The organism is Rubritalea profundi (assembly GCF_002954445.1).
GTDB classification, from domain to species: Bacteria; Verrucomicrobiota; Verrucomicrobiia; order Verrucomicrobiales; family Akkermansiaceae; genus Rubritalea; species Rubritalea profundi.
Genome location: NZ_MQWA01000001.1, coordinates 2,346,926 through 2,404,596, shown reverse-complemented (window position 1 = coordinate 2,404,596; position 57,671 = coordinate 2,346,926). Strand labels below are relative to the sequence as shown.

51 protein-coding genes and 3 pseudogenes (1 of these 54 cut by a window edge) are annotated in these 57,671 nt (G+C 48.8%); 31 read left to right on the top strand and 23 right to left on the bottom strand.

Features of this window, described 5'->3' with window-relative positions:
- A protein-coding gene (locus BSZ32_RS10445) for an STAS domain-containing protein (protein WP_105043356.1) crosses the window boundary here: on the bottom strand, positions 1 to 205 show its beginning. Its footprint begins 353 nt before the window's first position; 205 of the gene's 558 nt are visible here — the first part of the coding sequence; it begins with the start codon at positions 203 to 205; its stop codon lies off the left edge, out of view.
- A gap of 96 nt (positions 206 to 301) precedes the next feature.
- Complete coding sequence (locus BSZ32_RS10440; RefSeq protein WP_165788779.1) at positions 302 to 766, bottom strand: hypothetical protein; 465 nt, start codon at positions 764 to 766, stop codon at positions 302 to 304.
- A 95-nt stretch (positions 767 to 861) separates the two neighbouring features.
- Between BSZ32_RS10440 and BSZ32_RS10435 the strand changes: the two genes are divergently transcribed.
- The 14 genes and pseudogenes from BSZ32_RS10435 (at position 862) to leuS (ending at position 19,639) form a co-directional block, all read left to right on the top strand.
- On the top strand, positions 862 to 1,359 hold the full coding sequence (locus tag BSZ32_RS10435) for a Fur family transcriptional regulator (RefSeq protein WP_105043354.1): 498 nt from the start codon (positions 862 to 864) through the stop codon (positions 1,357 to 1,359).
- A 138-nt stretch (positions 1,360 to 1,497) separates the two neighbouring features.
- The gene (locus tag BSZ32_RS10430; protein WP_105043353.1) at positions 1,498 to 2,241 is read left to right on the top strand and encodes an AraC family transcriptional regulator; all 744 of its coding nucleotides are present in this window, start codon (positions 1,498 to 1,500) and stop codon (positions 2,239 to 2,241) included.
- A gap of 137 nt (positions 2,242 to 2,378) precedes the next feature.
- On the top strand, positions 2,379 to 3,389 hold the full coding sequence (locus BSZ32_RS10425) for a sugar phosphate isomerase/epimerase family protein (protein WP_165788778.1): 1,011 nt from the start codon (positions 2,379 to 2,381) through the stop codon (positions 3,387 to 3,389).
- Between the two features lie 17 nt (positions 3,390 to 3,406).
- Positions 3,407 to 4,210 carry an alpha/beta fold hydrolase gene (locus BSZ32_RS10420; RefSeq protein ID WP_105043352.1) on the top strand — a complete coding sequence of 268 codons (804 nt, stop codon included), beginning with the start codon at positions 3,407 to 3,409 and terminating at the stop codon, positions 4,208 to 4,210.
- Positions 4,211 to 4,231: 21 nt separating this feature from the next.
- A complete protein-coding gene (locus tag BSZ32_RS10415; RefSeq protein ID WP_105043351.1) occupies positions 4,232 to 5,074 on the top strand; it encodes a sugar phosphate isomerase/epimerase family protein in 843 nt (280 codons plus the stop codon).
- An 83-nt stretch (positions 5,075 to 5,157) separates the two neighbouring features.
- Positions 5,158 to 7,131, top strand: a complete 1,974-nt coding sequence (locus BSZ32_RS10410; RefSeq protein ID WP_105043350.1) for a bifunctional aldolase/short-chain dehydrogenase — start codon at positions 5,158 to 5,160, stop codon at positions 7,129 to 7,131.
- Positions 7,132 to 7,232: 101 nt separating this feature from the next.
- The gene (gene dhaL / locus BSZ32_RS10405; protein WP_105043349.1) at positions 7,233 to 8,987 is read left to right on the top strand and encodes a dihydroxyacetone kinase subunit DhaL; all 1,755 of its coding nucleotides are present in this window, start codon (positions 7,233 to 7,235) and stop codon (positions 8,985 to 8,987) included.
- An 86-nt stretch (positions 8,988 to 9,073) separates the two neighbouring features.
- The gene (gene lsrF / locus BSZ32_RS10400) at positions 9,074 to 9,955 is read left to right on the top strand and encodes a 3-hydroxy-5-phosphonooxypentane-2,4-dione thiolase (protein WP_105043348.1); all 882 of its coding nucleotides are present in this window, start codon (positions 9,074 to 9,076) and stop codon (positions 9,953 to 9,955) included.
- 173 nt (positions 9,956 to 10,128) lie between these two features.
- The gene (locus BSZ32_RS10395; protein WP_105043347.1) at positions 10,129 to 11,121 is read left to right on the top strand and encodes a ThuA domain-containing protein; all 993 of its coding nucleotides are present in this window, start codon (positions 10,129 to 10,131) and stop codon (positions 11,119 to 11,121) included.
- Positions 11,122 to 11,155: 34 nt separating this feature from the next.
- Positions 11,156 to 12,466, top strand: coding sequence for an SGNH/GDSL hydrolase family protein (locus tag BSZ32_RS20600; RefSeq protein WP_206018814.1), 1,311 nt, complete (start codon positions 11,156 to 11,158; stop codon positions 12,464 to 12,466).
- Positions 12,379 to 14,385 (top strand): PVC-type heme-binding CxxCH protein, encoded by a 2,007-nt coding sequence (locus BSZ32_RS20595; protein WP_425500443.1) that lies wholly within the window; start codon positions 12,379 to 12,381, stop codon positions 14,383 to 14,385. The genes BSZ32_RS20600 and BSZ32_RS20595 overlap by 88 nt, the downstream gene beginning before the upstream one ends.
- A 119-nt stretch (positions 14,386 to 14,504) precedes the next feature.
- Entirely contained in the window at positions 14,505 to 15,857 is a 1,353-nt protein-coding gene (gene argH / locus BSZ32_RS10385) for an argininosuccinate lyase (protein ID WP_105043346.1), read from the top strand.
- Between the two features lie 163 nt (positions 15,858 to 16,020).
- The gene (locus BSZ32_RS10380; protein ID WP_129589714.1) at positions 16,021 to 16,839 is read left to right on the top strand and encodes a DUF4339 domain-containing protein; all 819 of its coding nucleotides are present in this window, start codon (positions 16,021 to 16,023) and stop codon (positions 16,837 to 16,839) included.
- Positions 16,840 to 17,027: 188 nt separating this feature from the next.
- Positions 17,028 to 19,639 (top strand): annotated as a pseudogene (gene leuS / locus BSZ32_RS10375) (leucine--tRNA ligase).
- Positions 19,640 to 19,774: 135 nt separating this feature from the next.
- Here the strand turns inward: leuS and BSZ32_RS10370 are convergent.
- The 3 genes from BSZ32_RS10370 to BSZ32_RS10360 are packed head-to-tail and all read right to left on the bottom strand — an operon-like array spanning position 19,775 to position 23,099.
- On the bottom strand, positions 19,775 to 20,665 hold the full coding sequence (locus BSZ32_RS10370; protein ID WP_206018812.1) for a 1,4-dihydroxy-2-naphthoyl-CoA synthase: 891 nt from the start codon (positions 20,663 to 20,665) through the stop codon (positions 19,775 to 19,777).
- A gap of 47 nt (positions 20,666 to 20,712) precedes the next feature.
- Positions 20,713 to 21,540, bottom strand: coding sequence for an NAD-dependent epimerase/dehydratase family protein (locus BSZ32_RS10365; RefSeq protein ID WP_105043344.1), 828 nt, complete (start codon positions 21,538 to 21,540; stop codon positions 20,713 to 20,715).
- Complete coding sequence (locus BSZ32_RS10360; RefSeq protein WP_129589713.1) at positions 21,537 to 23,099, bottom strand: N-acetylmuramoyl-L-alanine amidase; 1,563 nt, start codon at positions 23,097 to 23,099, stop codon at positions 21,537 to 21,539. Before BSZ32_RS10360 ends, BSZ32_RS10365 begins: the two co-directional genes overlap by 4 nt.
- Positions 23,100 to 23,203: 104 nt before the next feature.
- Here BSZ32_RS10360 and BSZ32_RS10355 point away from each other — a divergent pair, with 104 nt between their 5' ends.
- Entirely contained in the window at positions 23,204 to 24,001 is a 798-nt protein-coding gene (locus tag BSZ32_RS10355; protein ID WP_105043342.1) for a TIGR00282 family metallophosphoesterase, read from the top strand.
- Position 24,002: 1 nt separating this feature from the next.
- Here BSZ32_RS10355 and BSZ32_RS10350 read toward each other — a convergent pair whose 3' ends face one another.
- Together BSZ32_RS10350 and BSZ32_RS10345 are read right to left on the bottom strand one after the other, a co-directional pair.
- Positions 24,003 to 24,869, bottom strand: coding sequence for a DUF4339 domain-containing protein (locus BSZ32_RS10350; protein WP_105043341.1), 867 nt, complete (start codon positions 24,867 to 24,869; stop codon positions 24,003 to 24,005).
- Positions 24,870 to 24,970: 101 nt separating this feature from the next.
- Entirely contained in the window at positions 24,971 to 25,699 is a 729-nt protein-coding gene (locus BSZ32_RS10345) for a M14 family metallopeptidase (protein WP_105043340.1), read from the bottom strand.
- Between the two features lie 129 nt (positions 25,700 to 25,828).
- Between BSZ32_RS10345 and BSZ32_RS10340 the strand changes: the two genes are divergently transcribed.
- Complete coding sequence (locus BSZ32_RS10340) at positions 25,829 to 26,722, top strand: D-hexose-6-phosphate mutarotase (RefSeq protein WP_105043339.1); 894 nt, start codon at positions 25,829 to 25,831, stop codon at positions 26,720 to 26,722.
- A gap of 1 nt (position 26,723) precedes the next feature.
- On the top strand, positions 26,724 to 27,740 hold the full coding sequence (locus BSZ32_RS10335) for an A/G-specific adenine glycosylase (protein ID WP_105043338.1): 1,017 nt from the start codon (positions 26,724 to 26,726) through the stop codon (positions 27,738 to 27,740).
- A 205-nt stretch (positions 27,741 to 27,945) separates the two neighbouring features.
- Here the strand turns inward: BSZ32_RS10335 and BSZ32_RS10330 are convergent, their stop codons facing one another.
- Positions 27,946 to 28,500: a plasmid pRiA4b ORF-3 family protein gene (locus BSZ32_RS10330; protein WP_165788776.1), complete on the bottom strand. Its 555-nt coding sequence runs from the start codon at positions 28,498 to 28,500 to the stop codon at positions 27,946 to 27,948.
- A gap of 250 nt (positions 28,501 to 28,750) precedes the next feature.
- Between BSZ32_RS10330 and BSZ32_RS10325 the strand changes: the two genes are divergently transcribed.
- The 4 genes from BSZ32_RS10325 to BSZ32_RS10310 all read left to right on the top strand — a co-directional run bounded on the left by BSZ32_RS10325 (position 28,751) and on the right by BSZ32_RS10310 (position 31,966).
- On the top strand, positions 28,751 to 29,302 hold the full coding sequence (locus tag BSZ32_RS10325; RefSeq protein WP_105043336.1) for a hypothetical protein: 552 nt from the start codon (positions 28,751 to 28,753) through the stop codon (positions 29,300 to 29,302).
- A gap of 332 nt (positions 29,303 to 29,634) precedes the next feature.
- On the top strand, positions 29,635 to 30,363 hold the full coding sequence (locus tag BSZ32_RS10320; protein ID WP_105043335.1) for a hypothetical protein: 729 nt from the start codon (positions 29,635 to 29,637) through the stop codon (positions 30,361 to 30,363).
- Between the two features lie 116 nt (positions 30,364 to 30,479).
- Entirely contained in the window at positions 30,480 to 30,914 is a 435-nt protein-coding gene (locus BSZ32_RS10315) for a hypothetical protein (RefSeq protein WP_129589712.1), read from the top strand.
- On the top strand, positions 30,911 to 31,966 hold the full coding sequence (locus BSZ32_RS10310) for a hypothetical protein (RefSeq protein ID WP_105043333.1): 1,056 nt from the start codon (positions 30,911 to 30,913) through the stop codon (positions 31,964 to 31,966). Before BSZ32_RS10315 ends, BSZ32_RS10310 begins: the two co-directional genes overlap by 4 nt.
- Positions 31,967 to 32,014: 48 nt before the next feature.
- On the opposite strand, the gene ppnP is transcribed toward BSZ32_RS10310, so the two are convergent.
- From ppnP to cyoE, 6 genes are all read right to left on the bottom strand, one after another.
- Positions 32,015 to 32,332, bottom strand: a complete 318-nt coding sequence (gene ppnP / locus BSZ32_RS10305) for a pyrimidine/purine nucleoside phosphorylase (protein WP_105043332.1) — start codon at positions 32,330 to 32,332, stop codon at positions 32,015 to 32,017.
- A 319-nt stretch (positions 32,333 to 32,651) separates the two neighbouring features.
- Complete coding sequence (gene hisD / locus BSZ32_RS10300; protein ID WP_105043331.1) at positions 32,652 to 33,944, bottom strand: histidinol dehydrogenase; 1,293 nt, start codon at positions 33,942 to 33,944, stop codon at positions 32,652 to 32,654.
- A gap of 27 nt (positions 33,945 to 33,971) precedes the next feature.
- A complete protein-coding gene (locus tag BSZ32_RS10295) occupies positions 33,972 to 34,541 on the bottom strand; it encodes a DUF420 domain-containing protein (RefSeq protein ID WP_105043330.1) in 570 nt (189 codons plus the stop codon).
- Positions 34,542 to 34,547: 6 nt separating this feature from the next.
- Positions 34,548 to 35,279 (bottom strand): SCO family protein, encoded by a 732-nt coding sequence (locus BSZ32_RS10290; RefSeq protein WP_105043329.1) that lies wholly within the window; start codon positions 35,277 to 35,279, stop codon positions 34,548 to 34,550.
- A 37-nt stretch (positions 35,280 to 35,316) separates the two neighbouring features.
- Positions 35,317 to 36,225 carry an SCO family protein gene (locus tag BSZ32_RS10285; RefSeq protein ID WP_105043328.1) on the bottom strand — a complete coding sequence of 303 codons (909 nt, stop codon included), beginning with the start codon at positions 36,223 to 36,225 and terminating at the stop codon, positions 35,317 to 35,319.
- A gap of 30 nt (positions 36,226 to 36,255) precedes the next feature.
- The gene (gene cyoE / locus BSZ32_RS10280) at positions 36,256 to 37,185 is read right to left on the bottom strand and encodes a heme o synthase (RefSeq protein ID WP_105043327.1); all 930 of its coding nucleotides are present in this window, start codon (positions 37,183 to 37,185) and stop codon (positions 36,256 to 36,258) included.
- A gap of 215 nt (positions 37,186 to 37,400) precedes the next feature.
- Here cyoE and nrdR point away from each other — a divergent pair, with 215 nt between their 5' ends.
- From nrdR to BSZ32_RS10260, 5 genes are all read left to right on the top strand, one after another.
- Positions 37,401 to 37,892: a transcriptional regulator NrdR gene (gene nrdR / locus BSZ32_RS10275; protein WP_105043326.1), complete on the top strand. Its 492-nt coding sequence runs from the start codon at positions 37,401 to 37,403 to the stop codon at positions 37,890 to 37,892.
- A gap of 20 nt (positions 37,893 to 37,912) precedes the next feature.
- Complete coding sequence (locus BSZ32_RS10270; protein WP_105043325.1) at positions 37,913 to 38,485, top strand: hypothetical protein; 573 nt, start codon at positions 37,913 to 37,915, stop codon at positions 38,483 to 38,485.
- A gap of 120 nt (positions 38,486 to 38,605) precedes the next feature.
- Positions 38,606 to 38,752, top strand: coding sequence for a hypothetical protein (locus BSZ32_RS18860; RefSeq protein ID WP_165788775.1), 147 nt, complete (start codon positions 38,606 to 38,608; stop codon positions 38,750 to 38,752).
- 212 nt (positions 38,753 to 38,964) lie between these two features.
- Positions 38,965 to 39,330: a hypothetical protein gene (locus tag BSZ32_RS10265; protein ID WP_129589711.1), complete on the top strand. Its 366-nt coding sequence runs from the start codon at positions 38,965 to 38,967 to the stop codon at positions 39,328 to 39,330.
- On the top strand, positions 39,327 to 39,677 hold the full coding sequence (locus tag BSZ32_RS10260; protein WP_105043323.1) for a hypothetical protein: 351 nt from the start codon (positions 39,327 to 39,329) through the stop codon (positions 39,675 to 39,677). The genes BSZ32_RS10265 and BSZ32_RS10260 overlap by 4 nt, the downstream gene beginning before the upstream one ends.
- A gap of 97 nt (positions 39,678 to 39,774) precedes the next feature.
- On the opposite strand, the gene rpiB is transcribed toward BSZ32_RS10260, so the two are convergent.
- Both rpiB and BSZ32_RS10250 read right to left on the bottom strand, forming a co-directional pair.
- Positions 39,775 to 41,448: a ribose 5-phosphate isomerase B gene (gene rpiB / locus BSZ32_RS10255; RefSeq protein ID WP_105043322.1), complete on the bottom strand. Its 1,674-nt coding sequence runs from the start codon at positions 41,446 to 41,448 to the stop codon at positions 39,775 to 39,777.
- 604 nt (positions 41,449 to 42,052) lie between these two features.
- Complete coding sequence (locus BSZ32_RS10250) at positions 42,053 to 42,433, bottom strand: OsmC family protein (RefSeq protein ID WP_206018811.1); 381 nt, start codon at positions 42,431 to 42,433, stop codon at positions 42,053 to 42,055.
- A 537-nt stretch (positions 42,434 to 42,970) separates the two neighbouring features.
- On the opposite strand from BSZ32_RS10250, the pseudogene arsB reads away from it, so the two are divergent.
- The 4 genes and pseudogenes from arsB (at position 42,971) to BSZ32_RS10230 (ending at position 48,059) form a co-directional block, all read left to right on the top strand.
- Positions 42,971 to 44,011 (top strand): annotated as a pseudogene (gene arsB, locus BSZ32_RS20355) (ACR3 family arsenite efflux transporter).
- Positions 44,012 to 44,212: 201 nt separating this feature from the next.
- A complete protein-coding gene (locus BSZ32_RS10240) occupies positions 44,213 to 45,679 on the top strand; it encodes an SDR family oxidoreductase (RefSeq protein ID WP_105043321.1) in 1,467 nt (488 codons plus the stop codon).
- Positions 45,680 to 45,789: 110 nt separating this feature from the next.
- Positions 45,790 to 47,436, top strand: a complete 1,647-nt coding sequence (locus tag BSZ32_RS10235) for a maltoporin (protein ID WP_165788774.1) — start codon at positions 45,790 to 45,792, stop codon at positions 47,434 to 47,436.
- A gap of 92 nt (positions 47,437 to 47,528) precedes the next feature.
- Positions 47,529 to 48,059, top strand: a complete 531-nt coding sequence (locus BSZ32_RS10230) for a hypothetical protein (protein WP_129589709.1) — start codon at positions 47,529 to 47,531, stop codon at positions 48,057 to 48,059.
- 444 nt (positions 48,060 to 48,503) lie between these two features.
- Here BSZ32_RS10230 and proB read toward each other — a convergent pair whose 3' ends face one another.
- The 4 genes from proB to BSZ32_RS10210 form a co-directional block, all read right to left on the bottom strand.
- Positions 48,504 to 49,592 carry a glutamate 5-kinase gene (proB, locus tag BSZ32_RS10225; protein ID WP_105043318.1) on the bottom strand — a complete coding sequence of 363 codons (1,089 nt, stop codon included), beginning with the start codon at positions 49,590 to 49,592 and terminating at the stop codon, positions 48,504 to 48,506.
- A gap of 752 nt (positions 49,593 to 50,344) precedes the next feature.
- Positions 50,345 to 50,875 (bottom strand): transposase, encoded by a 531-nt coding sequence (locus BSZ32_RS10220; RefSeq protein WP_105043317.1) that lies wholly within the window; start codon positions 50,873 to 50,875, stop codon positions 50,345 to 50,347.
- A 404-nt stretch (positions 50,876 to 51,279) separates the two neighbouring features.
- A complete protein-coding gene (locus BSZ32_RS10215) occupies positions 51,280 to 51,558 on the bottom strand; it encodes an HTH domain-containing protein (RefSeq protein ID WP_105043316.1) in 279 nt (92 codons plus the stop codon).
- A gap of 322 nt (positions 51,559 to 51,880) precedes the next feature.
- Positions 51,881 to 52,567: a type 1 glutamine amidotransferase domain-containing protein gene (locus BSZ32_RS10210; RefSeq protein WP_105043315.1), complete on the bottom strand. Its 687-nt coding sequence runs from the start codon at positions 52,565 to 52,567 to the stop codon at positions 51,881 to 51,883.
- 906 nt (positions 52,568 to 53,473) lie between these two features.
- On the opposite strand from BSZ32_RS10210, the gene BSZ32_RS10205 reads away from it, so the two are divergent.
- Entirely contained in the window at positions 53,474 to 53,707 is a 234-nt protein-coding gene (locus tag BSZ32_RS10205) for a ribbon-helix-helix protein, CopG family (RefSeq protein ID WP_105043314.1), read from the top strand.
- A gap of 622 nt (positions 53,708 to 54,329) precedes the next feature.
- Here the strand turns inward: BSZ32_RS10205 and BSZ32_RS10195 are convergent.
- The 3 genes and pseudogenes from BSZ32_RS10195 to BSZ32_RS19325 all read right to left on the bottom strand — a co-directional run.
- Entirely contained in the window at positions 54,330 to 56,462 is a 2,133-nt protein-coding gene (locus tag BSZ32_RS10195) for an amidohydrolase family protein (protein WP_165788773.1), read from the bottom strand.
- A gap of 242 nt (positions 56,463 to 56,704) precedes the next feature.
- On the bottom strand, positions 56,705 to 57,205 hold the full coding sequence (locus BSZ32_RS10190; protein ID WP_105043312.1) for a fasciclin domain-containing protein: 501 nt from the start codon (positions 57,203 to 57,205) through the stop codon (positions 56,705 to 56,707).
- 281 nt (positions 57,206 to 57,486) lie between these two features.
- Positions 57,487 to 57,671: pseudogene (locus BSZ32_RS19325) on the bottom strand (hypothetical protein); the annotation flags it as partial.

Below are 57,671 nucleotides of genomic sequence, written 5' to 3'. Positions count from 1 at the left end.
AGTCCATGCCGGTACAGTGCTCTAGGTCGATAACAACGTGAACGGTGCCTGACTTTAACTGATCATCAGCCCAAGCTTTCAGTTTAGGACTGTTCATGAAAGAGCCTTTGCCCTCACAACGCACCCATCCTAGGCCGTTTACATTACATGCAAGAATGATGTTGGAATTGCTCACTTTGGGAATCGCTGGTCTACCTGCCAGCATTAAAGTCATGGTAGCTTCTAAAGTGAACTCGTCAACTAATAGCGAGCTAAAAATACCATATTTCTGTCACAATTGTAACCAACGCCGCCCTCTCTATTATTCCCAAAGATAAGACTGCTCGGATGCCAACAGTTTGGCTCCAGAATACACCTCCACTCTCCAGTCTAAGACTCGTCCCTTTTTTTGATACAGTTCTCCAACAATAGCGAACTCGCAGCTACCTCTTGTCTCAGACTTAGCAAAATTTTCGATCATTTTGAGCTCTATGGTCCCTGTTGCCGCTTGGTGGTATTTAAAGACAACGCGTATGGGGTCCGTCACGGAATGCTGTCGCACGTCCCAATCTATCATATAATACTGCCCTTTTCTAGCCGCCATCTCAGATTGCGTGATAGCTCCTCTTAGGCGCTTTTGTTGTTCAGCGCGGACCACTTTATAATCACGCTTAACTCGCTTAGTATCCTTCAAATGGTAGGTTCTCACATCGACTTCACTCTTATGGGAAGCACAAGAAACGCTCAGAAGAATCGATGCTATCGCGAGAAAATGCAGTGCTCTCATAGCCATACTAACTAGACTAACTAATAAAAAAATCCAACTCCGAATGTTGCCAACAGCTGTTTAATCTGTAATTACTCGGTTTATCTCCTATCCGTATGCTCGCTGAAATCCACGAAAAACTCAATACCTTCCTAAAAGGGAAAGGCCTGCGTAGCACCCCTCAGCGCAACGCCATCATCGATATTATTTTTGAATCCGATGATCACTTTACGGCTGACGAACTATGGGAGCGCATTCGCAAGACAAACTCCAAAGCCTCCCGAGCCACCGTCTACCGCACTCTTGGACTCCTAGTCGAAGCCAACTTGCTATACGAGATTGATCTAGGTGAGGACACCAAGACCTACGACCCTAACTTTAACGACAAACCTGCACACAACCACCTCATCTGTATTGACTGTGGAAAAGTACTAGAGTTTGAAGATAATCACCTCGAACTTCTCAATGACTGCCTCACGCGCCGAATGGGATTTCGCCCCAAAAGCCAGTCAATCCGCATCGAGGCTAACTGCGAAGAACTCCGCACCAAGGGGTGTTGCCAGAACCTCATCCAAGCTAGGATTGCAGGTAAGCGACTTCCTAAGAAGCGCTAACCTAACAATTCCCCCATTTCGTGATTGCCTAACAATCCACTCTTCGCATAGAAGTCGTGCAGGCATTAACAATGCCTTTCGTTCTGCTGTTCCCCGACACCACACCAATGAGACACACTACTCCCAACAATCTAACAGATGAAAAACCTAACGTTTTTTTTAAAAAACCAACTTATAGATCACGGCGAGGGCCTTTTTGATCACCTCCCAGGATTCCTATACTTTGTCAAAGACACTAAGCTCAGATTTGTATCAGCCAATAGCCGCCTCGCGAAGAAACTAGGGGTCACCAGTCCTGAAGAATTACTAGGGAAAACTGATCAAAATTTTTTCCCCCCTGGTCAAGCCAACGCCTACGCCAAAGATGACTTGTTAGTCATCGAGACTGGCCAGCCAATGTATAACAAAGTCGAGCTTGTCCCACGCGGAAAAGGTTTTGTTGATTGGTCCACTACCACTAAAATCCCTCTCTTTAATAGTGAGGGCAAAGTCATCGCCGTAGCTGGAACCACGCGCCCTTTTTCGACTGGGACATCCGCCATAGACATCCACTCGGAACTCGGAGCCGCACTTAAAGCAATGCATGAGCGATTTGCCGAAAACGTCCGAGTCACTGAACTCGCTAAACTCGCGAACCTGTCAATAAGCGCCTTTGAGAGGAAGTTCAAGAAGCAACTCCACATGACTCCTAGGCAATACATTCGCCACCTTAGAGTCCATGATGCCTGTTACAAACTCAGCCACAGTGATGAGTCGCTCGCCGGAATTTCCGCAGCCTGCGGATACGTCGATCAAAGCCACTTCAGCAGAGAATTCTCACGCATCACCAATGAGACTCCTTTGCAGTATAGAAAAAGACATCGCGCAAAAACGACCAGTTAAATAATTCGCCGTTGCCGATTTTATACAAAAACACCACAGAGCAATACAATACAAGTTGAGAAAATAGTCTAAAATGACCTACAGAATAAATAATGGCTTGAGCCAATTCTCATTTAGACTAAAAAACTCAACATAATATGGCACTAAAATTACACAACGCGATGTGGCCCGGCCTCGTCGGAAAAGAAGAAGGCACTGACCACCCACCAATCTCACTCGAGCGCATGCTCGAGCTCACAAAGAACGCTGACGTCGACGGTCAAAAATTTGACGGCGTCGACCTCTTTCTTTTCCACCCACACACAGATCCAGAAGCCTCGATCGACGACATCCGTCACATGGCGGACAAGATTGCTGACTCCGGCTTCAAGATTGGCTCACTGGTTGCTCCAGTATGGCCAGGCACCGTCGGTGGTTGCGCATTCGGCTCACAAGACGACCGTGACAACTTCGTACACGCTGTCGCACTTTCTGCTAAGATTGGCCAAGTTCTTAAAGAGCACGGCGCCCGTGACTACGGAGTGATCCGCATCGACTCGGCTGGTAGCCCAGAAGACTTTGAAAAAGACGAGTTAGCCAACACTAAACTACTCGCAGAAACTTTCCAACGCGCTGGCGCTGTGGCTGCTGAGCACGGTGAACGCCTCGCGGCTGAAGGTGAAATCTGCTGGGGCGGCATGCACTCATGGAAGCACATGCTTAACACTCTCGAAGAAACTGGAATGCCTTCCACTATAGGTTTCCAAGCAGACCTCGCTCACACTTACCTTTATCTTCTCGGCTACAACTCGCCGGAGAATGCTCTTCTCAAGCCTAGTTATAGCGAAGACGAATTCTGGGCTGCGTACAAGACGATGACCGACGCGCTTCGCCCTTGGACAACTGACTTCCACGTCGCTCAGAACGACGGCTCAGTCCATGGCTCAGGCTCACACGACAAGACTGGCCGCCATTGCCTAGCTGATGATCCTAACGGCAAACTTGATATCACTCGCTGCTCTGAAATGTGGCTCAAGGACTACGACCAACGTGGCATCCAACACATTTGTTGGGATGGCTGCATGTTCGACAACTCAGTACTCGAAACGCCAAAAACTTGGGATGCCATCCTCGATGCATCGATCAAGGTTCGTAACGCAGTAGGTTAAGCTAACAAACTAACATTATGCCAAACGTAACAGTCAACGGCATCCAGACGCACTACGAAGAGCTAGGTTCAGGCGAACCTCTCATCTGCATCATGGGTATCACTGCTCCAGGTGGAGTTTGGGAAGCGCACGCGGAAGAATGGTCCAAGCATTTCCGCTGCATCATGCCCGACAACCGCGGTGTCGGACTTTCCGACAAACCGGAAGGCCCGTACACATCCGCCATGATGGCTGATGACTACGCAGCCTTGATGGACGAACTCGGAATTAAGCAAGCACGTGTTGTGGGATGCTCAATGGGATCTATCATTGCGCAGCAATTGATGCTTCGCCACCCAGAGAAAGTTTCTAGCGCTATCCTTATGTGCACATGGGCTCGCTGTGACAACTACGCCAAGGGCATTTTCCAACACATGGAAACATGTAAGGCACGCTTCACACCAGGTGAATTCATGCACTACATTCAGACGCTTATTTTTGCTAAACCATTCTGGGACAACTCAGATTGCTACGCATCTCTAGCCGAAGGCCAAGAAGGTGCGGATCTCGATCCAACACCTCAGCCTCTGCATGGACTGCAGGCTCAATCAGCAGCATGCACCAGCCACGACTCACTAGCTGAGCTGCCTAACATCAAAGTCCCCTGCCTAATCACGGGCGGGATTGACGACATATTCACTCCACTCTGGATGGCTAACGAAGTTGCTAACGCTATTCCTAACAGCGACAGCTACTTCTATGACAATTCAGGCCACGGATTCCACTTTGAGAATCTCCCAGCCTTCAACGAGAAGACCACTGCTTGGCTTCTTGAAAACTAATTCTAAAAAACACAAAACATTATGAGCGACATCAAATTTGGATCCGAGGTTTACACTTGGTTCATGGACGGCTACGGAGAAGGTAATAAAAATCAACTTGGTCACATGATCAAGACCGTAGGAAAAGCAGGCTTCAAAGGCATCGAGCCAATGGTTCTAGAGCCCTATGATACCTACTGGATGGGCGACTGGAAAGACCCAGCTAAACTCAAGGCTGACCTAGACGAAGCTGGCATCGAGCTGGCTGCTCTCGCGCTAATTTGCCAATGGGACGGCGAAGAAGAAACCGAGTCCGAGCGCGCCTGTGCGGACTGGACGATCGAGACTCTCAAGCTCTTCCCAGGAGCAGCTCTCGGCACCGTGCCACTTCCGGGCGGCCGCCACAATCTCCAGCAACGCCGACTCAACCTCGTTAACAACGTGAACCGCGTTTCACGTCGTGCAGCAGAGGCTGGTCTCACATGCTCTTTCCACCCGAACTCGCCTCCGGGCTCACTGGTTCGAACTCAAGAAGACTACAATGTGGTACTCAACTCACTCGACCCATCAGTGACGGGTTGGACTCCTGACGTTGGTCACATCGTTCGCGGCGGCATGGATGTGATTGACACAATGACTCATTGGCAGCACCTCATCAACCACGTTCACTACAAGGATTTCTCAGGAAATGGTGCTGAGCCATGGTCACAGATGGGATCAGGCAAAGTGGACTTCCACCAGATCACTGAATTCCTCGTACAGCGCAACTACAAGGGCTGGGTCATCTGTGAAGACGAATGCGAAGACGCCATCAAGAACCCAGATGAAGTCACTCTTCAGAATGGCGCATGGTGTAACGAACAGCTCGTGCCACTACTCGGGTAAGCACCCACCAACCTTTCAGCGTCTAGCCCATTAGCTAAACGCTTTCTCCCCCCGCAATTATTTCAACGAACTATTCACTTCATATGAAGAACCTTTACAACAGCAAAGAAGCACCAAAGAAAGACGACCTAGCACTCCGCGTCTACACCTCTCGCCTTCTAGGGCAAGAGCCTGACCTCGTACTCCACGGAGGAGGCAACACATCTGTCAAAACGACAGTCAAAGATTTCTTTGGCAACTTTGTCGAGGTTCTTTGCGTGAAAGGTTCCGGCTGGGATCTAGCAACAATCGAGAAGCCCGGCTTCCCTGCAGTGCGGATGGACACCCTGCTCAAGCTCGCTGAACTCGACACCCTTTCTGACTCAGACATGGTCGAGCAACAACGCCTCGGCTTACTTGATCCGGCTGCGCCAAATCCATCGATCGAAGCAATTGTTCACGCTGTGATCCCTGCAAAATTTGTCGACCACACCCACGCCGATGCTATTCTAGCACTGACTAACAATCCTAATGGAAAAAAGCACATCAAGGAAGTCTTTGGCGACTCCATGATTGTAGTGCCCTACGTGATGCCTGGATTCGTCCTCGCCAAAGCAGTACAAAAAGCAATCGCGGGCAAAGACCTTAGTAAAGTAGATGGTCTCATCTTGATGAACCACGGCATCTTCACTTTCGATGACGACGCCAAGAAGTCCTACGACCTGATGATCAAGAAGGTCACACTCGCAGAGAAATACGTCGCGGCAAACCTTAAGGCCAATCCTATAAAGAAGGCTAAAGTCACAAAGAACCTCCTAGGTCTAGCAGCTCTACGTAAAGCAGTATCTAACGAGCGCGGTACAGCCTGCATCGCACGCCTTTCCACCTCAAAAGCGGCCGGCGCTTTCGCAGCGACTCCGAAGCTTGCAACAATCTGCAAAAAGGGACCAGTCACTCCTGATCATACGATCCGCACCAAGCGACTTCCTCTTTACCTCGCAGACAGTTGTGACGCCACTAGCGCAACTGCGAAGTACGCCAAGGAGTACACAGCGTACTTCGACAAGCACGCTAAGAGCGAAACCATCCTCGACACCGCTCCGCGCTGGGCCGCCTGGGCTAACCACGGAATCGTCTCCTTCGGAGCAACACTCAAGGAAGCTAACATCATCGCTGACATCGCTGAGCATTCAGTCGACACCATCCTCAAAACTGAGCACGCATTTGGCGCTTGGCAGGCACTTCCAGCGAAAGACCTTTTCGAGATCGAATACTGGGAGCTTGAACAAGCCAAGCTCAACAAAGGCGGATCAAACAAACCAACGCACCAAGGAAAGATCGCACTGGTCACAGGTGCAGCAGCGGGCATCGGTTTTGCCTGCGCTGAGCAACTAGCTCTCGCTGGAGCAACAGTCATCGGAGCCGACCTCAACCCAGACATCGTCGAAACAATGGCGGAAATTGGCGGGCTCGGCATCGTCGCCAACCTCACCGACGACAAGGCAATCACCAACGTTGTGGAGACAATCATCAATACCTACGGCGGACTCGACATCCTCGTTTCAAATGCTGGAATTTTCACAGCTGGCGCATTCCTCGAAAACCTCGAGCAGCAAAATTGGGACAAGTCCTTTGCGGTCAACCTCACCTCTCACCAGAAACTCCTGCGCGAGACCATTCCATTCCTCAAGCTCGGTATCGACGGAGCAATCGTTCTCGTTGGCTCACGCAATGTGAATGCACCAGGAGCTGGTGCGGCATCCTACTCTTGTGCCAAAGCTGGTCTCAACCAACTTTGTCGCGTGGCCGCTCTCGAGCTCGCACCACAAGGCGTCCGCTGCAACATCATTCACCCAGACGCCGTGTTCGACACCAAACTCTGGACTGCTGAAAACTTGAAGCGATCAGCTGAGCGCTACGGCCTAACAGTGGACGAATACAAAACTCGCAACTTGCTCAAAACTGAGATCAAATCTGCCAATGTTGGCCAAATGGTTTCAGCCATGGCTTCACCACTTTTCGGCAAAACAACTGGCGCCCAGATCCCAGTAGACGGTGGCAACGATCGCGTCATCTAACTCGTAAAAGAGGCCCCAAGCCTCTTTATGCTACATCATTCTAAATAAGCATTACTAAAATCTAATTCATAAAGAGGCTAGAAGCCTCTTCTACGTAATTCATGAGCTTTACCCCAAAACTACTCAACGATCCGCTTTCCGCAGCTGACGAACTCCTCGAGGGACTCGTCGAGGCCTATAATGGCCAATGCTACAAAGTGGGAGCACGCTCCATTGTCAAGAATGACATCCCAGACGGCAAGGTCTCCTTGCTCGTCGGTGGCGGTGCAGGCCACGAGCCAATTTACCACGCGATGGTAGGCACCAACATGGCCGACGGTGCTGCCTGCGGAGATATTTTCGCAGCTCCAGCGCCTAACATCGTGCAAGAAGCAACCACCGCGATCGACCGTGGAAATGGTGTGCTTTACCTCTACGGCAACTATGCTGGAGATGTGATGAACTTCGACGTCGGAGCGGAAATGTCCGCAGCCGCTGACGTTGATGTCCAGACTGTTTTGATCGCAGACGACGTGGCTTCAGCTCCACCTGAGCGCAAAAAAGACCGTCGCGGTGTCGCGGGTCTTGTGCCAATCGTAAAGATCGCAGGTGCTGCGTCTCAAATAGCTGAAACTCTAGAAGACCTTGCAGCAGTCACCGAAAAAGCATCACTGCAGACGCGTTCCATCGGTGCCGCTATGGCTCCGGGTTCTATCCCGGCTACAGGTAAACCAACATTCGAGCTCGAACCTGGAATGGTCGGGCTCGGGATGGGCATTCACGGCGAAGCTGGCGTGGGCGAAATACCACTCCCATCTGCCGATGAACTCACCGTCAAAATGCTAGATCTCCTCATCGCTGATTATGAAAAAGACGCGGATGTAGCAGCTCTCAAATCTGGCGACGAAATCGTTTTCCTCATCAACTCACTCGGCGCGACCACGATGATGGAATGCCTCGTCTGCATGCGCAAAGCTGCCGAGTATTTTGAAGAACGTGGCATCGAAATCTTCGACGTACTCATCGGGCCATACGTGACTTGCCAAGAAATGGCAGGCATCTCCTTCTCGATCACACGTGTCGATGAAGAGCTCAAACAACTCTGGTCCATGCCTTGTCAGTCGTTCTGTTATTCTAAAATGGAAGGCCCAATCAAAGGTGGGACTGCGACTCTCACAAAAACTGCAAGCAGTTCGAAGACCGTTGCTAAGAAAGCAGCTGAAAAAAAGCAGGACAATTCGAAATCAACCGTTGGCCTATCGCTCGAGCAAACGAAGCAAATGTCCTTATTGGTTGCCGAGAAAATCATTGCTGCTGAGCCGCTCCTGTCACAGGCAGATCGCGATCTAGGGGATGGTGACCACGGGCTAGGAATGGCACGCGGCTTCACTGCTCTCACCAAGGAACTCACTGAGAATCCACATGACAACCTGCGAGATCTCTACCAAGCGGCAGGCAACGCTCTGCTCACCACAATGGGTGGCGCCTCCGGTGTTGTTTTCGGATCTCTCTTCCTCGCTGGTGGTAAAACAATGCACGGCGCTGAGTTCTTCGGCTCTCACGAACTTTCTCACCTGCTTAGCCAATCCCTCAAAGACGTCATGTCTCGCGGTGGGGCTAAGCCTGGCGACAAGACAATGATCGATGCCCTTCACCCAGCTGCGGAAGCAGCAAAGGCTAACATCGACAAGCCTCTGGCTGAATCAATCAAAGCTGTCGCAGCAGCTGCAGAAGATGGCAAAGAGGCATCCAAAGCAATGATCGCCACCATGGGGCGCGCCAAAACTCTCGGAGAAAAGACAATTGGTCTCCCTGACGCAGGAGCAATTTCCGTGACGATCATCCTCAGCACCATGGCCGATTTCATCAACGCGTAAAATAGCCTTCCAGCCTCTTTATTTACATTCATTTCAGCCCAGCTGATTTATTTAACCAACTAACAAAACTAACTAAAACTACTATTATGGCAGATACAGACGACATCAGAGAAGGAGCAAGCTTCGGTCTCAACACACCAGCAAACACAGACGGATTCTACCTCAAAGGAATCAACAACTCAGACTGGGGCCTCAAAAACCGCATGTCCCGCATCTTCAACCAGAAGTCCGGCAACACAGTAATGCTCGCATTCGACCACGGCTTCCTCATGGGACCAACATCTGGTCTTGAGCGCGTTGACCTCGACATCGCACCACTTGTGGAGCACGCAGATTGTATCATGGGTACACGTGGAATGATCCGTTCATCCATCCCAGTTGGCTGCACAAAGCCAGTTTGTCTTCGTACTGACACAGGAACAACTATCCTCACTGAAATGAACCACAACGTTCTTATCGCTGAAGAAGAAGCTATCCGCATGAACGCATCCGCAATGGCTGCAATGATTTCAGTAGGTGAAGAAGAAACTGAGCACAAGACGATCGCTAACTTCAGCCGTCTCGTAGACATCGGTTCTAAGTACGGCATCCCAGTAATGGGTGTGACTGCAGTCGGCAAGAAGATGGCTCGCGATGCGCGTTACTTCTCAATGGCCGCACGTGTTTGTGCTGAAAACGGTGCATCCATCGTGAAGACTTATTACACTGAAGGCTTCGAAAAAGTGGTTGCTTGTACTCCAGTACCAGTGGTTATCGCAGGTGGCAAAAAGCTCCCTGAGATCGAAGCCCTCGAACTCTGCTACAATGCGATCCAATGCGGTGCAGCAGGTGTTGACATGGGACGCAACGTATTCCAGTCCGTAGCTCCAGCAGCAATGATGGCTGCTGTCGCTGGCGTCGTCCATGATGGCCTCAAGCCACAAGAAGGCCTCGAACTTTTCAACGACCTCTCATCCGAGAGCAAGTAATAAAAGCCAAGCCAAAAGCACTCCAGCCCTAGTGGACTTAATACCCCACTAGGGCATTTTTTATACAACCCGGTTCCTGTAGAAACTGGACCTCAATATTCCTCAGCAGAATAAATATTTGAAAGAACTGCTGCTAGAACTCCTTATATAAGCTAATTCCATATCGACTTACCATGACCAACTCACTTACCTTTGCCCTCGCAGTCTCTCTTGCGACCACAACATTTGCAGCAGCTGCTGCTGACCACCTCGTTTTCGAACCTAAAGCGAAAGCCAACGGCAAGCACGTGGTTCTTATTTCTGGTGATGAAGAATACCGCTCAGAAGAAGCCATGCCAATGCTGGGTCAGATTCTAGCCGCCCAAGGTTTCAAAGCCACAGTGCTTTTCTCTCTCGATGCTGATGGCAATGTTGACCCTGATGCGGGTGGTAATCTTAGCCACTCCCAGGCTCTCGATGAGGCTGAAGCTATTGTCATGAGTATCCGCTTCCGCCACTGGGATGACACTTCCATGGAGCGCTTTGAAAATGCCCTCAACCGTGGTGTACCGATGGTTGCTCTCCGCACATCCACCCACGGGTTCAATTTCAAGAAAGACAGTAAGTGGGCTAAATACAGCTATAATGCAAAAGCTAAGTCAGGCTGGCAAAAAGGATTTGGCCGCCAGGTCCTCGGCGAAACTTGGATCAACCACCACGGTAAACATAAAAAAGAAGGCACCCGTGGAGTAATAGAAAAAGCCAATGCCCAGCACCCCATTTTATCTGGTGTCGGCACTATTTTTGGTACTTCTGATGTTTACGGTACAAATCCACTCGCGCCCTCCACCATCCTGCTTCGCGGTGAGGTCACACAATCGCTCGACTCCAAGTCCCCTGCGGTAGAGGGAAAGAAAAACTCTCCGATGATGCCTATTGCCTGGGCCCGTGAATTTAAAAACACAGGAGCCATTCCGAATCGTATCGTCACCACAACCATGGGTGCTGCCACAGATCTGAGCGATGAGAACCTTCGCCGCCTTGTAGTCAATGGAGTCTACTGGGGGCTAAAAATGGACGTCCCAGCCAAAGCTGACGTCACGATCCCCGGAGCTTGGAACCCTTCGAATTACTCATTCAAAGCCTACAAAAAAGGCATCAAGCCAGCTGACTTCATCGTCAAGTAAGCCCCATACTTTCTAAACCAATCACCACTTTATCATGAAACACAAAATCACCTTTGCCCTCACCGGTTCGCTGGCGAGCATGGCATTTGCAGCGCCACAAAAGGTAGACTCAACATCAGACATCATCAAAGCTGTAAGCGCTGCTCCCGCAACCAACATCTCAAGTACCAGCAGCAACTCTGCCCCACTTAAGATAACCAAAGGCGCCCACATCACCATCATTGGTAACGGAATAGCGTCCCGCATGCCTAAGTTTGGCGACTTTGAAACTGAACTCCAAGTCCGCTACCCAGATGCTAAACTCACCATCCGTAATATGGGTGATGAAGCTAACACTCCCGCATTCCGCCCTCAGCCAGGCCGTGATTATGAAGGCCAATACGCCTTCCCCGGCGCCAAGGACCTCGTCCGTGAAGACCTCAAGGCTAACACCAAAGCCACAGGCCACTTTGAGACTCCTGACCAATGGCTCACAAAGCTCAAGACCGACGTCGTCATTGCCTGCTTTGGTTTCACCTCATCCTTCGACGGACCTAGTGAACTAGACCGCTTCAAAAAAGAGCTCGATGCCTTTCTCAAGCACACTCAATCCCAGAAATACAACGGCAAAAGCGCACCACAAGTTGCTTTAGTTTCCTCGACAGCTTTTGAGAATCTCAGTAAAATCCAAGACACGCCAAACGGTATCGTAGAAAACAAGAACCTGGCACTCTACACCAAGGCGATGCAAGAGGTGGCTGCCGCAAACAGTGTTCTCTTTGTCGACGCTTTCACAACGTCTAAGACCTGGATCGCGCCAAACAAAGAGCCAATCACCCAAGATGGAGCTCTACTCAATGCAAAGGGTTACCAACTCTTTGCCCCCTTCCTCGCCGACAGCATTTTCGGTAAGGCTCCAGCCAAAGCATCAGCCAAGCGCGCAGCCATCCATGCTGCAGTAAATGAGAAAAACTGGGTGTGGCACAACTACTATAAGATTCCTAACGGCGTACACGTCTACGCCCGTCGCTTCAAACCCTGGGGTCCACAGAACTACCCAGATGAGCTGAAAAAAGCAGCTGAGATGACTCAGCTCCGCGACCAAGCAATCTGGCTACCGCGAATGGTAAATCTTTTGACCTCGCTGCTGCCGATGCAAAGACACACAAACTTCCAGCCGTTCCAACAAACTTCAAACCAAGTCGTAAAAATGGCGACATCAAATACAAGTCTGGTGAAGACACGCTCGCTGAGCTCACAGTACCAGAAGGCTACAAAATCGAACTTTTCGCGTCAGAAACAGACTTCAAGAATCTGGCCAACCCAGTGCAGATGTCCTTCGACAACAAGGGACGCCTTTGGGTAGCCTGCATGCCATCCTACCCACACTGGCGCGTCGGTGATCCAAAACCCACTGACACACTCATTATCCTTGAAGACACCAATGGTGACGGCAAGGCGGACAAAGAGACAGTCTTCGCGGACGACCTCCACATCCCGATTGGTTTCGAATTTGCTCCGGAAGGCGTCTACGTCTCCCAGTCTGACTCGCTCATTCTCCTCAAGGACACCAATGGCGACGACAAGTACGACGAGAAAGAATATGTGCTTTCTGGTTTCGACGACCACGACACCCACCACGCGATATCCGCATTCTGTGCCGATCCGTCTGGAGCCATCTACATGGGAGAAGGCGTTTTCCTTCACTCCAATGTAGATACAGCCTACGGTCCGGTACGAGGAACCAATGGAGGATTCCAACGCTACAATCCTACAAAGAAACACCTCGAGCGCACCAGCCAGCTCAGCATTCCGAACCCGTGGGGAATCGCCTTTGACGACTATGGTCAAAACTTCTTCCTCCACACCTCAGGCCAATCCTTCTCATGGATGGGCCAGTCAACGGTCAAACCTAAATATGGCCGCAACCTCCGCGCACCGAACCTTCTCAAGGACAACAACGTGCGCCCGACTTCCGGTCTAGAGTTCGTCTCTAGCCGCCATTTCCCCGATGAAGTTCAAGGTGATGTCCTCATCAACAACAGCATCGGTTACCTCGGTACTAAGCAGCACGCTGTCACCGAGGACGGAACAGGCTATACCACTAAGTACCGTCAAGACCTGCTCAAATCAACCAACAAGAACTTCCGCCCTGTCGATCTCGAGTTCGCACCTGATGGTTCGCTCTACGTGATTGATTGGTCTAACGTCCTCATTGGCCACATGCAGCACAACGCCCGCGACCCACTCCGCGACCACGTGCACGGCAGAGTCTACCGTATCACCTACCCATCCCGCCCATTGGTAAAACCTGCCAAAGTTGCCGGCGCTTCTATCACGGAACTTCTTGGAAACCTCAAGCTTCCTGAATACCGTACGCGCTACCGCACACGCCGTGAGCTCCGTGGTCACGATGCTGATAAAGTTGCAGCGGCAACCAAAGCCTGGGCTTCTAAACTCGATAAGAATGATGCCGAATACGAGCGTTACTTACTCGAAGCTCTCTGGGTTCTCTGGGGCGTCAACAAAGTCGACGAGACATTTGTCACAAACCTGATGAAGGCAAAAGACCACAAAGTCCGCGCTGCAGCTACCCGCGTCGTTCGCTACAACCTTGATAAACTCAGCAACGGCCAAGAACTCCTAGAGCTCGCTGCTGGTGACGAGCACGGACGCGTTCGTCTCGAAGCAATCAACACCGCGAACTGGCTCGAGAAAGCATCTGGCGAAGCGATCCTTGCGGTTGCTAAAACCAAGCCTATCGACGACTGGATCAAGCAATCCTTCGACACTGCTAACAATGATCTCACTGGCGCAACAATCGCCAAAGAAATCGATACCGAAGCTGTAGCTTGGAAAAAGGCTGGCATGGATACAAAGCAAGTTGCTTTCATGAAGAAAGGTCGCGAGATCTACCACCGTGAAGCACATTGCGCTACCTGCCACCAAGCAGACGGCAAAGGACTTCCAGCAGCTAGCTTCCCACCGATCGCAGGCACCAAATGGGCAACTCAGGATCCAGAACGCCTGATCAAGCTTTCACTCAAAGGACTCATGGGCGAAATCGAAGTTAAAGGGAAGAAATTCAACGGGGCGATGACTCCATTTGAAGGACTCCTCAACGACGATGAACTAGCATCTGTCCTCACCTACGTGCGCAAGAGCTTCGGTAACAACGCCTCAGCGATCAAAGCGGAGCAGGTGAAGAAAGTCCGTGCTGCGGAAATCAAGCAAATCAACCTCTACAGCGCAGATAAGCTACTCAAAGCCCACCCGCACAAGTAAGCTAACCGAACATAAATACATTCCCAAAGCCACTTTCGCCCCGTGCGGAAGTGGCTTTTCTTTTGTCACTTCACACTTATCACTTCACACTTCCAACTTTTCCCCCTAAGACAAATCGCATGTGGAAAGGACGTTTCTCAAAAGCAACAGCAGACCTCGTTCAACAGTACGGAGAATCTATCTCGTACGATTGGCGACTCTATAAACACGACATCGCAGGATCCATCGCACACGCACGTGCGCAGGTGAAAGCTGGCATCCTCACTCAGGATGAATTCAATCAAATCGAGTCAGGTCTCAGATCTATCGAGATAGACATCGATGCTGGAAAATTCGACTTCTCTATCGAGCTCGAAGACATCCACATGAACATCGAGTCCGAGCTCACCACGCGCATCGGCGCAGCTGGTGGCAAGCTCCACACCGCTCGTTCACGCAATGACCAAGTCGCTACCGACACTCGCCTCTACTGCCGTGAAGAGATCGACGCACTCACAGTACAAATCAAAGAACTTCAAGGTTCCCTTCTCAAGAAGGCTGAGCAATACGCTGACGCACTCATTCCTGGCTACACCCACCTTCAACGTGGCCAGCCAGTGACTGTCGGCCACCACCTTCTCGCCTACGTCGAAATGTTCGCGCGCGACATCGACCGCCTCGCCGACGCCCGCAAGCGCGTCAACGTTTCACCACTCGGCTCCGGCGCGCTCGCAGGCTCTACCATCAACCTCGACCGCCAACAGATCGCTGACGAGTTAGGTTTTGATAGAGTCACCACCAACTCGATGGACGCGATCTCTGACCGCGACTACATCATGGAGCTACTCTTCGACTTCGCCCTCGTGGGAACTCACCTTTCACGTATCTCCGAAGACCTCATCCTCTGGTGCTCCGCTGAGTTTGGCTTTGCCACACTCTCCGACGCACACACCACTGGTTCATCACTGATGCCGCAGAAGAAAAACCCAGACGTCTGCGAGATCACCCGCGGAAAAACTGGCCGACTCTACGGCAACCTCATTTCCCTACTCACCGCAGCAAAGGGGCTTCCACTCACCTACAACCGCGACCTTCAGGAAGACAAAGAGCCGCTCTTTGACTCCATCGACACGCTCAAGATCGCTCTCGCAGTGAACACTGAAATGATCGCTGACATGACAGTCAACGTCGACACCTGCCTCGAAGCAGCATCCGACCCGATGCTCCTCGCGACCGACCTCGCTGACTACCTTGTGAAAAACGGCGTTCCATTCCGCAGCGCGCACGAGCTAGTTGGCCAAGCAGTCGCCGTAGCGGTCGAGTCCAAGACCCCACTCGACAAGATCGACCTCAGTAAAATCTCCGAGCACTACGGCGCCGACGCCAGCGCAGTTTTCAACCTAGAAACTGCTCTCAAAGCCCGCACCAACCCAGGTGCACCAAGCATAGCAAACGTAAAAAGCGAAGTCGCCCGCTGGAAAAAGACTCTGTAACGTGACCGTCTCGGTCGCTCAACCTTTATCAACCTAAAGCTGCAACAGCTTGGGGTTCTTTTTTTAAAAAATTTAACAGCACCTAACTATTTGAAGTGCGTGATTGCAGTCAGCCAATTCACTTGCTACTATTTTGTGTAATCCAAGCGAAAACCTCCATACTATGAGCGAACCTCAATGGCACTACTTAGATGCCCAAAACCAACAGCAGGGCCCCGTCACCGGGGCACAACTCCAAGCTCTCACAGCCCAAGGACAAATAGTCCAAACCACCCAAGTTTGGACGGACGGCTTAGAAGCATGGATTCCCGCTAGCCAAGTAGAGGGACTTTTTGCGGCAACACCCGCACCTGCAGCGCAAGCTCCAGAACAGTCAGCTTACGCAGCACCGACTACCGACCCCACTCCTACTGGCGGTCAATACCCATCGACTATCGTCACTGGTGCAAGCTTCGGTAAACTTATTGGCCTATTCGCAGGTGCAATAGTATTCTTAATCATTGGAGGCTTAGTTGCAAACGGCCAAACAGCTAATCACGCTACTGCGGGAACTGGCATTGCCATCATTGGCTACATCATGCTTCTCATCCTTAGTATTCTCCCGTACATCTACCTCTACAAAGCGTGGCGTTGCCTGCAGCCAGGTGGAGCGACTATCACACCAGGTAAAGCGGTCGGATTCCTCTTCATCCCACTCTTTAATTACTATTGGATCTTCGTTGCCATGGGCGGGCTTCCTCGCCAATGGAATGAAATCATGGATCGCTATGAGAACACCCAAGACGCACCTCGCCTAAGCATCGGCGCCTTCGTTTGCCTACTCCTGCTTCCAGGTGTTGGCTTCTTCATCTGGGCCTATCAGATCATCAAAGCCATCAACTTCATGGTTAGCCTCAGCAAGATGAGTTACGCCTCAAACCCAACAGGTGTCGTAGGTGGAGGTCTCAACTTTGGACCCGCACATATCCCCACAAAAAAGTAGATTCTAGACACCCGCCTACGACGAAATTTCTTTATGCGACCTAGACGGTCGCGCTACTGTCATCACCCATCTTTCGCAGCCGCGAATGATGGGTTTTTCTTTACCAATTCGTCCCACCCGCTACACACCTCTGCATCAAGCAGGTAGATATCTTATCTACTCTATCCTAACCACTTTTCACTGACACCATGTCCGACCAACACAGACCATTCCCATTCGACGTCTTCGAGCCACAGTGGCAATCCTACTGGGACGAGAACAAGACCTTCCGCACCCCGAACCCAGGTGATGCTGACTTCGATGCTACGAAGCCAAAGTACTTCGTCCTCGATATGTTCCCTTACCCATCCGGTTCTGGCCTCCACGTTGGCCACCCAGAAGGTTACACCGCGACTGACATCATCGGCCGCTACAAGCGGATGAATGGTCACAACGTCCTCCACCCAATGGGCTGGGACGCATTCGGCTTACCTGCTGAGCAATACGCCATCAAAACTGGCCAGCACCCGCGCATCACCACCGAGCAGAATATCAACAACTTCCGCAAGCAGCTCAAATCACTCGGATTTGGCTACGACTGGGATCGTGAAATCAACACCACCGACCCAGGCTACGTGAAGTGGACTCAGTGGCTCTTCATCCAGCTCTACAATTCTTATTTCTGTGAAGAGGAAAAGAAGGCCAAGCCAATCTCTGAGCTCGAAGCCAAAGGGCTTTCACGTGAAGAGATCGACGAAGAGCGCCTCGCCTTCATCTCCGAAGCTCCCGTGAACTGGTCACCTGACCTCGGCACTGTGTTAGCTAACGAAGAAATCGACGAGTGGAAGGCGAAAGGCCACACCGTCGAGCGCCGCAATCTCAAGCAATGGATGCTCCGTATCACCAAGTACTCGCAGCGTCTCATCGACGAACTCGACCCCCTCGATTGGCCAGACTCAATCAAAGCCTCCAGACCAACTGGATCGGCAAGTCGACTGGTGCTGAAGTGACTTTCGACATCGATGGCAACGAAGTGACTGTCTTCACCACACGTCCTGACACACTTTTCGGAGCCACCTACATGGTGCTCGCACCTGAGCACGCACTTGTTTCCAGCATTACTTCTGCTGAGCAGAAGGACGCTGTCGAGGCTTATATCAAAGCGTGCGCTAACAAGTCAGACCTCGAGCGAGGCGACCTCAACAAAGACAAGTCCGGCATCTTCACCGGCGCTTACGCAACTAACCCGGTCAATGGTGAGCAAGTTCCAGTATGGATCGCTGACTACGTGATGATGGGCTACGGCACGGGCGCTATCATGGCGGTTCCTGCACACGACGAGCGCGACTATGAATTCGCCACTAAGTATGACATCCCCATCAAACAGGTTGTTATTCCTAGTTCAATTTCTACAGATGAAGCTCTCAAAATCATGGGAGCTAACGCTTTCCGTGGAGACTATCTAATTTTACACAAAGACGGAGGACTTGAAAGTAACTCATTAGACGGCAACGGCATCGCAGTCAATTCAGGGTTCCTCGACGGGATGAAAACCAAGGATGCAAAGAAGGCGACCATCAAGTGGCTTCTCGACAACAAGAAAGGCACCTTCAAAACCAACTTCAAGCTTCGCGACTGGCTCTTCAGCCGTCAGCGCTATTGGGGCGAGCCCTTCCCAGTTCTTTGGGAAAACGGCCAGCACAGAGTGCTCGACGAAAGCGAACTCCCGCTTCTCCAGCCAGAAATGGAAGACTTCAAGCCAACCGGCGACCCACGTGGCCCGTTGGTCAAAGCAACCGACTGGATCCAGTACTCAGAGACCGCCGAGCGCGAGACTAACACCATGCCTCAGTGGGCTGGCTCATGCTGGTACTACCTCCGCTACTGCGACCCTAACAACTCCGAGCGCTTCATCTCCAAAGAAGCTGAAAACTACTGGGGTGGCGAAGACGCAGCAGTCGACCTCTACGTCGGCGGCACCGAGCACGCAGTGCTCCACCTCCTCTACGCTCGCTTCTGGCACAAAGTCCTCCACGACCTCGGCCATCTCACCACAAAGGAGCCCTTCAAAAAGCTCGTCAACCAAGGTCTCATCCTAGGTGAAGACGGTCAGAAGATGTCAAAGTCTATCGGCAACGTCGTCAACCCTGACGAAGTAGTAGAACTCTACGGTGCGGATTCACTCCGTCTCTACGAGATGTTCATGGGCCCACTCACACAGGTGAAACCGTGGCAGATGAAAGGCGTCGAAGGCGTTTCTCGTTTCCTCGGAAAAGTCTGGCGCGCAGTGTTCACCCAGAACCAAGCTGGTCAGTGGACTCTCTCCGAAAAAGTCGTCACCGAAGAGCCTACGGACAAAGCTCTCCTCAAGGTGGTTCACGAAACAATCAAGAAGGTCGGCGAAGACATCGACTCTATGTCCTTCAACACTGCTATCTCGCAAATGATGATCTGCACCAACGCCTTCACCAAGGCTGACAAAATCCCTGTGAGCTTGCTCGTTGATTTCCTCAAAGTGCTCAACCCATTTGCCCCACACATCACCGAAGAGATCAACAAACAACTCGGCAACGACACCCTCCTTTCCGAGCAATTCTGGCCAAAATTCATTGAGGAATTCCTCATAGAATCTGAGATCCAGATCGTGGTACAGGTGAATGGCAAAGTCCGCGCTAAATTGCTAGTGAACAAAGACGCATCCAAGGAAGAAGTCGAAGCCCTCGCTAAAGCCGACGCCAGCGTCCAGTCCCACACCGACGGTCTCACAATCCGCAAGGTCATCGTCGTCCCAGGCCGCCTCGTCAACATCGTAGCCAACTAGCCGTAGAAGAGGCTTCCAGCCTCTTTAATGAATCACCAAGGACTACGACACTTAAAAAATAAAGAGCCCAGATGGCTCTTCTACGAACAACCAAAAGCCGCGCTGGAGTAATCCAAGTGGCTTTTTGTTTCCTCTCTAATACTGCCTAGAGAACTTGGAGAAATCGGCTTGGCGTTTTTCAACAAAGGCTTCGCGGCCTTCTGCTGCTTCATCGGTGCCGTAGGCTAGGCGGGTAGCTTCGCCGGCAAAGATTTGTTGGCCCACCATTCCGTCGTCGGTCATGTTGAAGGCGTATTTCAGCATCTTCTGAGCAGTTGGCGATTTATCATTGATGATGCAGGCCCACTCGAGCGCTTTCTTTTCGAGCTCGGCGTGCGGCACTACTTTGTTGACCATCCCCATTTCGTAGGCGTCTTGCGCGGTGTAGCGAAGACCTAGGAAAAAGATTTCACGCGCTCGCTTCTGACCGACTTGCTTGGCTAGATAAGCCGATCCGTAACCTGCGTCAAAGCTGGCGACATCTGCATCTTTTTGTTGGAAGACCGCGTGCTCTTCCGAAGCGAGTGTTAGATCGCAGATAACGTGGAGCGAATGCCCACCGCCTACTGCGTAACCGGGCACCACAGCCATCACGACCTTGGGCATAAACCGGATGAGCCGCTGGACTTCTAGAATGTGCAGACGCCCGAGATTCTTCCCTGTCGCATCTTCAGTGCCGTCGTACTTATAGCCGTCCTTGCCGCGGACACGTTGGTCACCACCTGAACAAAATGCCCAGCCGCCATCTTTAGCGCTCGGGCCATTTCCAGTGAGTATCACCACACCGATCGCGTCATTTACTCGTGCATGCTCTAACGCCTGATAGAGTTCATCCACAGTTTTCGGGCGGAAAGCATTGCGGCACTCTGGGCGATTGAATGCAATCCGCACGGTCCCACCGACAACAGCTTCGTGGTAAGTGATGTCTTCAAATGTAAAGCCTGCTACTTCCTGCCAATCCTCAGCGTGAAAAATCTCTGAAATCATGTGCGTTATCATGCCCATGGACACGATTCATGCCAGTGAAATATCGATCACTTAAGGCTAGCGGCAACTTCTTCCGCTGCCGCGATGAGCGATGGGTAAGCTGGCTCCCAACCTAGCGCTCTGATTTTAGCGTTAGAAACTGCCTTGTCAGACCAACCACGCTTGCTTTGAAGATTGCGTGGAACACTCGGAGGTAGGTCTTTGCTGAAGATTGAGGCCAGTGCCTGATACGTCTCAAGTTGGCTCATGGGGTGAGAATCACACACATTATAGATCTCACCACGCGCTCTCTCCCCCATTTCACAAAGAAATAAAATCGCCCGTGCCGCATCTTCATGGTGGGTGTGATTAAGCAGCCGGCTGCCATCTTCCTCCATCGCAGCTTCACCTGCCAAAAAGCGACGCAACAGATACGAACGACCATTGCCATACACTCCAGCTAGACGCGCCACGGTCCCCTTTGCCTTCAAAATGACTTGCTCAGCTTCCAGTAATAATTGACCCGTCTCACGCTCAAGATCTGTCGGAGACTTCTCTGTCACCAGCTCGCCACTCACCTGCGGGTAAACCGAGGTACTTGATGTGAATAACATGTGTGAATCTGGGAATATCTCCGCTAAATTCCTCGCTCCATCCCGATATACTGCAGCATAAGACTCGATTCCGCCTCCGCCAGCACTGGCACAATGCACAATATGACTAGGATAACTAATTGATTTAGAAAGGTGATCTAACGACTTTAAAGAAGTAAGGTCAGCATGCTGGTCTCCAGCACCATTTCTACTCATTGTTGTTACCTTCCAGCCATTCTTTGTGAATAACTTCTGAGTAACTTTTCCGACAAAGCCATTTCCGGCGACTAATAGATGTTTCATTCGGTCTCTACTTCACTGTTAGACTGATCGAACTCCGCTGACTCCGCTGACTCCGAAGCTGCGTCTTCGGGCTGACTTTGCAATTCTTTCGGATCCGCTTCAGCGGCAACTTTCACGAGTGGATCGATCACTTGAGGATCTTTACTCAGTGTCTCAGGAGGCTTCTCAACGACTATTTCAGCGGTGTAATAATTAACCAGGCCTTTTGTCACAGCATTGACGTATTCACGGTAAATTGATGGTCGCAGCTTCCCGTTCACAAAGCCCAATCCAGAGTAATCTCCGACCTGCATCCGCTTGTAGGAATCTTTACCATTCATCAGGTAGGGTTCAAAATACAGTACTGGACAATCGTACAATCTGTTAGCTATCAAGTTTCGTGCCCATAAAAAAGGGTTTCCATCTACGTTCACGGCCCGGCTCGAGTTCGACGTATATTGGTAGGGCGGCAAACCCGATTCAGCATGAAAGCTCGCGGCCGCAGCGGCGGTGAGCTTAGCTTCCTCAGCATGGTTTCCTTGTAGAATCTTAAGAACGCATTGGAAGCGCTCATCGTCATGTGCCAACTCGCTCTGAGTGTAGGCGCCATTGAGGATCATGTGGAAGTGCTCTTTTTCATATAAGCTGGGATCTTCAGGATCGGGCTCAGCATCCGCATTGAAATGTAAACAAAGAACGATGTCAGGTTTTAGCTCTTGATTGACAAGTTCAGCTCGCGCACGAATTTCACCATTTCTATAGAAAAGCTTATCGGCCTCACGCTTCACACTTTGCTCAGTCACAGCAGACTTATTCAAAATCAGCTTGGACTCAGCATAAGCATAGTAGTTCTCTGGTCGGAACGGATTGACGGGGCTATTCTTATCCCGGACAAGGTGCACAGTCGCCCCTAATGACTCTAATTGATTCATCAGCAACTCTGCGACAGTGAGTGTCATATTTCCCTCTTGAATCGGCGGAACTCCGTCCTTCAAAATGAATCTCCTGTGCTCGATTTCGGCGTAATCGCCACCAATGTGTCCAGGGTCGATTGCTATTCGTAGACCTAACAAGGGTGCTGACTCAGAACTTTCTCCCAGCTCCACTCTAGTGCGCCAGAACTTTTTAGGCTTCGCCTCAACCACCTCATTTTGGAAAGCTAATTTATAGGTTTTCGATAAGTCATTGCCGTGGGTTTTGATCAAGACGTGCTCCGCCTCCAGCGTGAACCAATCCTTCCAATAGGGACCCACAGAATACACATTACTCATCAAATGTATAAACTCAGCGCGAGACACCGTGTACTGATAAGCATCCAATAAATCCCACTGCGGAGCATGGCCTAGAGCTGACTGATGCTTATCATATTTGACTGGAATGGCGTTGCTGGGCTGTTCGCTCTCGCTAATAGCCACAGTTTCCCCTTTTACTATTCCTACAATTTCCTCCGAATAATTAGACCTTTCAAATTTAGGCATCTTAGGCGGCTTCGTTTGTGAAACCACCGCTTGCACAATAAAGGCACCAAGCAAGGCGCAGACGACTAGTGAAATTTCCAAAGCTAAGTTTTTACGGGGCATAACGGTGATAGGGCTGGTATCGCTGGTGTCGGTGTGGTTTGCTCGTCCGACTCTACGGCTGATAGTACATCTGAGTACGAGTGAAACGAAGACCAAGTTACGCAATGCGCATTCTTTTTTTAGGAGATATCGTCGGAGAACCCGGCAGGAAGTCGGTGATCAAATTTCTTTCCACCATCCAGAAGGAACATTCCATAGATTTCACCATCGTCAATGGTGAGAACTCAGCTGGCGGCCGAGGCATCACCCCCTCTATCGCTAACGACCTTTTCAAAGCTGGAGCGGATGTCATCACCACTGGTGACCATGTCTGGGACCAGCGCGACTTAGCCGACCATCTCAGTAATGAGAAACGCATTTTGCGCCCGATCAACTACCCTGAAGGTGTGCCAGGAAGCGGACTCATCAGCATCGACACCCCCGCAGGAAAGTTAGCGGTGCTCAACGCACAAGGCCGTACTTTCATGGGCCAGGCATTAGAAAACCCCTTCCTCATCCTCGAAGACACGGTCAACGCCCTCATCAAAGACGGCACAAAAATGATCTTCCTCGATTTCCACGCCGAAACAACCAGCGAGAAAATAGCGATGGGCTACCACCTCGATGGTAAGGCATCGGTCATCGTCGGAACCCACACACATGTCCAAACTGCCGACGAACGCATCCTGCCCAATGGAACTGCACATATTACAGATGCTGGAATGTGTGGCCCTGAAACCTCCATTTTAGGACGCAACGTCGAAAGTATTATCTACCGTTTCAAGTCATCACTACCGACTCGTTTCCCTGTAGCGAAAGGCCCAGTGAGACTTTGTGGTGTCATTGCCGAAATAGATCCAGAGACAGGAAAAGCGAAAAGCATCGAGAGATACAATCGCCTTCTGGAGCCGGGCGAGATGTAGGCTACGGTAGTTTCCGCATACTCCCCTTCGACTGCTCGCGCTCTATTTCTCTCTGCTTCTTCATCTGCTCTTGACGAGCTTTTGAACTAGCAGCTTCACTCGCGTTGGTATTGAGACGGGAGGTGAAACTGGTTTTCCCTTTATAGTAGTCGGTCATGCTCTCAGTTATCACCAGAGCCGATAAATTCTTAGCTCCTATTTTAGGCACTAAAAACAAAACACTCCCTGCAATACCTATGCCAAATAGCAGTATGTAAAAGAGGACACCTGCCCCTAGCTTTTTATGTCGTTTGTAATTTCTTGGCGCTAACAAACAGATAAAGTACACCCATAGGTTGTATATTGGAACAAATACTCCGAGTCCGTGCACCTTAGAATAACCAGCATGCTGCATCCTAGTCGCGGCTATTTTCCATGTTGTAATCGCTAACAAAATCAGCGGAACACTCTGAAAAAACAGGCTAGAACTAGCTCTGGTGGGAGTGAGGTATTGCTGCACCTGCAGCTCTACTAGGATTACTATTCCTAGTGACATCGGGATGAGCCACCCAAAATAAAAGTACAGGTTAAACAAAGCGCGCGAAGCGCCTCGGCAAGCAATTTCTTCATCGACATCATTTGTGCCAGCTGCATTCTGTACTCTACCATCGGCTTGAGAAGCTACGGATTTGATCTTCTTAATCGTCGCCTCAAAGGGCTTGGCATCGGTTAGATTCACCCATTGCTGCATCCCTTGCTTCCACACCTGAGTCGATTCAATATAGACCTCTTGCTTTGCGATCTTATCACAAAAATCCTCATGAGTCACTGGCCCATGCCGGCGTCCCAAACTAAGATAAAACCATTCTTTTTCAACTGCTGCTCCCATAACTTAGATCTACACTTAAATAGTTAAGTGCCACTCACGCTGTATTATGCGGGTGATTTTCCTAAAAGTTAAGTAAATTCTTCTAATTATTAATGGCTATATTAGATGCAGATTCTAAGTGCAGCACAAACAGCCGCTTTATGCGCCTTTACGCGCAACTGTAACTCAAGACTACTCGGGGTCTCAAAGGTAAAGGACAAAGGACAGCCTTTGGCGGCTAAGAAAATAGCTTCAGGCCAATGTTTCGGCTCATCTGGCTCACAGCCATGGTAAATCCAACCAGCCTCCCTCACTTCATGATCATCGATCATACTCTCTGGCTCCATCACCATAGTTGGGGCAAGAGCTTTTACCATGCGTAAGTAGCGTTGTGGTCGATCTTCTATTTGATTTATTTCATAAAAATAAAAGCCCGAGCTCTCCCAATCTTCATGTAATGAGATCGCAAAGTCACACTTCTTGCCCTCCAGCCACTGGGCATGCGCAGCTACTTCTGGGGACCTCCGGTTCAGATAGTCTCTATTGAGATCTAGGCCTTGGTAATTCTCACGCGAACCAGCCTGCAGTCCTGTTGGATTCAAAACTGGACACACATACCATGAACACGACTGAGCCATCACTCTTTCCTTCAGTAATTCTAACAATGCCAACGGACCTGCCGGCTCATCACCATGTATCCCCGAGGACAAATAGACAGTGCGTTCACTTTCCTCTCGCATGAGAGAGTAGGCATACACTGGAAAGCCCTCGACTTCGCAAAGTAATTCACGCTCAGCGCCCATTGCCTGTAGCTCAACATCACAGGCATCTATGAGTTCATGTACCTCCATCGCCCGCACTATCTCATAGCCAAATCTGGGAGCAACTCCGAAGTTCTAGAGATTCGCCCGCAACAGATTGTTAGAACAAAAGTCACGCTTCTCTGTTGACTAGAGAGAGAACCAATACAGCCTACCCCTATGGCTCCGACGCTCTCTAAAAAGCACCTCATCCCCTTTGAACTTTGGTACGAAGACTTTGCACCAGGATACCCGACGATTCGCATTAGCAACGATCACGCATCAGCCACTATCGCCCTACACGGAGCTCACCTGATCGACTTCATCCCCCGCGATCAAGAACCAGTTATTTTCACTAGCCATGACGCACTCTTTACCGAAGGCAAAGCCGTCCGCGGAGGGATTCCTGTTTGCTGGCCGTGGTTTAACGCGCATCCTAGTGACAGCACAATGCCCTCACACGGGTTTGCCCGAAATCGATTTTGGCAACTCGTTGAAAGTCGGAGCACTGAGGAATTTACAGAGATTATTCTGCAACTCGACACGCAGTCCGTCGACATCTGGAAATTTGACACGACTCTCACCCTCACGATCAAAGTTGGGAAGTCGCTTAGCCTAGAGCTAAAAACGACCAACAATGGAAGCACTCCAGTCACAATTGGTGGAGCCCTACACAGCTATTTTTACATTAGCGACATTCAGCAAATCACGCTCACAGGTCTCGAAAAGACAACCTACCTCGACACCGTAGTTGGGGAAGAAAAGATCCAAGTTGGGCCTATCCGCTTCGACTCAGAAGTCGATAGTGTCTATTTAAAGAGTGATCAGCCAGTAGAAATCCACGATCCAGGGTTCCAGCGGACTATCCTCATTGAAAAATCTGGCAGCCTGTCGACTGTAATCTGGAACCCTTGGACAGAAAAGTCTCAGAAATTAGCCGACCTTGGTGACGATGAATTCCATAACTTCGTTTGCGTAGAGGCAGCCAACGCTCTTGAAGATGTGTACATTCTCGCTCCAGCTGCTGAGCATTGCTTGACCACCACCATCAGCTCGATACCAACATCTGCATAAAATGCTCGCCACCCAACAAGCTCAAGCATTCCAGTCATCCCTCATTGATTGGTTCAAAGAAGTAGGCAAGGACTACCCGTGGAGGCAGACCACTGACCCATGGCACATATTGGTTTCCGAAGTGATGCTCCAACAAACTCAGGTAGCTACAGTACTAGGCAAGGGATTCTACACACGCTTTCTAGAACGCTACCCAACACCCGCGTCCATCTCCAATGCCCCCGAGCAAGAAATCCTCAGCGCTTGGGAAGGCCTCGGATATTACCGACGTGTGAGAAATTTACAGAAAGCAGCCAGGGCTATCTGCGAAAACCACGAGGGCGTTTTCCCCACACAGCACTCAGAGATACTAGACCTCCCCGGAATCGGCCAATACACGGCAGGGGCGGTGGCATCATTTGCCTACAACCAATCTCAGCCACTGGTAGATGCAAATGTCGCGCGTATTTTCTCTAGACTCTTCGATTACCAAGAAAGAGTGGATAGCACCGCTGGCACAAAACAACTCTGGCAGTGGGCGGGAGAGCTCGTATCTCCCAGTCAACCTAGGCTCTACAACTCTGCACTGATGGAGCTCGGTCAGCAAATCTGTACTAATAAATCGCCTCAGTGTGGCATTTGCCCAGTCAAAACTTGCTGCCAGACTTCTGACCCCACCAGTTTACCCCTAAAGAAGGCTCGCAAGAAAACCGTGCTCTTAGATGAGCTATGCATGTTGGCAATTGATCAAAAAAATCAGACCATACTCCTCCACAAAGCGAGTGATAGCGCCCGCCGATCTGGCATGTGGAAGCTCCCCGAGCGCCAGGCCCATGAGCTAGAGAATCAGCCGCTTTTACTCCAGCGAAACTACGCGATCACCCACCACAAAGTGACACTCTACGTTTACCAAGCTCCTGAAAAAATTGAGCTCTTAGAAGATGAAGCCTGGCAGCCCCTCACATCGCTCGATGCGCTTCCTTTACCTAGCCCATTTCGTCGAGCACTCAATACACTCCTGAAAGATCACTTCGCCTAGCAATCTTCATACAGAATTAACAAAATTGAGCAGAATTCCTCAAATGGCATAGCTGGGAAAAGTGCGAAACCTTTCACTCTCTCTGACAGAGATAGCCGGGGCATTAACCTTCATTGGTTAATTCTGAAAATTTTGTTAGTCCTGGCGAGTGCCCAAGCATCAACCCAGATAGTCTACCTAATGCGGGAGCCCTGCTAGTCACCTACTAACCACACTTCACCTTCGCCACGCGTTTCTGAGCGAGCTTGGCATCGAATCTTGCCGGGTCATAGCTATCATCCATCCAGTCGAGATCACCTCCAATACAAGCTAGGTAGCCATGTGCACCACCAGCATCTTCAGGCGGGCAATTGCGCTCACCACCCAGCACTTTGGCCTTAGCTTCATCACACTCCACTTTGCGTAAGAATGCTACCTCGTGAATCCAGTCTTCTCTAAAGTCATAGCGATAGAGCATTCTAGTAGGAAATCTCTTACGCCCTAGCATCTCTTTGAGTGTGACTCCACTTTCTTCACGGAAGTCATCACCCTTCACAATATCCTCATCTACTGAGGCAATCACGCTAGTGAGACGTTTCCCTTTGCCATGGCGAAACTCGTGCAAGTGCTTATCCTCCCAGCCCATCGCCGCTTGGAGCACTTGATGTAACTCTAGAAACGTCGCTGAAGATGGCACGGAAACTTCACGCCAGATCACGGGTTCAATCTGATAAAGTACAATCTTTAGCTGGTAATGCTCGGGAGTTACTTGCTTAGCCATGACATCATCTAAATCACAACTCAGATTCATAGGCAAGAGCTCTTGGTATTTAAAAATAAATGCGCCTATTCTGCAACTCTGAGTTAAAAGCATTGTTTCATGCCTCAGAACCCAAAAACTACAAACATGAAATATACGCTAACATCCCTCCTCGCACTCTGCCTCATCGCCGCCACAGCCTCAGCCCAAGCTAGAGGTAAAGCTGGACGCAAGCACCACAAAAACCATGACGCTAGAGCTATCGTAGGAGATGCTTCAGAATTTGGTGTGCTCGCTGCACAAATTCAACGAACACAAACGCCTCACTTCTGGAGGTGGCGCGTATTATACAAAATTAGAAACTAAGCTAAGATCAGAGCACAGCCAAGTCTACCACTCTATTCAAAGTGCCGTCACAGAGGACCGCATTAGCGAAGAAGACGCCCGCGACGCAGTAGACTTACTCATCACTGTGGGTGAAAAGCACCTCGCTGCTGCAGCTGCCGCCGATGCCACAAAAACATCGGCAGAACTCAGTGAGATTAAAAAATCGATCCGGGCTAAAATGACCGATCGTGCTCCAGCCGGTATTATCACACCGAAAGTCAACCGTCTACAGTTCCACATGGAAGAAGTCATTCGCTTCGGTGAAGACTCCGATCGCCTTAGCTCGGGTGATCTCAAAACGCTCCGCCGCAAACTCGACTCACTCGAGTCGAAGGAAGACAAAGCTAAAGCGAGTGGTGAAATCTCTGACCGTGACCACGAAAAACTCCTCGAAGACACCCGTGAGATCTGGAGAGATGCCCTAGGTGAGTTCTAATAAAATCCCCACAGATCATTGTAAATCAGTGAGTTTAACTCTCTAGTTTTCTTGTTTTGGGTATTGTAGCCCATTAATAAATAATTTACTGGGAGTTCGCTAATTCACAATTTAATATAACTAAGCGAATATATTGTCACAAAATAGCAAGAATGTTCAAAAAAAATATACCGCTAGGGCTGGCCGCAAACCCTACAAAAACAATGCTTGACCAGCCTAGCTCTAGGGAAATCGGTCAGCGCCAAGTAAAAGAAAGTTTTACAGAGAGTCTAATTTAAGCCCATACTGTCCCATACAGATTCCCCAATTCTAAAACAAACCCATAGATAAAGATGAAATATATTACACTCACTTCAGCAGCGTCTCTTTTAGCTGCGAGCTTCTCCTGCTGTTTAGCAGAAGAAAACCAAATACCAACCGGTACAATCAGCGTAGATCGCGATAAAGTCCGAGCAGGAGAAAGCGCCGATCTTTCCTGGGACATAGACTTTCCGATCGACCTCACAGAGATAGTAACGCCAGATCTCGAAATAAAGATGCAGACCGAGGTGCATGCGTTTATGATTGGTACGGCTGTCAGTAACCACAGGACCAAGACATACACCTATGTCGATATTGGCGCAGGCTGGCAAAGTTTATATAGCGGGTATGGTAGCGGGTATCAATATGTCTATTTAGGCAGAGACAGTAGCGGTAGACGTGTCTACGCTCAAGATACCCCACTTAATCCTAACGTATCGGTTCATGACCATGTCGCTCCTGTTGGAACGAATCTAAACTTTGCTGCTAGAACAAGCTCTGGTAATTGGGTTTACATGGGTGACCAAAGAGTACTTACTATGTACCGAGGAGAAACTCCCTCATCCAAAGAAGGCTGGGGCGGAGACGCTTCACTCGAAGATTATATTGCTCCTTATTTAGTAAATGGAGTTTTAAATATCGGGGAACATGACATCATGATAGCCGCAGAGCTAACTCACTCTTGGGCCAATAGAAACCAAAGTGGTTACGACTCGAACGACAGCATTGCTCTTTTCCGTTTTATTCCTGTAGAAGAGTAAACAATAGCAATTATATGCAAATAGGCTTTAAACTTACCTTTACTTCAGTTTTTTTCGTGGCCTGTAGCCTAACGGCACAAATCACGAAATACCCACCTCGTCCCACCCACGAGAGCTTGTCAAAAAAAGTAGCTGAAGACAAAAAAAAGGAAACAAAACTTCAGACAAATAAATCTACTTATAAAAGCCTCGATAATGAAGCTTTCAATAAGCTTTTCATTAATTTGACTTCGAGAGGCATGTGGGTCGATGTTCCAAAAAACTCTATTATCTACGTTCCGGACGGGCTCAAAAAACATATCTCTGAAAAGCCGACAGGCAAATATGCTAGCTGGAAGAAGTTTTTAGAACAAAATCGACGCATTCTTCATGAATTACCAGTCACGCATGATCAATCATATGGACGTGATAAACTTTCTAAAGAATTAATAGATTCATACAAAAGGCTCAACAAAATAGTAGTTGCAACCTACAGAAAAACTCCAGTGACGGTTGCCAAGAAAGCATACAAAGACGAAAAAAAAACAGATAAACCCACTATATACAAATGAAAGCAAATATCCTAATTTTATCCTTCAGCATTGTACCATCGTTACTTTTCGCTGCTGCAGGTGATTACAAAAAAGAAATCGTGCAGATTAACTATGAAGAAGGTCTCGAACCCCATGTTCACGTTCCCATGGAAGTGGATGACAAAGGCACTGGGCTCGCATCAAAGGCAATAATGGGCCGAGCTGAGTTTCGACTGATAGCTACTCGTATAACAGAAGGAGACGATAAGGGATTTAAACATGATCTCGCTAAGACATCAGTGGCCTCATTTGACACTGATGCGTTCATCAAAGCTGTTGGTCCTCCTGAGGACGAATACAATACTGCTGACCGACCAATTCATCGTACGCAAATAGGGCAAGGTTATACTCTTTCTATTACAGCATCAGGAATGATTCCACCTGGAGAGGGTGTGAGTGATGCAGAGTCTAGCATCTATTTAGAACGCTCTATCTATCCTTATTCTGCAGATCAAGTAAATAGTAATGCTGGTGTGGCTCCTACACTAATCATCAACAGCGATTACGCCCATGAAGGCACCGACACACTAGATAAATCCGTAGCCATAACTGTCTCTACTCAAATCACAGATCTGACCCGAGTTCGTGGCGAAGAGACACACATCACATATATAAAGCCGGATGACACTGTCGACCTAAAAACTGAGCTTAGCGCAACCACTATCCAAGTCTGGCCAATAGGCAATGGAAGCTTCAACTTTCCAGTAGAGGATGTCTATCGTACCCTACCTGAATTTTCAGTTTCAATTGTCGACTTATACCCTTCAGCTGAGATCGTATTTGAAATTACAGGTGGGCAACTAGATAGCTCAGCTAGAGTTTCTATTGTCACTAACCGTCTAGAGATCCCTTTCAGTAATGATTTCGACATCAAAACAAAAATTCAAAATGTGATCGAAGTCGCAGGCTCTGGGGTTTACAATATAAATATGCTCAAAATTAGCCCCTATGACACGGTAACTTTAGGTAATAGATATATTAACTATGTACCCACTATCAAAGTGAATGCTAGCATAACTACAGGTAAATAGATTAATCTTATAGAGATTTTTATGACCGTTTAGTATAAAATCAGCCTACTAACCCTGAATGTAGGAACAAATGTATTGCGCTTGTCCTTCTGCCACCTCGATGGTGAATCCCGCATTAGCCGCAACATTGAAGTGCTGGCCTGCTGAATATGCGGTAGCATCTTCAGATCCATCGAGAGTCACCTTACAGTCGCCATCGATGACATCCATGCGCTCAGCGGCTTCTGTACCGAAATGGTAGCTACCGGGGAATATGACACCAAAGCTTTTAGTGGTTCCGTCTTCTAGAGTAATTCCGTGAGAGACAACTTTGCCGTCGAAGTAAACATTGGCTTTTGCGTGGGCTGTGACGTTCTTAAAATCCATGATGGACTCTACTTACTCTGTCAGAGCTTGGTTGTGAAGTCTGAACTATAGGGAAATTTCGTGAGGTTGCTAGCCGGCGGTTTACCAGGGAAAAGCCTGTGGATTTATACAGAATTCACAGAATTACAGAATTCACAGCATTATGAGATTCAAAAATTGAGGTCGATTTTGTGAATCCTGTAAAAATTCTGATCATTCTGTATGAAATGAAATTCCACATCTTGCTGGTTCGGAACACTAAAAACAGAACTCTCCACAAATCACGCTGAATTTTAAAACTCACGGCGCTCCGAAATACCGACCAGTTATAGGATCTGCATCACTCCGCATTCGCTCGGATGCTCACTGAGGCTCCGTGAGCATCAAGCCCCTCTACTCGGGCAAACTCAGCAACATACTTTTCTGATTTCTGCACGCTCGCCTGATCCATGCGCACAATGCTTGTGCGACGCTGGAACTGGTCTGCACGGATTCCAGAAAATGATTTCCCGGAGCCACCAGTGGGAAGTGTGTGACTAGGCCCAGCGAGGAAGTCTCCTACAGCTACTGCCGCAAAGTTTCCCACATAGATAGCTCCAGCAGTCTTCACCTTATCAAGCCAGTGATCTTCATCATCCGCGATGAGCGAAAGGTGCTCAGGTGCGAAGACATTACAAATACGAATCGCTTCCTCCAAATTTTCTACCACCAAAGCAAATGTTCCAACGTCGAGTACTTTGCGGATGTATGCAGAACGGGAGAGTGTCTTGATTTGTCTTTCGATCTCGATCTCGACCTTGGCTAATAACTCCATGGAAGTAGTCGCAAATCCTACCACACTATCACCGCCGTGTTCAGCCTGAGCTAACAAATCTGCTGCTACAAAAGCAGGATTTGCGGAGTCATCAGCAATAATGAGCACCTCACTCGGTCCAGGTAAAAGATCGATAGAAACCGCCCCTACCAATTGGCGCTTGGCTTCTACCACGAAGCTATTTCCTGGTCCAAAAATTTTCTCGACGGGCTCGACCGTCTCGGTACCCAGAGCCATGGCGGCGATCGCCTGAGCGCCACCAACCTTGATGATTTGAGTCGCTCCAGATTCTTTAAGAGCGTAGAGCAAAGATGGGTTCACCTTACCATTCGCCCCAGCAGGAGTGGCTGCTATAATGTTCGTCACTCCGACGGCTTGGCCAATAGCGGCAGTCATCAATGCCGTAGAAACTAGCGGAGCTTTACCTCCTGGCACGTAGACTCCAACACGATCATAAGGGACAAATCGCTCGCCGACTTCTGCCCCTTCTGTATTAGTGTAGTTCCAGTCTTGCCGCATGCTCCTGTGCGCAAAGGCGTGGACGTTCTTCTTAGATGCCGCAATGGCCTCTTTTACAGAATCTACGACTAGCTCTTGAGCCTCAGCTAGCTCAGCGTCACTCACGAAAAGAGTCTCATCCGTCAGTGCCAATTTATCGAACTTCTCGGTGTACTCATACACCGCCTTATTTCCGCCCTGCTTTACCGCATCGACAATGGCAGCCACAGTTTCGTAGAGGTCTGTACTGGGAATGGCCTGGCGGTCTAGTTGCTGAACAAACTCAGCATACTCAGCGTCTTGGTATCGGATCACTTTCATGCGTTTTTTATTTTAAGTTCTAACGAATCAATAGTAGGGCTTGAGTAGAAAATAGCAGATCGGTCCAGTAACAGCCACATAAAGCCACATCGGAAACACCCAACGGGCTAGCTTCTTGTGCTTGGCAAACTGGTTGGTAAATCCGTTGATCCAGGTAAATAGGATGAATGGCAGACTCACCGCCGCTAGTACGATGTGGCTGATAAGGAAAAAGAAATACACCCCACGCATGACTCCCTCACCACCGTAACGAACCGCATCGGTGGTAAAGTGATAAGCCACATAGCAGAGCAAAAAGAGCACCGAACTAATCATCGCCACACTGATAGATCTCGTGTGTAGCTTCACATTCTTGTTGTTAATAGCCATCACAGCCACCACCAAAGCTATTGCCACAATGCTATTCAACGCGGCATGGACTGGAGGGAGAAAAGAGAAACTAAAACCCTCCGGTAAAGGAAGTTTCGGCCCTCTTGGATTCTGCATCAACCCGACCAGACCTAACACCACAGCAGTCAAAACCCACGCTGTAATCTTGAGTGTCTTTGAGAGCGCTAGCTTAGGCTCACGCTTGAGATATTCTTTATATGATGACATCAGATGTTAGTTCTTGTTAGCATTCTTCAAGGAAAGCTCAATCACTTCTAGCAACTGACTCTTTTTCACCTCATAAAGATCTTTTTGATCATTAGCTAGTAGCTCAAACAGATTCACCTTTGCCTGTAATTTTGAGTCAGCATCAATCACAGCAATCCCCATGTCGTGGGTGATGGCATCCGAAGCGCTAGTCTTCTTAGCATTGTCCTTGTAATCGATGTACCATAGTTGCTCGCGGCAAAACTTGGTAAGTTCATCCTTTGGCACATTGAGCATCCACCAAGACTTACTCTCAGCATTCCACACCTTGGCTGACTCTTTCAGCTTCTCTGGGGTATCAAAATCTGGGTCTAGTGTGACTGTCACGAAGTGCACACCTGGGTTATCTTTAAGTTCCTCATGGAGCTCTTGCATAATGATTTTGTTATGCCCAAGACACATATTACAGCGGGAGTAAAACTGGGCAAAAACCACAGCTTTTCCTTTAAGATCAAAAAGGCTAACTGTCTCACCATCCTGATTCACCCCTTTGAGATCTTTAGAAATCTGATGATTCAGCACAGTAAGAGGAGAGACTACCAGCTCGATCAACGCTTCTCGGTTCTGCCGATTCTCTATATCGCTCACAGCAGCCGCTACCTTATTTTGTTTGCCCACGAAATTGAATAATACGAGTAGGCTAACGGATAGCACTGCCACCCCCGCGTATATCATGATAATTTTAGTTTTATCCGTCATGCTGAAATAATTTCTTTCTTACGATCCGAAGTACCCTCTACCCTTTTGCGCGTTTACGCAAACGGAGACCTTGGAAAATAATGAAACCGAGGATTCCCACCACCACAACAATGCCGGTGATGTAGTCTGGGTCACTATCGGGCTCAGTCTCGGTAAATGTGTAGTCGATCACTTTATACATCCGCTTGGTCCACTCTGCATCCATGTTTAGGTAGAACTCAGCCACTTCTCGTTCGTCTGGCTTGAGCCGGTCAAGTAGCCCCGGCTCATTCTCCAGCGCTTTCTTTGTCTCCTCTGTTTTAAAGTGCGCAAAATCGAAATCAAAATGTTGGTATTCCCCACGCACGCGTCGGCTTTGGTCCACCACCCGGAGCTGCGCCGCGATGTCGAGTTCACCAAGTTTCTCAGCCTCAGCACCACTACGCTGCTTGATATGAGCCATCTTTAGGTGGTCTTTGAGGAACCCGATCATCTTTTTTTCACCCGCCGCCATGAACCACCATTGATTAATGTCTGCGCCGACCTCTTCGGCTATCTTAGCTAGTTCTTCGTAACCGTGCTTTTCCGGGTCAGCAACTGAAAGGCAAACAAGGTGGAAATCCTTTCGCCCTTTGTAGCGCTCCGCTAGGTCCTTCATTTTTGCCAACTGAATTAGATTCTCCTCTGGATGATTCGGCACGATAGGTGCCACCACCCAAATTTTACCCTCAAGGTCGTCTAAACCACGGCTCTCACCGTCTTGGCAGATGCCAGCAAAGTTTTTAGTGAGTCGACTGATACGAGGCGAGCGGCCTTCAACCACCTCTTCTTGATCTCGCGCTTGTTGTTGAGTGTATTTCCACCAGATCGCAGTACCTCCCACGAACATTAAGATGAAAAGGATGATCACGGTACGGCGAATCACCTTCGGATCGCGGTCAGCAGGTTCTAGTTCAGATGCATTCATGATGATAAAATAAAGTTAGTACTCGTTAGCTCAATTCCAACTGAAGGTCAGTAGAGCCAGTGCAAACGGTAAATAAAGCAGGGTGAAAAAGAACAGCTGCCTCGAAGACCTCCGGTCGCCAATCCGGCCAAAATCAATCGACAGCTTACACATATAGCCACCCGCTAAAAACCCGCCCACGCCAAATGCCCAGCCAGCCATTCCGATTCCAGGTAAACTAGCTAAAGGAGCCAACATTGCCAACATTGCCGAGTAAATCAGAGCCAATCGAGCGGTCTTCTTGCCACTCACATCGCCATTCGACCACATCTTATAACCAGCTTCCTCGTATTGCTCACGGCAAAACCAGTTGATCGCTACGAAGTGAGGGAGTTGCCACAAAAAGAGCAGAGCAAATAAATACCAGGACTCCATCGCATACCATGTCCCACCAGCGGCAGCCCAACCAATCATCGGTGGAGTCGCTCCTGGGATGGCTCCCACTAAAGTATTGGCAGAATGCTGACGCTTCATCGGCGTGTAGGCAAAAACGTAAATCGCGATCGTTGCTGCCGCTATGTAGGCGGCCTCAGCATTCACCATGTTTCCCAGGTGAATCACTCCAAAAGCTGAAAGCCCCCAGCCAATGATAAAGGCGGACGTCACACTCATGCGATTGGCTGGCAGTGGACGATTCTTAGTGCGGGCCATGGTGCGATCCTGTTCGATCTCCATCAACTGGTTGAATGCTGCAGAGCCAAACGCGGCCGCGGCCGTCCCTACTAAGGTGTGCAACAAAAGCCACCAGTCAATCATCCCCCATGCAAACCCACCCGCTTGCGACTTCGATGCTAATATAAAGCCAAATAATGTCGTAATCAGAACAAACACGTTCAAACGCACCTTCGTCAGCACCATTAGATCCTGGCGCATGGAAACTACTTCAGATTTCTCAAGTAAATTGGTCGGCTGCTCGCTCATCTCTGCGGCACTATGCACCTCAACCTACTTTTGCCAAGACCGAACATTTTACAATTTTAGGCTCTTTTTTGTGAACAACTCGTTCATTCCTCCATCATTTTAAAACTTTTAGTTTAGATCAATTAACTATGATCAAAGCATGACTTTTTTCGTCAATTTTAGCATAGACTTAGCAGAATTCCCTCCGCATACCCGACCGCAACTCACCTGTATTTATGCGCTGTATTCAATGTGGATCTCTCGAAGATAAAGTCATCGACTCTCGGATGTCGAAAGACGGGACGACCACGCGTCGCCGTCGCGAATGCCTCAAGTGCAATTACCGCTATACGACCTACGAGCAAATCGAGCGCACTGAGCTCCGCGTGGTCAAGCGCGATGGCACCCGCCAAACTCTAAACCGCGAGAAACTCCTCCGAGGTCTCGTCAAAGCATGTGAGAAACGCCCAGTCTCGATGGCTCGTCTTGACCGTGCGGTGGAAGAAATTCTAGCCGAGCTCCACAAAGACCATCTCTCAGAATGCCCATCCAAAATCATTGGCGTCAAGGTCATGGACAAACTCCATGATATCGATCCCGTAGCCTACGTGCGCTATGTCTCGGTATACCGCCAATTCGAAGACGTTGGCGAGTTCATCCGTGAGATTCAGAAGCTCGAAAATCGCTCCCACAGCAACGCCCTCCAGCGTCCCCTTTTTAAAGACTAAAACCCCACCTCAAAAAAACTATGATCTGCATCGTCGGTAATCTCCCAGTCCTCCAAGTAGGCCGCTACCAAGTCACAGGCTACAGCACTCAATGGATCCGCAAGGCCATCGAGCAAGCTGCAGTGCGTGCTCAGCAAGAAGAATTTGCCTTCACCGAAGATGTTTATGAAGGGGTCATCCATTACCTCGAGCACAAGTGCTCGCTTCGTCTACTAAAGATCGAAGACCTCTACAAGCGACTAGCCCATATGCTCAGCAAGATTGGCTACGGCTCCATTGCCAACGCACTCATCCCAATAGCTCCACCCATCACTATTTCATTAGAGCGCGCCGCACGTGATGCTGGTGACGGCTATGAACTCGCCTTTTTTAAAGAGCTTCAAGATGAACTCCACTTACTAAAAGAGACGGGAGCCGACGATGTCTACTTTTCCCATGTAGAAGAATGCATCCACATTCTCAAACAGACTAAAATCTGGGATGACTCTTGCAAGCGACTAGAAGCGTACATTGTTGATTGGCTGGCCAAAGTCGGCACCCGGCCCCAACGCCAAGGGTATCGCATTCGCGCCAACCTCAAGCAACTCATCTGAGACTAGACAGGGAGCTAATTTTTCCCTCGCATCAAAATCACGACTGTGAATACTGTGACATCATTGCTCGGCGCTCACACCTCGCTGACAATGAATCACATCTAAACGCTTGATTATATTATGACCAATAAATTCCGCAGTGTCTATACGGCCCTTGCATTTGTCTCCTTAGCCATACCGGCTCAAGCGGAGACAATAACCTCAGCTCAACGCGAACAGCTCAGTAAAGCACTCGATGCTCTTATCAATAAGAGTAAATCCACCTAATCTCACGCCAGGCGACCGCCTACAGAGCCTATAAAAGTGCACTTAGCTCCAACTCGGCAGCATACGACCTCTATCTCAATTGTGTAGAAAAAGTCGATTTCCTCGATTCGGGAAAAAAATCCAGCGACTTCCGCGCTTGGAAAAAAGCTCAGAAAGAAAAAATTTCAGACCCAGGATTCCGTTTGGCTCTGCGCCACCAACTCAATTGGCTCGTGCTCACACTCGAAGCATCGCGAAACGAAGAAGAAGACTACGCTGCCCTCTCCCTCAAAGCTCGGACCGCAATCTCCAATATCTTCGACGACACTAAAAGCTTGGAAGGCTACCAATCGATACTCAGAAAAGACGTCCTCAGCTCAGTCTTTGCCAAGGCCTACGGCTTTGGCAGCTACAAAGTGAACGAATGGCCAACCTCCCCGCTGAACCTTGTACAAGTTTACGAGCAAGTAGTCTTCCCCCCCTCCGTACCCCACAAAAAGCCGCCACTCTCCGTTCTGCCTGGAAGGAACGCATTAGCTACCAAGAACAAAGTATTGAGCACTGGGCACCTAAGCCGAAGTCCAAGACTATTGGTATGAAGAAGAACCTCAAGCCGCCTGCTTACAATAAGTTTATCGAGATCGAAAAACCCAAACTCATCTGGAAGATGGAAATGGACGTTTACACAGCTGGAGATGAATACGGTGCTGCCTCCAGAATGCTCACTCACCTCTCACGCAACATCAGCCACAACAGCGCCCCTGATTGGGCTAAAGAACTTACCGAGCTCATCGATCCTCCTGCAGAAGAATACCTAGCAGATAGCCCCACGCCCGTGCCTGGTCCCGTGCCACAAGTATCCCCTAGCCCAACACTTAAACCAACGGTTACGAGCCCCTCGCCGAGTACAAATAAAGGCAGCTACATCGAACTCCCACTAAACTGAAGCGCATTTCGACCAACAGGCCTGGTAACTCAATAAAAAAGCCTCCACTCAGAAATCTGAGCGGAGGCTTTCTATTAGATCTTGTCTGCTAATGCGATTAGCGAGGAAGTGGGAACGCGCGGTTGAAGTCGTAAACTTCATTACGGATCTCTTCCAGCTTAGCTTCGTCTTCGCGGTCTTCGATTGCAGCGTGGATGAGGTCAGCCACCTTGATGACGTCTTCCTCCTTCATGCCACGTGTCGTGACTGCTGGAGTACCAATACGGATGCCGCTTGGCTTGAATGGCCCAGCAGTGTCGAACGGAATGGAGTTTTTGTTGACTGTGATACCTGCTTCATCGAGCGCGGTGGAAACGATGGATCCATCGAGACCAATTGGACGGAAATCCATCAAGAAAAGATGGTTGTCTGTACCACCAGAAACGATGCGGTAACCGTGCTCAGCAAGACGTCCAGCCATTGCTTGCGCATTCTTTACTACCTGCACTGAGTAATCCTTAAACTCTGGCTTGAGCGCCTCGCCAAAGCAAATTGCCTTGCCTGCGATCACGTGCATCAGTGGTCCACCTTGGATGCCTGGGAATACTGTGGAGTCGATTTTCTTAGCGTGCTCTGCCTTACAGAGAATCACACCACCACGAGGTCCGCGGAGCGACTTATGCGTTGTAGATGTCACGAAATCTGCGTGTGGAACTGGGTTCGGGTGAACCCCTGCAGCAACCAGACCGGCGATGTGTGCCATGTCTACGAACAGATAAGCTCCCACCTTCTTTGCGATCTGCCCCATCCGCTCGAAATCGATTTCACGTGGGTAAGCTGATGCGCCTGTTGTGATCAGTGCTGGCTGGAATTCGACTGCTGCAGCCTCGAGAGCGTCGTAGTCGATACGCTCGTCAACTTCGCTCACACCGTAGTGTTGCACTTCGTAGAACTTACCGGAAAAGTTAGCTTTGTGACCGTGTGTAAGGTGTCCACCGTGCGCTAGATCCATTGTCAGGATCTTGTCGCCAGGCTTGAGCACTGAGAAATACACTGCTGTGTTTGCCTGTGAGCCAGAGTGTGGCTGCACGTTTGCGTGGTCTGCACCGAAGAGTTCCTTGAGACGATCGATCGCGACTTTTTCCACCACGTCGACATTCTCACAACCACCGTACCAACGGCGACCTGGGTAACCTTCTGCGTACTTGTTAGTGAGGAGGCCGCCTTGGGCTTCCTGCACTGCAAGTGAAGTAAAGTTCTCAGACGCGATCAACTCGATGTTGTTACGCTGACGAAGACCTTCTTCTTGGATGGCTTCAAAAATGGCCGGGTCAGACACTGCAATTGCGCTGCCGCTTGCTTTAGTGACACGCGCTTCGTGGCGGCCACCTTCGAACTTAGTGTCGAGAAATGCTTCAACCATCGCGATAGCAGTAGCTTCATCCACGTGCTTCTGGCCGAGGCAAAGGATGTTGGCATCATTGTGTTCACGTGCAGCCACTGTGTCTTCCACAGTCTGCACATTCACTGCGCGCACTCCGATGAAGCGGTTGGCTGCCATGCTGACACCAACACCAGATGTGCAACAAAGTACGCCGCAATCAAATTGCTGCTGGCTCACTTCGATGGCTACTTCGTTCGCAAAGTCTGCATAATCAACAGAATCTTTGGAATGGGTGCCGTAGTCTGCGACTTCATGACCGAGGGACATGAGGTGGCGCGCAACAGCGTCTTTAAGGTCTACTCCGCCGTGGTCGGCGCCGATAGCAATGCGGTATCTGGATTCACTCATAACTGTCTGTATAAAGTTGGGTTTGGCTCACAGCGACTTTCCTTATGTTGGCCAAAAACGCAACCGCCAAATGAGTTCTGATACGCTTTTTTCCAAGCCTAATCAAATCACGCCCAACAATAGCGTCCTGACCTCATTCTCCCGGCATGCAGTCCCATCCCCAGCCCTTTAAGTCATTGAACCGAAAAAGCACGTACTAACACCACATAGAGAAACTGAGAACAAATTGTTCCTTGCCCACACGATCTTGCAGGAAATCCTGACCAACGATGCGTGAAACCACGTGATAATTTGCAGAACGATCTTGCACTCCTCTACCCACGGCGCCAATAAACGCGCTTTCGACATATCTGCATACCTATCGTGTTCAGCGCCCTCAAATACTGTTTTTCAGATAGATTAGGTTTTACTCGATTTCGACAATAACTTTCAAGGGGACGGGATTCGTTAGCATGTCGAAGACTGGGGATCTTCGGACGAGTTCCTCCACTTTTGCCTGATCGGCATCACCCTTGACTTTGAATTTTACGCGCACTTCCTGATAGCCTTTGCGTACCTTGGGGTCTAGGCCAAGAAAGCCGTGTAGATCCAGATCTCCTTCGTATTAGGACTGGATGCTCTCTATTTTAATATCCTCTGCCGCTGCGTGGTAGGCCAGAGTCGTCGTCATGCAACCGGAGAGTGCAGCAAGAAGATACTCAACGGGGTTGGGTCCTCTGTCATTTCCGAGCAGTACAGGGGGCTCATCTAGTGTGCAGACGAAATCTTTTTCACGATTGATCGTCTGGCAAGCACCGTCGTAGCTGTTGATTCTCGCCTCGTTCAGGCCACAGTTTTGCCATCGATTTGTAAGGCGGAACTGAAATGCCGCGATGTCGGGATTTCCTTTAATGGCTCGGATGGTTGCACCGAGCTTGGTCACGTTCATGCCATTGACAATTTTTTCCTGTTCGGGAGCTTCTGCGGTACTGGTATTGTCCTTCATGGGATTAGTAGGGTTGGGCTGGTCGTGATGTCACCTCAAACTTAACTGACCAGTAAGTTAAGCTTAGGTTTAGGTTTAGGTTTAGGTTTAAGATTGAACCACCGGAGTGACTCCGATGCCCCCTTTTGTGTCACAGGAGCCTGCTTTGGCGCATTTGGGTAAACACTATAACGTCGCTTCGGCTTTGAAGGAACCTCCACCATCAGATGGAAATGGTTCGTCATGACACAGTAGGTCAATACCCGCACTCCGTAGAACTCTTCGGACATACGCATCAACCGCACAAACTGACGATCCACAACACGCGAAATAACGCGGTGTGACGAGGACTGCACATCGGCCCAGGGTGACAACTGATATGAGCGGGGGGGTCTCATAACAAGCAACTTACCATGACCCACCACCGCCGTCGACTTACTTCCCCTTTAAAAGGCCTTGCTGTCCCCTTAAATGAATCCCCTTCACAGCCGCCCCTTTAAATGTCAACGAAAGAGATAATCGACTCTTCTCATGCTCCTTGTTACTAATAACATAATAATGAGTACTCATAAGGACACCGCTATTAACTTCTTCGAGAAATACCTAACAGCATGGGTCGTCTTGTGTATGGCCGCGGGTATTTTGATTGGGCAGTTTCTTCCGGCCGTACCCGAGCTTTTAGAGAAAATGGAATACGCCAATGTTTCCATCCCTGTTGCCGTTCTGATCTGGATCATGATCTACCCGATGATGATGAAAGTCGATTTTCAAAGCGTCAAACGAGTTAGGGAACCCCCCCAAGGTCTATTTCTTAACTGGATCGTCAACTGGTTGATCAAGCCCTTCACCATGTTTGGCATCGCCTGACTATTCTTCTATGTGCTCTTTAAGACTCTGATGCCAGCTGATTTGGCCAAAGACTATCTTACTGGAGCTGTATTGTTAGCCGCCGCCCCCTTCACAGCAATGGTGTGCGTCTGGAGCCACCTCACCAAAGGAAATCCAGCTTACACGGTGGTCCAAGTCGCGACCAATGATCTGATCATCCTCATCGCCTTTGTGCCCATCGTTAAATTCTTACTAGGCATCAGTGATGTACACGTTCCGTGGGACACCCTTTTTCCTCTCCGTCGTCCTCTTCGTGGTCGTCCCTCTCTGTGCTGGTATTCTCACCCGAAATCACATACTCAAAACGAAAGGGGTAAACTATTTTAAGCATCAATTTCTTCCCAAATTTGGAAATATCACGATTCTTGGCCTCCTTCTCACACTGATCATCATCTTCTCATTCCAAGGAGATGTTATCATCGCCTACCCGGCACACATCGGACTTATCGCGGTACCGCTAATTCTCCAGACTGTCTTGATTTTCTCCATCGCCTACCTCGGTGCAAAGGCTCTCCAACTGCCTCACAGTGTCGCAGCTCCTGCAACATGATTGGTGCATCTAACTTTTTTGAACTGGCTGTCGCCGTCGCTATCGCGCTCTTTGGAACGAGCTCACCTGTGGCTCTTGTCACTATTGTCGGCGTATTGGTAGAGGTTCCCATCATGCTCGCTCTAGTCAGCTTCGCCAACCGCACTAAGGGATGGTTTTAAAACGAGCCCGAAGAGTCAGCCTAGTAAAGTAAGCAAAGGCCTGCATCCCCGCCGCATCACACTTGCAGGGCGGTCGTCAGCTGGTTTATAGACCCTTTATAGAAAAGAGATTTGGAGGAGAATTGTTGAAAACAAAAGGATGCGCGACTTCCTCTTAAATATTGTCTCTCTGATAGGTTTGTGCTGTGCTAGCATAAGCTCATGCGAGTACTTGTGACTGGAGCTAATGGATACATTGGCCTACGACTAATCCCCCAATTGTTAGAATCTGGGTACTCTGTTATCGCGATGGTTCGAAACAAGAACCGCTTTCCTATTCAGAACTTTGAATCGTGGAAGCTACAACTTGTCCTCATTGAAGGAGACTTTCTGAAGCCTGAAAGCTTACCGAATTGTGACTACCTCCCAAAAATCGACGCTGCCTACTACTTATTGCATTCCATGGGCGCGGGCAAAGACTTCCCTGACCAAGAAAAGAGCTGTGCTCGTAATTTTACAGAATGGCTGTCCCCCGCTCATTTAGGCCAGGTTGTCTATTTAGGTGGAATATCTCCGCACGGATCAACTCTCTCCGAGCATCTAGAATCTAGAGCGGAGGTCGCGCGCATTCTCGAGACTGGAAATGCTCCACTGACCACTCTGCGTGCCTCTATCATCGTTGGATCCGGCAGTGCATCATTTGAAATAATTCGCGACCTAGTTGAAAAACTTCCCGTCATGTCTACACCAAAGTGGACACGTACAAAATGTCAACCTATCGCAATACGTAATGTCACTGGCTACTTGTTAGGGGTCATCGATCCCAAACTGAGGCAACATTTCTTTAATGGCACTTTCGATATTGGAGGACCACAAGTTCTCACCTACCAGACCATGTTAGAGGATTATGCGGAAGTCCGAGGATTGAGGCGCTTTATCGTGCCAGTACCCTTTTTAAGCCCCAGGCTATCAGCCTATTGGCTCTATTTCATGACAGCAACTAGTTTTCCTCTGGCTAGGGCTTTGGTGAGCTCATTGCACATTGAAACCACCTGCGAAGAATCGAACATAGAAGAGCTCATCCCCCAACAACTACTGGGTTACAAAGAGTCGATCCGGCTAGCACTCTCTGTCATCGCCCAAAACCGCGTACCATCAGTTTGGTTCAACTCCTTAGCCTCCGGCAAGGTTGACTCCCGGCACATTTGCAATATTCAGATTCCTGAGCACGGCGTACTACAAGACCTCAGAGAGTCTTCACTGCACACAACTCGCGAAGAGGTCATTGCTGCAGTTTGGAAATTAGGCGGGGAATTAGGATGGCCTAGTATGGATTGGGCATGGCGGCTCAGAGGCCTTTTGGACAAATGTGTGGGTGGATCAGGCATGCGCCGAGGGCGTCGTGATCCACACGAACTCAGTACTGGTGATGCACTAGACTTCTGGAGAGTCATTCTTGCTGATGAAGAAGCTGGGAGGCTGATACTTTTTGCTGAAATGAAACTCCCCGGTGAGGCCTGGCTTGAGTTCAGCGTAGGCCCCACCTCTATTAAACAACGTGCCGTATTTCGCCCTCGCGGGCTCTTTGGTAGAATCTACTGGATATGCATCTTTCCCTTCCACCTCATCATCTTCCCACGCATGCTGAAACAACTTTCCTACGGTTGGAAAAAGAAAAACCAACTATAAACCCTTCTCAACCGGCTGACATCCTGGCTCCTTTTATTGCTTACTGGTATCTTCTTGCTAGCAGGTAGTGACTGCTTCTGCTGCAGTTTTTGAAACTCCAAACGATGAATATGTTTGCCTCCTCCCTTGTTTACCTGTTAATGGTATCTACTGTGTATTTATTTAATCCTCAAATAAAGAAAGCTGAAGTGCTACGACGTTGCTTACGTAGAGGGTCATTTTTATTATGCTTCACGGCACCTCTTGTTCATGCTGCCGAGGCTGAGCAAGACAGCCTTATCGAGATCAAAGATGAAATTGATCAGCTCAAGAACTCGTATGAGGACCGCATAGCCAAACTTGAGACTCGTCTACTCGAAATTGAGAAGAAGGAGCGCGCCGACGCCCAAAAAATTGAGCGTGTAGAAAAGCAAGTCCAAGCAACTTCTGCAGTGGCTGTCCATAATACAGCAAAACTCAAAACTGTGAAGGAGGACTTAACTGAGTCCAATGCTAAGATGATCAAGCTGGAACTCGAAGACAACGAGATCACTCGCGGGTTCACATTCAGTGGCTATTTTCGTTCTGGTATTGGCACCGACGATAGCGGAAATTCGTTGGAGGCATTCAAAGCTCCCAACTCACAATCCAAATTTCGTTTGGGCAACGAAGCTGAAACCTATGTTGAGACTGCATTTGGCTACACCTTCCCAGAACTCGACTTACCTGATGGAGTCGAGTTTTCCATCGGTCTAAGGCCCTCGTACTCGGTCCCTAATGCAAACTCCGCGAAGTCGACCTTTTCTTGGCGTGAAGCGTATGCCCAAGCTAAAGGAGTCTGGGCTGGACAAAAGAAAGCGACATTTTGGGCTGGTCAGCGGTTCTATGGCCGTTTCGATGTGCACATGACTGATTTTTACTACCTAGACATGAGTGGCTTTGGTGGTGGAGTTGAGAACATCGAGCTTGGGGATATCGGTGACCTCTCGATTGCATGGCTCGGTGGAAGTATTGATAAATTAGACAGCAACGGTAGTACCGAGCTGAATGGTGTTAGTGGTAAAAACAGTTTAGACATCAGGCTTTCTGATCTTTCAGTCCCTGGAGGAAAAGGGATGATTTGGTTAGATCTTGCTGATGTGAAAGACAGCTTAAAACCAAATGGCAGCAATGTTCAAATCGAAGGGGCTGCTGGAGCTGCAATTGGCTTTCTACATGAATCAAAAGGCTTCTTCGGAGGCACAAACAGGGCCATGGTCCAATACGGTGTGGGCGCTGCTGCAAACTTTAAAGCTACCGAGCCAGATTATAGCGGGATAGCCCCACCGAGTGACCAAGATCCACTTAAAATCGACTATTCAGACGTGAAGCACTTCAGGTTTGTCAATGACCTAGTGGTCCGCCCATCTGACCAATGGAGCATGCAGGCTACTACGGTTTATGATAGCTTTGATACAGGAGTGGCTCAAAGCGGGCAAGTAGACTGGTTCTCGCTTGGTCTGAGGCCGGTGTATCACCTCAATGATTACTTTTCGCTGGCACTAGAAGCTGGAGTTGACCACACACGCCAAAAGGGCGGAGATTCCGGTGAAGTCTATAAGATTACTTTTGCTCCACAAATCTCGCCGGGTAAAGACCACTTTTCTCGGCCATCACTAAGGCTTTTTGTTACCTATGCAGCCTGGAGCGACGAGTTCATCGGAAAAGTTTCCCCTCAGAATTATGGCGGGGACTCCCAAGGTTTGAACATCGGTGTGCAAGCTGAAGCGTGGTGGTAACCTCTAGGAAATTTAGCTTCCTCTAATTGCTATTTCACTATTCTACTACTCCCTATTTGATGATTATGATCCGCCCCATACTATGCCTAATTTTGAGCATCCTCACTGCTCCATTGTCCATTGCCGCAGATAGAGCACCCGCCTCCATCGATAAAACAGGCATGCAGTTTCCGGTGCACACCTTTAGCAATCTCGCTAAACAAAAGAAGAAAATCCCCGACGAACTTAGTGGTGACCACAAGCTCATGATCGTGGCATTTCAGCGCAATCACCAACAACTTGTCGACACTTGGTTTGCCGCCGGAGACTCACTTGAACTAGCCTACAACAAACCTGGCAAGCTGTTCCGATACTATGAAATTCCCACTATTTATAAAATGGGATTTCTCGGGAGGTCATTCTTAAACATGGGGATGCGTAGTGGGGTGAAAGCCCAGGCAGCGAGAGAGCGAACGTTCACCATCTACATAGACAAAGCTCCATTTAAGAAGAGATTGCAGATACCTAACGAAACCGACATTCATTTATTCCTACTCAATAACACAGGTAAAGTACTCTGGCGCTGTCAGGGTAAACACTCCCCAAAAAATGAAAAGTCGCTCAGGCAGTTTCTGAAAAAGTAAAACCGTTAGCCCTATAGGCCCATCATTCCAGTCGACACACTTATCCCGTAAAAGGTCCATCCCCACAAATGAAGACAGAAGTGGTCGAAGAGTCAAACTGGAAAGAGAATGCTAGCTCAGTTCATGGTACTGGCTTATAACCTTCTTCTGAGGATGCGATATCATACTGAAGAGATTAAGGTCTCGAAGTGGAAACAATCATCAAAAAAAGTGAGCTGTGCTGGGATCCGACAAAGAAGGATTATGCAGATGCTGAGAAGTTGGTACCGACATGGCTCGAAAAGTTTCGAAGAATCACTCAGGTGAGTGTGAAATTTATTCGCTGGCGGCGAGCACTATTCACACGGGAATGCTCGCGGGATGTACCCCTGAAGCTATTAGACTATAAATACAGCCTAAAATAGGCCGCTATTTTTTGCCATTGATCTCTCAAAAGGCTGTGCGTTAGAGGATGGCTATGTCGTTTTTGTGCACGATGTCTGGCCGCGTGTTGTAGCCAAGGACCGAAAATATGTCGGGTTTTCGGTTCTGTATTAGGGCCTGAACTTCGTGATGGTTAAAGGCCACTATGCCACGAGCAAACTCGTTTTTGCCACTTGTGATAGAAATAATGTCTCCGCGCCCGAACGTGCCGACGGCGTCGATGATGTCAGCTGGCAATATGCTGCGCACGCTTTGTAGGGAGGTGACGGTTTCCGGGGAAATCTCCACGGATCCTTGGATGTCCAAACTGGTGGCAATCCAGAGATGACGGGCATTTTCCGGCGTGGTGCCGGATTGGATAGTCGTGTGCAGCGTGAGGTCTTCGATCGCGTTGCGGATGGGTAATTCACCATGTCCTGTTGTGATGTGAGTGGTGCAGCCGGAGGCTGAAGCTATCTCAGCTGCCAAAAGCTTGGTGACCATGCCGCCTGTGCCCGGCCCGGTCGCGCCGCCCGCAAGGTCGAAAATGCTTTCGTTCAAGGTCTCGATCTTCTCAACGATGTTTTTATCCCTGTCCCAAAGTCCGTCGACGTCGGTGAGAATGACGAGCTCGTCGGCTTCAACGAGCTGCGCTACTTTTGCCGAGAGTCGGTCATTGTCGCCCACACGCAGGTGCTTGGTGGCGACTGTGTCGTTTTCGTTGACGATGGGAATGGTGCCTTGGCTCAGCAACTCTTCGAGCGTATCCTCAGCGTTGAGAAAGCGTTTACGGTCTTCGAAATCGTGTAGGGTTATAAGAATTTGGGCGGTGCGTAGGTCGTGCTCCGCTGCGAAATTTTGATAGGCCGCCATAAGGACGGGTTGTCCGAGGGCTGCCGAGGCCTGTTTTTGAGCCAGCGTCAGGTCGGTGCCACTTGGAATACCACTGTAGCGGCGGCCGAGGGCGACGGAGCCGGACGACACAAGCACCATCTTGTGTCCTTGATTATGGTAGAACGCAATATCGTTCATTAGATGATAGATAAAGTCCATGCGGAGCCTCCCTGAGAATTCGTCTACGAGAAGGCTGGATCCGATTTTAACGACTATGGTTTTTGATTCTTTCAACATGAACTTTGGTCACGGGCTTAGGTGCCTTCGACGTGGATAATATCTCGATCGAATGGCTTGTCAAACACTCGCTGGGTCAGCATTTAAGGGCTTATTGCCTAATAAGTAAGGACACTCTAACTTACTCAGAGCTATGAGTGAAAAAACATTAATAAATGCACAATGGAAATGCGGGTAATATATACTAGCATTGTGAGGCTTTATTAGTCTGTCTGCTTATTTTCACTCGACTTCCCCGACCTCTATTAGATCATAAGCCAGTATGCAAAAGGCGATCTCTCCAGAGAACTTCAGAAACGAGAAGCGCAGCTAATCGTAGGTGAAATGATGCTGGAATCTGACATTTCTTGTTTATCGATTCATGACGGATTGAGGTGCAAAGCTAGTGAAGCCGAAAGATGCGCGGCAGAACTCAGCCGACGATTCAAAGCTAAATTGGGAATCACCCCACAACTGATATGAATGATCACACTACACGAGGAAAATTGAGTTGAAGGTTGTAGAGCTAAGCCAGTGGTGAAATTCCTTGAGTCTGCTTCGATGACCTGAGTCTTTTGAATGGCAATCAGCTAGATTCAAAATATCTTCAAGGCCGAGTCGGAACAGGCTTTTGCGCTTTGTTGCCGCAGAGGTTTTCTGCTCCAAGGATCGAAGATGACACCCCCACGCAAAGCTCAATAGAAAGGCCATTGTAAGGATACCAAAGAGCTTTTCAAGCTTGGCTTGGATTGGTCATGTGGCTGGCTTCAAGGTCAAAATCCCTTTTTCTTTAAATGCCCCAAAAGCCTCTCAATCCCCCACCGTAAACTGTAGAGACTCAGTGCCTCCTTGCCTGTAAATCGATTGCTAATAATGAGTAAATGACTTGTTCGTTCGTCCTTTTTCATTGGCTTACAAGCAAAGAACAGTTCGAGTCCAAAGACAGTTTGTAACCTCTGAGATTTACGACCACGGCGAGTTGCTAATTCCAAGGCTGAAAAACTTCCTACAAGCGTGTTTTTCTTGATACGAACAACATAGCCGACTCCTTTGCTATCGAGCCAAGAGAGCCACTCTTTACCCACAAACTCCCGATTCATAGTCAAGACCTTGATGTCTTTTGCGGGGATGATCTTGAGTAGCTTCTTTGTCAGGGAAATACGCTGAGCCGTGTCAGAGTTCCCTCGTTTCGTTTTAGCTGGGAGGACTTTCCAAATGATCGGAATAGAAACCTTTCCTGCAATAATGGCGATAGCTAAGAAGTTGATATCTTTGCGTCCAAATTGCCAGTTTGTACGATCCATCGCCAACACGAACCCAGCTGAAGGCTTAGGTATACGACTAAGAATGAACCTAGAAACAGACGAAAGTCATAGTGAGAAATTAAGAACAAAGTCTTGGAATCGCCTATAGCGACTTTCGTTAGAGCAGGACTTTCCGTCGGAGGTGGTGGCTAGTAAAGTGAGGTTAGCAGTGCGATGTCTCAGTACCGCACTAATGAGCACAGATAAGCATTTGAGTCGGGCTAGATTACAGCTAAGGTCCTTTTCGAGGGCCTGGATGATTTTGGTATTAGGCACCCAAATTTTGAAGGGCCCTCACCTAAGTCAAGGTTATCCGTCACTTTGTGACTATTTATCAACAGGTTACGGGTTACATTTTCCTCGTGTAGTGTGATGCTCTGATAGAGCAGATAAGGTCTATCCCCTTAAATCTTTTGGCCCCACTTGCCCTTTGGGAACCTTTTACTTTTTTTGAGCCTATAAACACCTTTTTCATAACCACCTTTACCATCCTTTATTTTGCTGAAGAAAGGCTTCTTTGTCTTCGATTCCTTAGATAATGCAGCTGACAGAAGAGTTGGTAAGTCCTTGATTTCAGACTCTGAACAGAGTTCCATCTCATGTGCTATTGTCGCCATATCATTCACGTGTAGAAGACCGCCTTTGGCCTCTAGAACATTTTTTGCGATTTCGAGTGGTTTCATATTTTTATGTTAACGTATTAGATCACTTGCCCCTAGCTGATACTAGATCTTTAGCTGGCCATCACAAGGTGTCGTAGAATGCTTACCACTCTTACTTCAATTTGTCGGAAATCCAGACAAAAGAGATCAAGTCACTAAGACTCTCAACCCGTGCGTAAGAGCTGATCGTAGTTGATTAACCGATATTTAAATTTTGGGATTTTTAAGAATGTTATCAGTCTGCTTTGGTGGACTCCCCCCAGCTTGAACAATACCCAGTATCCCCCACCGTATGCCTAGTGTCGTATACGGTAATACCTTAAAAGGCCTGTCTCCTTAAATGTTAGTTTCCTGGAAACAGTAGCTTAAGAATCTCTATTGCCACGGCTTTAGAAGAAGCTGGGTTTTGGCCTGTAATGAGATTGCCATCAACAATAGCATACGGCAGCCAGTCACCCAATTTTGTATACTCGCCACCAAGTTTCTTTAGTTCATCCTCCACTAAGAATGGGACAACGTCGGTCAGTTGAACGGCTTCCTCTTCGGTATTTGTAAATCCCGTTACTTTTTTCCCTTTCACCAAAGGATCACCATTAGGAGCTTTGGCTTTAAGGAGCACCCCAGAAGCGTGGCAAACTGTAGCTACAGGCTTGTTAGCTGCAAACATATGCTCTATCACAGCAATTGAATCACTATCGTTAGCCAAATCCCAGAGTGGTCCGTGCCCTCCAGGATAAAGTACAGCATCAAACTCTTCAGCATCGATTTCAGACAATTTGGATGTATTATCTAGAGCGTGTTGTGCTTTGGGGTCATTCTTGAAACGTTCCGTTGCCGCTGTCTGGAAATCAGGTTCATCGCTCTTTGGGTCTAAGGGCGGCTGTCCTCCTTTCGGGGAAGCAAGTGTGACATTAGTACCGGCATCAATTAGAGTATAATAAGGCGAAGCAAACTCCTCTAGCCAGAACCCAGTTTTGAGACCTGTGTTACCAAGTTTGTCGTGGGATGTTAGTATAATTAGTATTTTCATAGGGCACGTTATTATCGGAAATAAGTACACTACTTGTCTTAAAGAATTGAGGCAAGTAGCATTAATAGCAAAGGTCCGAGTAATCTTAGATGGCTGCGCAAGAATTTGTCTGTAAAAGTGGGTTTGGGTCAGACTGAAGGTTTTCGAATTTAGTTGTTTGGGGTGAGAGTTCGATAGATTTCTCCAGTTTCCCAGCCTTCGGATATTTCCATATGGATAGGAGGCCTGGCCCCATTTGCAGTAAATGCAGTAAAAAGTTCTGTATCCTTAAATGAGTAACTACTCATTCTTATTTGCATCAACCTCCTGTTAGGAGCAGATAGATTTTTTTAACAATAAAGAAAACAATCATCGCACCGATGATTAAACAACTTGGTCATATATGGTATCCGAATATTTTCATGATTATATGTTTTAATGTATTGTGGTGAGGGCTGACTTTTAGACAGTCACTAAAAATAAGAGTCTTCATTTTGAACTTTATTCCTATATGAAAAATAAAATAAGAATTGAGTTGGAATGATCTTGTAGCCACAACCATTAATAGGACTGGGGTTTCTGTAACTTCGCTGAAAGATCTCGTTGGGCTAGTCCAGCACACGCTCGAAGGTCGAAATGAGCCTCACGGTAGGCAACGACAATTGATCTGAATGGGGCGTTGCTGAGAGTCACGGGAATTACATATATCGACAGACTATTTACGATACTGCCGTATCATGCGTACTCGGCTGTCGTTAGGGGATTTATAGAAAGGTGACCAGAAGCAAAGCTGTTGAAGACAAAGGGATGCGCTACCTCCCCTAAAATATTGTCTGTCGAGTAGATCTTTAAATGCGTAAAATGCATCAGGCGCTGAAGAGTGTTGAAGTTCATTGAATGAATCCATCCCATGGACTATATAGAACTATGCCGAATTTTAAACCGAAGCTCGATACGCTCAGACGTAATCGCCAGGTAAGCGCCGCCCATCGCAAGGCACCTGAACCCACTCAAGTTGCCAAGGGACTCGATAAGCGCTGCAGAAAGCTGGTGATCAAACTCACGCACGCTGAAGAGGAAATCTTAGAGCAACGCGTCAATGACACAGGCGTCAAAAATAAAAGCGAACTCATCAGACGCGCTTTAGGCTTTAAGGCCTAAGATCACGGCTCAGCATCAGCCTTCCGCTCCGCCAACATTTTTTCCTTTATGAGGTCACCATTTACACTTTCCGTAACGGTCAGTTAGATTATCCTAAAGGCTTCTTCCTTAGGTCTCGTAGGCAATACATCTTGGCTTCTCGGACCTGTCGCAGCTTCCTGGCTCCAGTCGTTCGTTTCACATACTTCTCTGGTAGCTTCTCCTTCATTCCGCTGAAAAATTTGTCTACAAACTCGCGGCTACCTTGCGTGCCATTCAGGCCTAGCCCTTTTTACATACATCATAGATTCGCTTACGTTTGGAATTGCACCATTGGTCTAGCACAGAAGAAGGCAGAACCTTTTTCAAAAATCATCGACAATCCAGAGATAGTAGTCGACCACATTGTTGGACTTTATCTTGAAAAAGAGCTTGAGCTGATCTCTTAGTGCTGCCAAAAAGGTGAGAGGAAAAGCCTGTCAGAAATGGTTGTTTTTTGTTCACATATTAAGGAATCATAGACAGGATTTTCCTAACAGCTAAACCGCCGATAACTCCCCTTAAGTCCGTGCCATTCAGACCTGGCCCTTTTTACACTTTTTACATAATTATTAGCGCACTACTCAACCAGCTGAATACAGCATCACTCACTTGAGCGTAAAGTCGCTACCACTTCGGTCTCAACAAAAAGCTCCAACTCGTTGCCGTGCACATGAAATTTGTCTACCGAAGCCATCACTTTAGTGAATTCTTTTTCGAGCTTCATGAGTTCGGGGGGGCCGGCCATCTCAGTACTGATGAGCCGCCCCATGATAACCGCGTCGTTGACCAGAGCGTAGCTGCCATTGAGTCGATTGACACCGCCAAACATGGCAAGCTTACCTCCAGAGAACTTCATGGTGGGAGGTCTCTTCGCAGTGATCTTCGTACCGTTGAGCGTCACCAGCGTCCACATTTTATTGGCTGCTGAATTCACGTCGGCCATGTCACAGACGTGAGCCTGCCAAGAGTAAGTCTTATCGGATGCAGCAGCTATAGGCGTCTTACTATCAGCTGGTGCAGGGTAGATAGTCGTTCCCTCTTTGATCGTCTCGACAACCTTAATATCCTTGATCTCCATCGGATCGACCTTAAGCGGGTCTTTACTCAGGATCACCAAGTCAGCGAGCTTGCCAACCTCAAGAGTGCCCTTGCGATCTTGCTCATCATACTGTTCAGCAGTCCATTCGGTCATCGCTTTAAGACCTTCGAAGGGGGTCACTCGTTGATCCGCTCCGATTGTGGCGCCGCCACGGGAAATGCGGTTCACGGCAGACGAAAGCATCATCATCTGGTCAAGCGGGGCAACCACAAAGTCGGTGTGATTGCTCGGGCGCAGACCTGCGTCTATGGCATCGCGCATTGGCGAGAGATACATTGCTTGTTTCTTGCCACGGTTTGCTATGTGCGCCTCTGCGAAATAGAAGGTGTGGAGGGTGTAGAAGGATGGCCGCACCTTGTATTTGACGAACTTGGGAATGTGATCCTTGCGCATGAATTGCGTGTGGATTGTCGTGACGTTCCAATCCTTGCTGTAGTCGCCGTCGCGAGCGAATTCATAAGCAGTAAGGAAGGCGTCGATGGCAGCGTCACCATTGCAGTGAAGCAGTAGAGGTACGTTCATCTCGTAAACTTTTTTAACCATCTTGTTGGCTAGGTCCTGTGGAAAGGTCGGCTCTCCGCTCCAGTTCTTTTCCCCGCCGGGGCCGCCAGTGAGATAGGGTGTTGTGAAGAATGCCGTGCGCCCTTGCGGCGAACCATCGACGGTGATTTTCACCCCACCGACCTTGAATCGATTCTCATACTTGGTCCATTTCTCCAATGGATGTTCGGCTAGAACTTTGTCAACATCGGTGATGAACGGGTAGGCGACAATATCGATGATGTTTGCGCCTGCATCGCTCGCTCTCTTGATCGTTTGAAATTGGGCCAAATGTGTAGCTCCCTCGTGAGCAGTGGTTATGCCAGATTGGGCATAGAGCATCTGTCCGGCCCGGCTCGAATCGATCTCCTGCTGAGCAGTCATTGGCTCAGATTTGGCCATCACTGGCAGGAAGGCTGTTTCCATGATTAGGCCCCACGGTTCTTTGGAGCCAGGCTTGCGAACAATCACTCCGCCTGGAGGAGTTTCCGTAGCAGCACTGATGTCGTAGTATTTCAGCGCGAGACTATTCATCACTGCACCATGCATCGAAACGTGCTCGATACGCACAGGGTTGTTCGGGAAGGCCTCATCCAGATCACCGCGATTGAGTAGTCGCCCGTTCGGCATCACGGTGTCATCGTAACCGTAACCCATGATCATTTCTCCCTTCGGAATTTTACGCTCACTCGCGAACCGCTTCAGTTCGGCAATGATGCTCGGTACATCCTTACCCGAGCCGGAAGGTGGTGCGTAGAGTTTGCACTGGTTAGCTACCAACAAGGAATTGATGTAGTGACTGTGACCGTCCAGGAACCCTGGAAGCAAAGCCCGACCGTCGAGGTCGATGACCTTGGTCGCATCACCTTTCATGGCGAGAGCCTCCACCTCGGTTCCCACCAAGGAAATTTTTCCATCAGTCACGGAAATTGCTTCGACGTATGTCGGCTTGTCACCAGCCATGGTGAGGATGGAACCATTCATGTAAATGCTATCTGCATCCTCTGCAGTTAGAACCGTCACCGTAAGTAAACTGCTGCAGGTCACAGCAATGAGGGATCTAATAAACTTCACTTTTCTTATCTGAGTTTTCATTTTTTTATCTGGATTAAATCGCTTGTAGTCGGCAAGGCTTCGTCACAGTAGAGATTTGCATGTGCTAACATCTTCAACTATTGACAATAGCGTATCACTAAAAATGCGGTGCCGCTATTTTTTGTTATGATTTCGTATAGATAAGAAAGCGACAGAATTTCTGCCCTGATTTACACGTACTATCACACAAAAAAGGATGCTATATTAAGTAGCATCCTCTGATTATTTTTCACCCTATACAATTAGGGTTGAATCACTTTATCGATCACGTGGATCACTCCATTTTCTCCCACAATATCAGTTTTTATTACTTTGGCGCCATCTACCATGACTGTGCCATCAATCACTTTGATTTCAAATTCAGTACCCTGCAACGTTTTTACTTTCATGGGCTTGACATCTTTGGCCATGACCTTGCCTGAGATAACGTGGTACTTGAGAATAGCTGCTAATTTAGCTTTATTCTCGGGCTTTAGAAGATTTTCTAATACACCTTTAGGTAAGGCTTTAAATGCATCATTCGTAGGTGCAAATATAGTGAAGGGTCCGTCACTACTCAAAGCTTTAACTAAATCCGCAGCTTTAACCGCCGCCACGAGAGTGCTGAAATCATCATTACTTGCTGCAATTTCTACTACCGTTGGCATCGCCTTTTTTTCTCCATGATGATCCGCACTTGCCGTAGCGTTCATCATAAAAATTCCAGCTAGTGGCAGACCTACATATTTTACTATATTTTTCATTGTCTTATTTGGTTTGGTTTCACTAAAACCACGCACAATACACGCGGGCATCCAATAAATTCGTCCAATACTCGATAAGGTCAAATCATTTTGTCCATTTTTTGTTTACTTTAAATCCTTTAATATATTGACCGTATATCTAGAGGGGATTTCAAACAAAAACTGACACCTCGCATCACTTCCTCTTTAAAAGAACAGCACGTTTGAATGCACAGCAGGTCAACCTATCCCGTAGTTCGTGCGATAAAGTCTGACGCTTCGTTTCGTAACGGTCAGTTAGATTAGCCTAAAGGCTTCTTCCTTAGGTCTCGTAGGCAATACATCTTGGCTTCTCGGACCTGTCGCAGCTTCCTGGCTCCAGTCGTTCGTTTCACATACTTCTCTGGTTGCTTCTCCTTCATTTTGTTGAAAAATTTGTCTACAAAATCGCGGCTACCTAGAACAACACCATCGGTGAAGTAACGCA

Bases quoted from the DNA above. Each gene is read 5' to 3' on its own strand.
- BSZ32_RS10440 (WP_165788779.1), bottom strand. From the start codon at position 766: ATGAGAGCACTGCATTTTCTCGCGATAGCATCGATTCTTCTGAGCGTT.
- BSZ32_RS10435 (WP_105043354.1), top strand. From the start codon at position 862: ATGCTCGCTGAAATCCACGAAAAACTCAATACCTTCCTAAAAGGGAAA.
- BSZ32_RS10430 (WP_105043353.1), top strand. From the start codon at position 1,498: ATGAAAAACCTAACGTTTTTTTTAAAAAACCAACTTATAGATCACGGC.
- BSZ32_RS10425 (WP_165788778.1), top strand. From the start codon at position 2,379: ATGGCACTAAAATTACACAACGCGATGTGGCCCGGCCTCGTCGGAAAA.
- BSZ32_RS10420 (WP_105043352.1), top strand. From the start codon at position 3,407: ATGCCAAACGTAACAGTCAACGGCATCCAGACGCACTACGAAGAGCTA.
- BSZ32_RS10415 (WP_105043351.1), top strand. From the start codon at position 4,232: ATGAGCGACATCAAATTTGGATCCGAGGTTTACACTTGGTTCATGGAC.
- BSZ32_RS10410 (WP_105043350.1), top strand. From the start codon at position 5,158: ATGAAGAACCTTTACAACAGCAAAGAAGCACCAAAGAAAGACGACCTA.
- dhaL (WP_105043349.1), top strand. From the start codon at position 7,233: ATGAGCTTTACCCCAAAACTACTCAACGATCCGCTTTCCGCAGCTGAC.
- lsrF (WP_105043348.1), top strand. From the start codon at position 9,074: ATGGCAGATACAGACGACATCAGAGAAGGAGCAAGCTTCGGTCTCAAC.
- BSZ32_RS10395 (WP_105043347.1), top strand. From the start codon at position 10,129: ATGACCAACTCACTTACCTTTGCCCTCGCAGTCTCTCTTGCGACCACA.
- BSZ32_RS20600 (WP_206018814.1), top strand. From the start codon at position 11,156: ATGAAACACAAAATCACCTTTGCCCTCACCGGTTCGCTGGCGAGCATG.
- argH (WP_105043346.1), top strand. From the start codon at position 14,505: ATGTGGAAAGGACGTTTCTCAAAAGCAACAGCAGACCTCGTTCAACAG.
- BSZ32_RS10380 (WP_129589714.1), top strand. From the start codon at position 16,021: ATGAGCGAACCTCAATGGCACTACTTAGATGCCCAAAACCAACAGCAG.
- BSZ32_RS10370 (WP_206018812.1), bottom strand. From the start codon at position 20,665: ATGATTTCAGAGATTTTTCACGCTGAGGATTGGCAGGAAGTAGCAGGC.
- BSZ32_RS10365 (WP_105043344.1), bottom strand. From the start codon at position 21,540: ATGAAACATCTATTAGTCGCCGGAAATGGCTTTGTCGGAAAAGTTACT.
- BSZ32_RS10360 (WP_129589713.1), bottom strand. From the start codon at position 23,099: ATGCCCCGTAAAAACTTAGCTTTGGAAATTTCACTAGTCGTCTGCGCC.
- BSZ32_RS10355 (WP_105043342.1), top strand. From the start codon at position 23,204: ATGCGCATTCTTTTTTTAGGAGATATCGTCGGAGAACCCGGCAGGAAG.
- BSZ32_RS10350 (WP_105043341.1), bottom strand. From the start codon at position 24,869: ATGGGAGCAGCAGTTGAAAAAGAATGGTTTTATCTTAGTTTGGGACGC.
- BSZ32_RS10345 (WP_105043340.1), bottom strand. From the start codon at position 25,699: ATGGAGGTACATGAACTCATAGATGCCTGTGATGTTGAGCTACAGGCA.
- BSZ32_RS10340 (WP_105043339.1), top strand. From the start codon at position 25,829: ATGGCTCCGACGCTCTCTAAAAAGCACCTCATCCCCTTTGAACTTTGG.
- BSZ32_RS10335 (WP_105043338.1), top strand. From the start codon at position 26,724: ATGCTCGCCACCCAACAAGCTCAAGCATTCCAGTCATCCCTCATTGAT.
- BSZ32_RS10330 (WP_165788776.1), bottom strand. From the start codon at position 28,500: ATGGCTAAGCAAGTAACTCCCGAGCATTACCAGCTAAAGATTGTACTT.
- BSZ32_RS10325 (WP_105043336.1), top strand. From the start codon at position 28,751: ATGCTTCAGAATTTGGTGTGCTCGCTGCACAAATTCAACGAACACAAA.
- BSZ32_RS10320 (WP_105043335.1), top strand. From the start codon at position 29,635: ATGAAATATATTACACTCACTTCAGCAGCGTCTCTTTTAGCTGCGAGC.
- BSZ32_RS10310 (WP_105043333.1), top strand. From the start codon at position 30,911: ATGAAAGCAAATATCCTAATTTTATCCTTCAGCATTGTACCATCGTTA.
- ppnP (WP_105043332.1), bottom strand. From the start codon at position 32,332: ATGGATTTTAAGAACGTCACAGCCCACGCAAAAGCCAATGTTTACTTC.
- hisD (WP_105043331.1), bottom strand. From the start codon at position 33,944: ATGAAAGTGATCCGATACCAAGACGCTGAGTATGCTGAGTTTGTTCAG.
- BSZ32_RS10295 (WP_105043330.1), bottom strand. From the start codon at position 34,541: ATGTCATCATATAAAGAATATCTCAAGCGTGAGCCTAAGCTAGCGCTC.
- BSZ32_RS10290 (WP_105043329.1), bottom strand. From the start codon at position 35,279: ATGACGGATAAAACTAAAATTATCATGATATACGCGGGGGTGGCAGTG.
- BSZ32_RS10285 (WP_105043328.1), bottom strand. From the start codon at position 36,225: ATGAATGCATCTGAACTAGAACCTGCTGACCGCGATCCGAAGGTGATT.
- cyoE (WP_105043327.1), bottom strand. From the start codon at position 37,185: ATGAGCGAGCAGCCGACCAATTTACTTGAGAAATCTGAAGTAGTTTCC.
- nrdR (WP_105043326.1), top strand. From the start codon at position 37,401: ATGCGCTGTATTCAATGTGGATCTCTCGAAGATAAAGTCATCGACTCT.
- BSZ32_RS10270 (WP_105043325.1), top strand. From the start codon at position 37,913: ATGATCTGCATCGTCGGTAATCTCCCAGTCCTCCAAGTAGGCCGCTAC.
- BSZ32_RS18860 (WP_165788775.1), top strand. From the start codon at position 38,606: ATGACCAATAAATTCCGCAGTGTCTATACGGCCCTTGCATTTGTCTCC.
- BSZ32_RS10260 (WP_105043323.1), top strand. From the start codon at position 39,327: ATGAAGAAGAACCTCAAGCCGCCTGCTTACAATAAGTTTATCGAGATC.
- rpiB (WP_105043322.1), bottom strand. From the start codon at position 41,448: ATGAGTGAATCCAGATACCGCATTGCTATCGGCGCCGACCACGGCGGA.
- BSZ32_RS10250 (WP_206018811.1), bottom strand. From the start codon at position 42,433: ATGAAGGACAATACCAGTACCGCAGAAGCTCCCGAACAGGAAAAAATT.
- BSZ32_RS10240 (WP_105043321.1), top strand. From the start codon at position 44,213: ATGCGAGTACTTGTGACTGGAGCTAATGGATACATTGGCCTACGACTA.
- BSZ32_RS10235 (WP_165788774.1), top strand. From the start codon at position 45,790: ATGTTTGCCTCCTCCCTTGTTTACCTGTTAATGGTATCTACTGTGTAT.
- proB (WP_105043318.1), bottom strand. From the start codon at position 49,592: ATGTTGAAAGAATCAAAAACCATAGTCGTTAAAATCGGATCCAGCCTT.
- BSZ32_RS10220 (WP_105043317.1), bottom strand. From the start codon at position 50,875: ATGGATCGTACAAACTGGCAATTTGGACGCAAAGATATCAACTTCTTA.
- BSZ32_RS10215 (WP_105043316.1), bottom strand. From the start codon at position 51,558: ATGAAACCACTCGAAATCGCAAAAAATGTTCTAGAGGCCAAAGGCGGT.
- BSZ32_RS10210 (WP_105043315.1), bottom strand. From the start codon at position 52,567: ATGAAAATACTAATTATACTAACATCCCACGACAAACTTGGTAACACA.
- BSZ32_RS10205 (WP_105043314.1), top strand. From the start codon at position 53,474: ATGCCGAATTTTAAACCGAAGCTCGATACGCTCAGACGTAATCGCCAG.
- BSZ32_RS10195 (WP_165788773.1), bottom strand. From the start codon at position 56,462: ATGAAAACTCAGATAAGAAAAGTGAAGTTTATTAGATCCCTCATTGCT.
- BSZ32_RS10190 (WP_105043312.1), bottom strand. From the start codon at position 57,205: ATGAAAAATATAGTAAAATATGTAGGTCTGCCACTAGCTGGAATTTTT.